Here is a 55,466-nt window from a genome sequence, read left to right on the forward strand (position 1 = left end):
CTCCAATTTAATTTGGAAGTATATTTTTTATCCTAGAATTAATGTGCACATATAATAATTTCAGGATGAAACGTGTTTAGTCAGATTTGGAATAGGTTGCTTATAAAGCATAAGTTGTTTCTGTTGATCGCGATGCCACTGTGCTTGTCGCTTTTCTTAGTTAACCGGCAACTTTCACACATTAACCTGCAAGTCTCCTCGCTCGAAAGAGCCCAATATGCTGTTCAGTTTCTAGAGAATTTATCCCAGTACCATTTCTCAAATCGACTCGTTATTGTTGAGAATGAAGCTGTGGCTGATAGCTCTTTGGCAAGCGATATACGCAATGATGTAGTGCGCTTATTTGGCACAGGCGAAGACGCAAAAGCCGTTAATCTATTACTTGATAGTTATATCGCCAACCTTACTGAAATTAAAAGCGTTCAAGATGGTGATGAGCTGATTGACCTTATTGAGTGGCAAGTTGATATTTATCGCCAGCTTATCCTTGAAGTCGAAAAGATACATTACGCCGAATTGCTAGAATCGGTCGATAATCATTTACGCGCTCTCTACCAGCTAGAGTGGTTGATGTTCTGGTCGCAGGAAGAAGGTTGGTTCAGCCAATGGCTGCTTTCTGCAGACAGCCAAGATAGTGCTAGAAGTACCGAAGATATTCTAAACGAGATACGTTTGCTGGCCCAGAACCAGCAGTTGTTCCTCAACCGTTTTCTGGCAATTAATGCCGACCAAAACCAGGTGAAGCTGTTGCTGGATACTTTTTCTGATCCAGTGTTCCAGCAAAGCAATACCTTCCGAGGCCAGCTGTTGGCAAGTGCAAATCTAGCCGACTTTTCGCCTGATGAAATGGTTGCCGGTACAGAGGCCCTAAATTCACGCCTTGCTAGGCTCCAGACAGCGGGAAGGCAAATCGAAGACCAAGTTCGTCTAGAGATTGAACAGTCTATAGCAGCATTTAACAAGCAAAAGAACGTGTTCATTGCTGTTAGCTTGACCTTGTTTGTTGTTGTACTTCTTATCGGTATCAGCCTGACCATGCGGTTAACAGGCAATCTCAAATTGGTTTTGAAAATACTCAATGCCAAAGACAGTGCAGATTCAGACGTGAGTGTGAATGTCAGTGGTAAAGATGAGCTAAGCATTTTCGCCAAGGAAGTAAAACGCCTGACGGTAGAAAGGCTAGAGCAGCGCGAGAAGCTCATCGTCGCCAAAGAAGAGGCAGATGCTGCAAGGAATACTGCCGTTCAGGCCAGCAAGGCAAAAAGTAGCTTTCTTGCCAATATGTCCCATGAAATACGAACGCCGCTCAACGGCGTTATCGGTATTTCCGAGGTTCTGGCTGATACCAATCTGACCGCCACTCAAAAAGATTATGTCAATACGATTGAAACCTCATCCCACCTATTATTGAGTTTGATAAATGACATCCTCGACTTTTCGAAGATTGAATCGGGCATGCTACATATCAGTGCGCACTCTACGGCAATTCGTGAAACCATCTACGATATTGCCTCTATTGTGGCACCTAAGGTCAAAGAGAAGGGGATCAACCTCGATGTCAATATCGATCAGTATGTTCCGAACCGGGTAGTAATCGATGATCACCGCATACGCCAGGTGTTGATGAACTTTATGTCCAATGCTGTGAAGTTTACCGACAAAGGGACTGTCTCAATTGGTATTAAATGCTTGGAAGAGAAAGACAATGTTGCCCAGCTGTTGTTTGAAGTCTCTGATTCGGGCATCGGGATCGACGAGGAGCGCCAAGGGAGCATTTTTGAACCTTTTACCCAAGAAGATGAGTCGACAACCCGACAGTTCGGAGGTACCGGCCTCGGCCTTGCAATCAGTGTCCAGCTGATTGAAATGATGGGCGGAAAGATTAGCCTTGATTCGACCAAAGGGGTGGGAAGCCGGTTTTACTTTACCTTGTCCCTGCCGGTTGATGAAAAGCAGATGGAACACCCGTCGTCCTATCAGGATGCTGAAGTTATCTTGATAGGCGAAGATGCCTTGAAGTTATCGCGTATTACTAGAGAGTTAGCCTTCCTCGGGGTAAATGTCGATACTCGAGTGGCAGAACCCTCAGCAGTACCTGTTGCTGAGGTTGGGCATAAGCAAGTTGTTATTATCAGCGAAAATACCCAGTCGACGCTGGCTGAGTTGAATGAAATGATCGAACAGTTGAATAACGAGCACCGGGCATTGTGCCTTATCCGCAATATGAACAGTGAAGCGACTGACTTCGGCAACAAAATAGAGGCATTGTTGACTCACCCATTGCTGGGTAACCGGCTTCTGAAGGCGTTCCAGCATTGCTACCAAAAAGTAGCGGGAGAGCAGTCGCAAGCCGAACTCTCTGACCATGAGGTCCAGGCACCGCACGTCTTGTTGGTGGAAGATAACTTGGTCAACCAGAAGGTGGCCTCTCTCCATCTGCAAAAAGCAGGGTGTACATTTGATATAGCGAACAATGGCCAAGAAGCCGTTGACCTGTTCACCTGCGGCAACCATTACACCTTCGTGCTGATGGATTGTATGATGCCTGTTATGGATGGCATGCAGGCCACAGAAGAGATCCGAAGCTACGAGAAAGCCCAGCAGTTAAGACGAACGCCGATTATCGCGCTAACGGCAAGTGTGGTGGATGATGATATCCAGCAGTGCTTTGACGTAGGGATGGACGATTATGTCCCCAAACCATTCAAAGCAAAGATTTTGCAAGAAAAAATAGCTGATATCGCTGCGCTACAGCAGCAAGCAAGTACAGGCACCAATAGCGGTGAAAAGCGCAGCGAGCCAGAGAAACCAAAGCGCATTTTGCTGGTGGAAGATAATCTGGTTAACCAGAAGGTCGCCTCGCTTCATTTGAAAAAAGCCGGATTTGAGTATGATATTGCTAATAACGGGCAGGAAGCGGTTGATATCTATTCATCCAACCAAGGATTCTCGCTTATCCTGATGGATTGCATGATGCCGGTAAAAGACGGTTTTGAAGCCACCAAGGAGATCCGGGAATTTGAGCAGCAGCAACAGCTAGCAAAAACCCCCATTATTGCCCTGACGGCAAGCGTGGTCGATGACGATATCCAAGCTTGTTTCGATGCCGGAATGGACGCCTATGTGCCCAAGCCGGTTCGAAGAGAAAAACTACTCCATGAAATGGAGAATCTCATTTAGCAAGGCTGAATCTGCTAAATCTACTTGTTAAACCGACAATTGCCTGTGCCATTGTCGGTTTTTCATTACTGCCACATAACCAAGATGGCAGCTAAGGAGAGCAGTAACAGGGCGGTGATTTCCTTGGTGCTGATACGTTGGCCCAGCCAGAAATACGAAATAAAAATCATAAACACGATTTCAATCTGGCCGAGGGTTTTAACATAAGGAACGGCTTGTAGCGACATAGCGCTAAACCAGCCGAGGGAGCCGAGAACACTGGTTAAACTGGTCATAATCACCAGTTTTGGACGTGCAAACATAGCAGCCAAGGTGTGGCGCTCTTTGACTAACAGGTATGCGGTGATCAGTAGGGTTTGTAGCAGTATGACCAAAAACAGCACCCAGGCAGCACTGAAAGGAAAGGGTAGGCCCAAACTTAAACTGGCTTCGCGTATCCACAGTGAGGTCAGGGCGAAGGCGGAACTACAACTGAGACCCAGTAGGAAGGTCCTCATCGACAACTTGCGCCAACCCGATGGGCTGCTGAGCAACAGTACGCCAAGTGTCCCCAGTATGACACCAACCCAACCTGCAAAAGATAGGACGGTACCAAAAAAGAGCACGCCAAGAACGGCTGACACAGGGGCCTCGCACTTTGCCAGGCCAGCTCCTATTGCATAGTTCTCCAGCTTAAATAACACCACCATTAGCCCTGTGGCAACAATCTGCATGACGGCAGCGCCGACGACATAAAAGATGAACTCGCCACTGAACTGCGGCAAAGGGGCACTCTGCCATTGGTAGAGCATAATCAAATACATTAATGCAAGCGGACTGGCGAAAATAAAGCGGGCGAGGGTGGTGCCCGCCACGCTTAAATGGCTGCTTAATTTGCTTTGAAAGGCATTGCGCCATGACTGGCTCAAGGCTGCTAATAGGGTAAAAGCTATCCAGCTAATTGACATTACGGTTCCATCGTATTGAAGGGCGGCCGCCTAGTGTATAGGACAACTTTTTAAGATGGAAAACAGATTGCCCTTGATTGGTGTTTATTTATAAAAAAGTCCCGGCTAAACCGGGACTTGGATAGGGGCATTAAGGCCTGGCTAAGTGTAATGAATTACACGTCTGAGCCATTAAAGCTAATATCTTCAATATCATTATCACTCCAAATATTGACCTCTTGTTTGTCAACATTCGAGAATGAGTAGCCATTTAGGGCAGTCGTGTCGATATTGCTCGCCTCATAAGCATCGCGTAACTCAGTTGACATTTCTGGTGCTTCGTCTGCCATTTCCCAGCCGTAGCCTTCTAATGTCAGTTTTCCTGCACCCGTCACGACAAAGTTACCTTCACTGGCGTTATCAGCAGGGCTGTTGTTGAGGACCTTATCGAGTCCGACTTTTAGCTCTGCGTCGGTAGCGTCGATGACGACAGCCTCCAACTCTTGGAAAGCCGTGTTGGTCATATCAATGATCTGTCCGTCAGCATCATTACCAACTTGGAGCAGGTCAAAACCCTCCCCGCCACTGAAGTGGGTCGTATACCCATCGGTGTTGTCTATGTCCTCTTTGTCGAAAACGAGGATATCGTTACCAGCACCAGCATAGATTTGGTCTACACCTTCACCGCCATCTAAAATATCGTCACCCTCTTGCCCAAATAGGATATCGTCACCCGCACCGCCATCGAGGTTGTCGTCACCAATACCACCATCAAGGTTGTCGTTGTTGCTTCCACCTTGTAAGGTATCGTTGCCTTCTCCACCGGATAGGGTATCGTTACCGCCGTCACCGATCAGTTTGTCGTCACCCCCAGCACCGTACAGGGTATCGTTACCACCATCACCGTCTAGGGTATCGTTACCTGATTCACCGAACAGGGTATCGTTGTTGCCGCCACCCCTTAAGGTATCGTTGCCCTCGCCACCGTAAAGTGTGTCGTCACCGCCGTCGCCCTTCATGAAATCATTACCGGCTTCGCCGCGCAGCAGGTCATTACCTGAACCGCCGTACATCGAGTCGTTGCCGTCACTCCCTTCAAGGGTGTCGTTGCCAGACTCGCCGTAAAGCTTATCATCGCCGAGGCCACCTTTGAGGACGTCATCACCACTACCGGCCTTGAGGGTGTCGTTGCCTTCGCCACCGACAAGGTTATCAACACCACCTCCAGTGGTAATTCTATCGTTGCCAAGGCCGCCCATGACCGTATTATCACCATCACCGGCGTTAATGGTGTCGTTACCTTCACCACCATCGATGTTGTCATTACCTGCTCCGGCGGTGACGCTATCGTTTCCAGCACCAGATTGGACAGTGTTGATACCGTCACCAGCGTTAATGGTGTCGTTACCTTCACCGGCATCAATCTGGTCATTGCCGCTGCCGGTGGTGATTTTGTCGCTACCAAGGTTAGTTGTAACGGTATTGTCGCCATCACCTGCATTGATGGTGTTATCGCCCTGGCCTGTGGTAATTTGGTCATTGCCACTACCTGCGGTGACAGTATTATTGCCTTCGCCGGTAGTGATTTGATTGTGGCCATCACCGGCATCAATCACATCGTTGCCGGCTCCAGCGTTGATCACATCGTGCCCCGAACCTGTAGAGATACTGTCATTGCCTTCACCTGCAGACACCGTGTTATTTCCGTTGCCCAAAGTGATAGTGTCATCGCCGCCGGATAGTTCATTGACTGTGTTATTGCCATCACCTGCGGTAATAATGTCATCACCTTCGCCGCCATCGATTATGTTGTTGCCCTCACCAGCGTCAATGCTATCGTTACCGGTACCGCCCTGGATATTGTCATCACCGGCAAAGGTCTCAATTTTATCGTCGCCTTCACCGCCATCTACGGTGTCATTACCGATACCGCCGTAAATAGTATCCTGGCCAGCATCACCGGACAGGGTATTGGTTCCGGCTGTGCCATGGAGTTCATCATCACCTTCGCCGCCAGACAAGGTATCGTTACCCTCACCGGCAAAGAGTTTGTCATTGCCAAGGCCGCCACTTAACTGGTCATTACCAACGCCACCAACTAGGGTATCAACGCCTTCGCCACCTGATAAGGTGTCTTTGCCTTCACCACCCTCGATAAGGTCATCGCCAGCGCCGCCATCAAGGTTGTCATTGCCTCCGGCACCGTACAGGGTATCGTTTCCGGTACCGGCAGTTGCCGTGTCGTTGCCGGCACCGCCGTACAGGGTATTGGTGCCTTCACCAAGTGAAATGGTGTTGTTGCCATCTTCACCGTAGACAACATCATCGCCTTCACCGGCATCAACCTTGTCATTACCTTCCCCTGCATATAGGGTATCAGCGCCGCCGCCACCCGTGATGGTGTCATCGTCAGCACCACCGTAAAGGGTATCGCTAGCTTCGCTACCAATCAGGGTATCGTCACCCTCACCACCATAAATCTGATGGCTACCCCCTTCGGCCGCAGTAAGCGTGTCGTTGCCGCCTTCGCCCAGTACAGTATCGGTTCCGTCATCGGTGATAGTATCATCACCCTCACCACCAGCCAGATAATCAGCTCCAGCACCACCAATTAGGGTGTCGTTACCCGCTCCGCCGAAGACCGTATCATCACCTTCGCCGGCATCAATGATGTCATTTCCTGCACCTGCATCGATATGGTCGGTGCCGGTTCCGGTGTTGATGGTGTCGGCTCCAGCTCCTGAGAATACCTGGTCATCGCCTGTGCCCGTTGTGATATTGTCGGCATCGGTACCACCGTAGACAGTATCGTTACCTTCGCCAGTGCTGATAGTGTTGTTGCCGGACTCGCCATAGACGGTGTCATTACCCGCCCCTGCATCAATTGTATCGCTACCGGCGCCTGCGAAAATCGTGTCATCACCGGCGTTGGCCGTAATGGTATCGTTACCCGCCCCGCCTCCAAGGATGTCGTTATCATCGCCACTGATTAGGGTGTCGTTGCCATCTTCCCCATACAATTCAGAGATACCGGTTCCACCGTCAAGGGTATCGTTACCGATACCACCAATCAGTACATCTTTACCAGCACCGCCGGAAATTAAATCGTCACCAGCATCACCCAGGACCACATCATCGCCTTCACCGGCCTTAATGGTATCTGAGCCGCCGCCAGCCTCGACATAGTCATTCCCTATACCGGTATCCACTTGGTCAGCACCGTCTCCTGCGAGAACGGTATCGTTACCTTCACCAGTTGAGATATTGTCTTCGTTGATACCGCCGTAGACGATGTCGTTACCTTCTCCGGTAGTGATGGTATTTTTGCCTGCATCACCAAATACGGTGTCATCTCCGGTACCCGTGTCGATGACATCATCCCCCAGGCCAGCGAAGACTGTGTCGTTACCAGCATTGGAGGTAATAGTGTCGTTGCCTTCGCCACCGCTGAGCAAGTCGTTTTCGTCGGCACTGATTAGGGTATCGTCGCCGTCGTCACCGTAAAGCTCAGAGACACCGGTCCCCCCGTCAAGCACATCGTTGCCTGCTCCACCTGCCAAAATGTCCTTGCCTTCGCCACCCGAGAGGGTGTCATTACCGGTTCCGCCGACCAGGGTATCATCGCCTAGTCCACCAGAAAGTTGGTCGTCACCGGTACCGGCTAGTATCAGGTCATTACCTTCACCACCGGAAAGTTTATCGTCACCTGCCGCGCCTTCTAGGGTATCGTTACCCTTGTTGCCGACAAGCACGTCGTTGTCTTCACCGCCGTGGAGGTAGTCGTTTTCGTCAGAGCCGGTTAGGGTATCTTCACCTTGACCGCCATAAAGGGTAGAGGCATTCAGACCTGCATTGATGGTGTCGTTACCCGCCTCGCCGAAAAGCTCATTATTGCCGCTAATTCCTTCGATAACATCGTCACCCTCACCGGCATAAACTTTGTCGCTTCCGGTACCGGCATCAATGCTATCGTTGCCAGCGCCGGTAAAAACTTCATCATCACCTGCACCGGCGGTGATGGTATCGGCCCCTGAACCTGCGAAAATATCGTCATCACCGCTGCCTGCTGTGATTGTATTGTCGCCGTCCCCTGCGTAAACGATGTTGTGACCTTCGCCGGCATCAATTTTGTCACTACCTGATTCGGCATAAACGGTATCGTTATCGGCACCTGTACTGATGACATTGTCGCCAGCTCCAGCAAATACGGTGTCGTGGCCGTCGCCGGTATCGATAGTATCGTTGCCTGCATCGGTATAAACTGTGTCGTCACCAAGACCTGCGGTAATTTGGTTATTACCGGTTTCACCAAAGATGGTGTCATTACCTTCACCACCGTCGATTATATCGTTGCCATCACCGGCATAGACGAAGTCATCGCCAGCCCCTGCCTTGATAATATCGTCGCCTTCGTTGGCGTGGAGGTTATCGCTGCCTGCACCACCATCAAGTACATCATTGCCTTCGCCGCCAAATAGGCTGTCATGGCCTTCGCCTCCGGTAAGCACGTCATTGCCCAAGCCACCATAGACTTCATCATCACCTAGACCGCCATCGACGTTGTCATCACCGACTTCACCAAACAACATGTCGTTGCCTTCACCACCGGTAATAGTGTCGTTGCCATCACCACCAAGGAGCAGGTCGTTATCGGCACCACCGTCAATGATATCGTCACCGTCTCCACCCATAATGAAGTCATCACCGGCACCACCGGAAATATTGTCTACGCCTGCATCACCGTGAATTTCATCTTTGCCTTCACCACCGACAAGAACATCATTACCTAAACCACCAAATAGCTTGTCGTCACCTGTCCCCCCCGAGAGGGTATCGTTGCCGTCATCACCCACAAGAATATCGGCACCAGCACCACCTTCGATGGTGTCATCGCCCAGTTCACCGAGAAGGGTGTCATCGCCATCGCCGCCGTATAGAGTGTCGTCGCCGTCACTGCCGAGCAAGGTATCGTTGCCTTCGTCACCATATAAGATATCTTCCCCACTACCGCCAATTAGAACATCGTCTTCCGAACCGCCGTGAAGCGTATCATCGTTGATGTCCCCATCGAGGAAGTCACTGCCTTCGCCACCATATATGGTGTCCGAGCCCTGCTGGCCAAAAATAGTGTCATCGCCGCTTCCGCCAGAAATGGTGTCGTCATAAATATTATTCGCAACGATCTCAACGGTTTCGACATCAGAAATCTTGTTACCGTCATTGTCGAGCAGCTCGAAAGAAACCATGCTGTCGTTGCTGAACTTGTCACTGCCGTATGAGTAATCGAGTTCGATTTCCCCATTTTCATTTATTGTTGTGGCGGCCTTGTCGACGACATTACCGTTTTCATCAACAAGCTGGACGTAGACAACATCGTAAGCTTGGGTTGTTGTGAATTTGGCGTTGATTGAGCCATTGCCATCAACCAAATAGTTACCGAGGCGGGCTGTATGGGTGACTGACTCTTCCGGCTCTTCAGGGGCATCATAGCTGTAAACGGTTTGGGCGTTACCCCAGCTATCGTCTGGTGCTGGTTCTGCCGGAGGCTCGTCACCGTATTCTAGGTCACCGAAAATGGTGTCAGAACCTTCGTTACCGGCGAGTTTGTCACTACCTTCACCGCCAACAACAAAGTCGTTCCCTTCTTTTGCTTCTACTTCATCGCTACCAGAACGTACGTTGATATTATCATCACTGTCTGTGCCGGTTACTTTGTCGTTGTATTTAGTCCCTTCCATATTGACCTCGCTGTGAAATTGGTAACTCGATGATTGATATTGGATATACAGCACGATGCATGCCAACTTGTTTGCTATAACTGTCCTGGTGATGCCTTTGAATCTAAAGTGTTGTTTTTATTTAGCTATTTTGGCGAGCAAAAAAACATACCTATGCATTGGTGTTTATATGGTGTTGTAAAATCAAGAATAGACGGATTTATAGGCATTGCTATATGGATTTTTGCAAATTGCAGACGCAAATTGCGAAATGTGAGTTAGAAGGAAAAAGAGTAGGCGATAGTGATAGACCCATCTTTAAAACGCCCGGTCCCGTCTGCACGGTCGGAAGAATTCCAGCGGTTTCCTGAGTAGTTATTGTACTGGATGGTAATAGTGCCGGGGCGCCAGTCAAAGTAACCGAAACCGTAGGTGTAGTCAGGGTTCCACGGCTGTTTCTGGGCGCTGTCGAAGTAGTAGAAAGCAGTGCCATTAACATACCAGTTTCCAAAAATAGAGTACTTACAACCTAGACTTAGGGTCTTGTGGCCTGTCATATATGAGGTGGTGGCAAGATCGAAATATTCCGGGGTGTAGTTGAAATCAATTTGACAGCCAATAGCTCCCTCATCGGTGAAGGTCAGCCAACTTTTCACTGGATCGACAACCGGAAACTTCCAGCCTAGCGACCAAGTACCTTGGTTGAAATTAGTGACAGGCTGCTCATCGGTGGCTTTGAACCGGTTACCGCCATAGTTGGCGTACATTAGGCTAAAGGTGTAGGGCCGCCAGTCGCTGTAGCCAAAAACATAGGTAAAGTCGGGATTCCAAGGTTGCTGTTGGTCTGCATCCCAATAGTAATAAAGTGTGCCGGACACAAACCAGTTGCCCAAAATGGTGTACTTGAGCGAAAGGGTGGTGGTCATATTGGTGTTGGACGGGCCGTTAGTGGCATTGGCCGGGATATTGGCTGCTGGGGTTTCCAGTAGTGGGTAACCAAAACCAAGGTTGCCGCTCAACCCGTGTAGGAAGGATTTGTCTTTGTTCTCTTCCCACTCCTCGAAAGGCAGGTGAAAGGAGCTGGAGACCCCTTTCCAAATCAGATCAGCTTCACTGGGCTCTTCATCAGTTTCCACACTCGATATCTTACTGGCTGGTGTCAGCGAGGGCGAGATAGGGGCTGGTGCATGTTTGCGTGTTTCACTCATATACTCATCGGCCATGCAGGGCATAGCGATCAATAGAGGAAATATCACAAAACAGAAGCAACGCAAGCCCATCATCCTTATGTGCCAGAGGGTAAACAGTCACTAGTAGAGGCTGTTTTCGTATACAAAGTAAATCAACTACAAGTAATTTTTTGAGGTAACAAACAGAAAAAGAACAATTTTTTGTTGTGTTTAATAAACCTTACTAGAATGTAGATGTACATAAAAGCGATTGCATATTGGTTGACGTAAAAAAAAATCTTGTGCAACAATGTGTTTATGCTTGGATCGCATGGTTTACAGGTGATTGGATGAAGAAAATCTTACTGGTTGACGATAACAGAACCATGCTTATTTTTATGGAGAAAGTCCTGTCTAAGCGTGGTTTTGACGTTATCACTGCTAGCGATGGTATGCATGCCTTGCAGGTCCTTGAGGAACGCCCGGACATCCAGTTCGTGCTTAGCGATTGGATGATGCCAGAGATGGATGGCATTGAATTGTGTTCCCGAGTGAAGTCGGCAGATTACGGTCGTTACCTGTTTTTCATGTTGTTATCTGGCAAGGATGATAAAGAATCTATTGTTAGCGGCATCAATGCAGGAGCCGATGACTTTGTTGTCAAAGATACCCATGTTGATGAATTGGTGGCCCGAATTCAGGCCGGCTTCCGCACACTGGCACTTCACAATGAAATTACAACTAAAAATGAAGCGCTTGATAGTGCCTATGCCACCATGAAAAAAGATTTGGAGTCGGCTGGGGAGTTGCTCAAACGTCTTCTTCCGACAGAAAGAAAGATGTCTGGGGTGGAGTTGAGCTATGTATCAATTCCCAGTGCCCAAATAGGTGGCGATATGCTGGGTTACATGAACCTCGATGAGGAGCATGTGGCCATCTATTTGTTGGATGTCGCCGGACATGGGGTGTCTTCGGCATTGCTGTCATTTTCGGTGCAGCAAAGTATTGCCGTGAGCTCAGGGCACAGCTCAATAGTGAAAACCGCTCTTGATGAGCCGCCGTATTATCGCATCACACCTCCTCATGAGGTCTTAAAGCGGCTTAACGAGCAATACCTTAGTGATGATCATAACTTGCTGTATTTCACTATGGTGTATGCCGTATTGAACATTAAAACAGGGAAAATGGCTTTCTCTATCGCGGGTCATCCACCACTGGTATGGCTGCACTCGAAGTTGGGGGACGCAGAGTTTATTGGCCAAGAAAGCTTTGTCGTTGGGGCCTTTGATTTCGTTGAATACGACACATCATATATCCAACTAGAGCCTGGCGATAAAGTGTGGATGTATTCCGACGGGATCACTGAAGCGGAAAAAGGCAATGAAATGTTTTCGGAAGAGGGTTTCCGGAAAACGGTTGTTGAGTTGAAAGATCAGCCAACCACGTTACAAACAGAGTTGTTAGTCAACAATGTAAGAGATTGGCAGCAGGCTGAGCAGTTTGATGATGACGTCAGCGTGCTTGTTGTTGAATGGAAAGGCAATCCAGAAAGGGAGCAGCTATGCAATATGAAACTATCAACCAAGGTCAATGCACAATTCTTCAAATAAAAGAAGAACGCTTTGACGCGAAGTTAGCACCTAGTTTCCGCGAAGAAGTTGAGAAATTGTCTGCAGGTATTGGCAGTCATCTTGTGCTTGATCTATCCGAAGTCCGTTTTATGGATAGCAGCGGCCTAGGAGCTGTAATGGCTGTTTATAAAATGCTTCGCGGTAAGAAAATCAGTGTCGTGAATCCGCAGCGTGCGGTTAAAGAGTTACTTAAATTAACCCGTATGGACAAGCTGATCACCAGCTTCGACACTATTGAAGATGCTGTCGCAACCATGGCATAAAGGAGTATGGCATGAAAGGAATGATCCTCGCCGCAGGGAAAGGAACACGCGTTAGGCCGATTACCCAAATAATACCTAAGCCGATGATTCCTATTTTGGGTAAGCCCGTGATGGAATCAATGATTCAGCTGTTTGCATCACATGGTATTGATAAAATTGTGGTCAATACCAGCCACTTGGCTGAAGTTATCGAAAATTATTTTGGCGATGGCCATCATTTCAATGTCCAACTGTCATTCTCCTACGAGGGTGAGATTGTTGATGGCAATTTTGTCAGCAAAGCATTAGGATCTGCCGGAGGGATGAGAAAAATCCAAGACTTCTCAGGCTTTTTTGATGAGACTTTTGTTGTGGTATGCGGCGATGCTTGGATTGATTTGGACTTAACTGAAGCTGTGCGCCGTCACAAAAAAAATGGTGGTATAGCGACTATTGTTACCCGTGATGTCGCACTGGAAGAAGTGTCAAAATACGGTGTCGTTGTCACTGACAGTTATGGAAAAGTCACTAGTTTCCAAGAGAAACCAGCAATGGAAGAGGCTCTTTCAACCCAAATCAATACTGGTATATATATTTTTGAGCCAGCTATTTTTGATTATATTCCTGCGGAACAGGAATATGACATTGGTAGTGAACTGTTCCCTAAGTTAGTTGAAAATAAAGTTGATTTCTATGCGACGAGTATGGATTTCCAATGGCTTGATGTCGGTAATATCAGCGACATCTGGACGGTGACCAGCGACATCATGAAAGGAAAAGTGCCAGGCTATCCAATTCCAGGCACTCAAGTGAAACCTGGTATTTGGGTGGGCATTAATACGGTTTTTGATATTGATAGTTGTGATATTACCCCCCCTGTTATCGTAAGTAGTGGTTGTGAAATTCAACCCGGTGCGACTATAGAAGGCCCTGTAGTGATTGGTGCCAACAGTAAAGTGGAGTCCGGAGCAGTCATTAAGCAAAGCTTAGTTAGTGAATATATCCATGTTGCTTCTGCTGCCTATGTAGAAGAAAAAACTGTGTTTGGAGATTACTTCATTAGCCATGATGGCTATACCCAGTCTCTAAGTGAACTCAAAGCGGTAAATATTCTTAATGACCGGCGTCAAGTGCAACCTATGATGGGTTCCATGGGCAGTATTTCTACTTATATTCCCTCTACAACGGGTAAAGAGGAAGACATTCTTAACTAAATAGGTAAGGGCTTACCAATGGATATAGTCACTGAGAGGTTTAGTAAGCAGTACAGTAGTTCTCCAGATGTATCGCGTGATATTGCTGAAGATATGCAGGAATATTTGCGAAACAACCAAGTTACACAAGAGATCATTGATCAAATAGAACTTTGCCTTGTGGAAGTGGTGAATAATGCGTATGAACACGCCTATCAATATTCAAATGAATTACCAATAGAATGTTCATGCTTTTTTAACTCTGATAATGAGTTGGTCTTTGAGGTGTCAGACTACGGCAACTCAATGAGCAAGGAGGAGTTTAACCGAGCGGTTAGTGGTGAGTTTATTGAGCCTGATCCTGAAGATCCTGAAACATGGACCACATCAGGACGGGGGTTCATTATTGTCGTCCAGCTTACTGACAATCTTGAATATATTCAAAATGGCAATAAGAACACCTTTAAGATTTTAAAACGCGCAAAGTAACCATTTATAATAGGGAAAAGATGAGAATAATATTATTGATGACGTTATTCTCATTATCTTCTTGTGCTTCTTTTTCGGAAAATAGTGATTGGCTTGTTAATAAGCAATCGTTAAATGGAAACTGGCGCCTAGAGATAATTGATGAAAACGACATATGGGCAGGGCAGTACAATGTGACTGTACCAGGTCATTGGAAATCGTCTGGCATCAATTATGCTGGTGCCGCTTATTATGACCGAAGTTTCATCGTCGACCAGTTTTCAGATTATGGCCGCTACTGGCTTGAGTTTGATGGCGTTGATTATGAATCGGCGGTAACCGTTAATGGCAAATACATTTCCCGCCAAATTGGCTACTTCATACCGCACAATATGGAAGTCACTGGTTTGATTCAGGCCGGTGACAATACCCTCAATGTTTGGGTTAACAGCCCGAACGAGAAGCAAACCGCAGACTGGTCATTACACAAAACCTTGATTAAAGGCGTTCTCAATCACCATGATACCCGTCCTGGTGGTGCTTGGTCAGACAAAGGCCAAGATTGGAACTCGGGGGGGATATGGGGAGAGGTCACTTTAAGGCAAACTGGCCCTGTCGCAGTGGACTCGCTAAAAGTTCGTCCTCGTGTTCACCATACCGACAAGCAAATTACTTCTGCGCAGATAGAGTTGTCCGTAGATTCCAACCGTGATGAAGTTGTAGCAATAGAGCTGGTGCTGACATCGCCTGATACCAGTAAGGCAGAAACTTATACCTTTGAAGAAAAAATTCAAAAAGGGAAAACCAAGCTTGAGCTTTCAATTCCCCAGTCTATCCGCCAATTATGGTGGCCTTGGGATTGGGGGGAGCCATCACTCTATGATCTTACGGTTTCCCTGTCAGTCGGTGACCAACTGACGGATAAGAGAACAGTGGCTGTTGGTTTTCGCGAAGTGGCTTTAGATGCAGAAAAAGAACAGTTTCTGGTAAACGGCAAACCTTATTTTATCCGAGGGACCAATTATATCGCCAGCCAATGGCTGGGTGAGGTGTCTGATGCTCAGTATCTACAAGATCTTGAGTTGATGAAGCAAGCCAACGTTAATAGCGTTCGTGTCCATGCCCATGTGGCCGGTAAAGCTTTCTATGAACTGGCTGATAAAGCCGGTATGGTCGTCTGGCAAGATTTCCCTTTGCAGTGGGGCTATAGTGACTCTCAGAGCTTCGCACTAGAAGCCGCCCGCCAAGCTGAAGCCATGACAGATTTACTTTACAACCACCCTTCTATCGCATTCTGGTCCGGCCATAATGAGCCGCCGTGGGATGCTACCTGGATGAAGTATAAGTATCCATCATATCAGCCGAGCCAGAATCAGCTTCTTACTGAGAGTGTCTATCAAGCCTTGAATAGAGCAGGCGACAAAAGGGTAGTGCGCAAGGCTTCATATACCCATGAGCACCCTTGGCTAGGCTGGTACTCGGGCTCCTACAAGGACTACCGGACTTACCAACCATCAATGATTGTGAGCGAGTTTGGTGCCCAGTCCATGCCTAGTTGGTCTTTGTTGCAGGATATCCTCGATGGGGAAGACGGCTGGCCATTAAGTGAGCAAGTTTTAAACACTCTCAACTACCACAATTATCAGCATCATGAAACAATGAATATTGCTGCTGTGCAACAAGGTGAATCTCTATCACACTTTTGGAATAATTCTCAAGAATATCAAAGGCTAGTGACCAAATACGCCGCTGAGCATCTAAGGTTGAATAAGGGCAAAGGGGTTGCCGCAATTTACCAGTTTATGCTGGTGGATAGCTGGCCGTCGGTCACTTGGTCTGTATTGGATGTCGAACGAGCTGCTAAGCCGGGTTATTACGCACTGAAACAGTCATACCAGCCAGTTTTGGCTGTTGCACAAGCTGACTTGACCGCCATACAGCCCACGTTGACGTTGAGCGTGGTTAACGATTCCCTTAATAGCTTTCAAGATGCCTCTTTGGTTGTGACCAATAGCTATAACGGCAAAAGTTGGACATACGAGGGGCTCAACATTGCGGCCAATTCATTGCTTGAGGTTGCAACCCGGCAGCCAGTAGAGGGGTTGGCCTCGTATTTGACACTAGAGATTAGGGATAGCAAGGGCGAAACAGTGAGTACAAACCGCTACCTTGCACAGGACTTGGAAGGCTAGAAAATGACAAAGGTACTTAGCTATATCATCGGCGCAACCGTAGCCTTCTCGGCCCAAAGCGCAGATATCATGGTAAACCAGTCGGGCTACCTCCCCGCAGGGGATAAATTTGCCTATGTATTGGCAGACCAAGCCCATGAGGTGCAATTAGTCTCGGTCGCCGATGGTCGTGTTGTTGTCGGAGAATTGGAGCGCTCAGGTGAAATTTCTCTTCCTGACGAGCGCAAGGTGACAGCGGTTGATTTTTCCAAGGTAAATCATGCAGGCTGGTATCAGTTGGTTACCGACAACGGTCAATCCGTGCCTTTTCAGATCGGTGATGATGCCTACTTACCACTTAATGATCGCCTAGTCCACGCGCTTTATCTACAACGCTCGGGGATGCCTATCCAAGATATTTCAACGGGAATGAATCGCCCTGAGAGCCATATGCAGGATGGCTTGATATTTCGGGACGACGCTTTTCACAAGGCCGGCACCAAGCTAGATGTTGTCGGTGGGTGGTATGACGCCGGTGATTTCGGCAAATATGTCGCAACCACGACAATTACTGTTTCGAGGCTGCTTGAGGCCTATCGGCAAACCCCTCAGTTGTATGCTCAGTCAAAACTACCCGGCAGTGATAAACCCGCCATTATAGATGAATCGATCTATGCATTAGACTGGCTGTTGAAGATGCAACGTGAAGACGGGGCTGTTTACCGCAAGGTATCGGGTGCGAGCTGGCCTGCGAAAATAGGTCCTTGGCAAGATACCCAGCCACGCTACATCTATGGTATCAGCACGCCTGAAACGGCCAAATTTGCCGCCACAATGGCCTTTGCGGCAAGGATCATCAAACCTTACGATGCTGACCTTTCACGTCAATACCTCAGCGCTGCCATACATGCCTCCAACTACCTTTCAGGACATAAAGAGCAATTTTTCGACTGGCAAGAGGGAGATGATAGCGGTTCTGGTCCATACATGTTCAATAAGTTTGATACAGAAGTGTCTTTGGATACCGATGTGGACGAAAGGCTCTGGGCTTATGCAGAGCTCTATATCACCACTGGTCAGGAGAAGTTCAAACAAGCTTTCCAGGACAGTTATGACCCGCAATGGATTGATATTTTCGAATGGAAGAACCCTGCAGCGATGGGGGTTTGGCACCTGATTCTCTCTGAGGAAAAAGGGGAGTTCAGGGACCAACTGATCAACGACCTCGACAAGGTTGCTGCCCGTTATATCCAGCAAGCGCAAGAATCACCATTTAGGGTGGCAAACCAGCGTTTTATCTGGGGCTCGAACAAAATGACTGCAGAGGCAGGGATCTTAATTGCCTGGGCAGACTTTGCCAAAGGTCGCTTGGATAACCGGGCCTCAGTTCAGTCGCAAATTGATTATTTGTTGGGGGCCAATGCCTTCGATATGAGTTTTGTCACTCACAGTGGCACCTATTCGGTACGTAACCTTCATCATCTGTACCGAATTGCGACAGGCGTTAGCTTACCCGGCTACTTGGTCGGTGGGCCGAATGAAATGGCGCAAGCTGGAGTCGCACCGAAAAATATGGGGATGCTGAGTTATGTCGATAGCGAGAAGTCTTATGCCGTCAATGAGTTCGCGATTGATTACAACGCCAGTCTGATTGGTTTGATTGCCGTGCATCACGCTTACTTTAATCATTATTAACCGGAGTGAGAGCTCATGGATTTTTATTTCAAGGAATTCGAACATCGTAAGCCGCCGGAGCCGGTGCCTTACAGTATGTCGAGAGAATTACTCTATCAGTACCTTGCCACCTGTAATCTCACTTTGGGTATTTGGTATTTATGGTGGCGTTGGACCTATGCGCTGAACTACGACGCCATGTGGTTTTCCTTCCCACTTGTTTTTGCTGAGTCTTGCGCCTTCATTGGTTCGGTGCTGTTTACATTTAATTTATGGAAGACCAAAGATGAGCCCAAGAAGGCGCCGCCGCATACTATCAATGAGTGTGTTGGAAAAGATAGTCCTGAGGCCGGTGAAACACGGCCAATCAGTATTGATGTGTTCTTCCCTAGCTATGATGAAGAGCCGGAGTTGGTTCGCCTGAGTATCGAAGATGCGCAGAAGATCCGTTATCCGTACGATATTGATATTAAAATTTTTATCCTTGATGACGGCAAGCGGCCTGAAATGAAGGCTCTGGCTGACGAAATGGGCGTGGAGTACATCACTAGGGAAAGCAATATCGGTTTCAAAGCTGGTAACCTGCGAAATGCCCTTGAGCAAACTTACGGCGACTTCATTGTCATCTGTGATGCTGATACCCGTCCATTCCCAACCATTCTCGAGCACACCATGGGCTACTTCCGAGACCCTGATGTGGCTTGGGTTCAGACACCGCAATGGTTCTTTGACTTGCCGGAAGGGGAGCGGTTGCCAAACTGGCTAAACCGTAAGTTGGGTAAGTGGGCAGCACCTATTGGCCGTGGGATTGAGAGGTTCTACGGGCCGGTAAAAATTGGTGAAGATCCATATGTGAATGATCCGCAGATGTTCTATGACGTGATCCAACGTCGCCGTAATTGGGTGAATGCATCTTTCTGTTGTGGTGCTGGTTCTATCCACCGTCGTGAAGCAGTCATGGAAGCGGCGCTTCGCAGCTACAGTGAGCAGATCAGCAAAGAGCACACGGAAATAGAGAAACAAATCCGCAAGATCACTAAAGAGAAAACCGTCGATCAGGATGTGTCGGATAACCTGCGACAAGAGATCATCTTCGATACGGAATTTACCCCTTATAAATTCCACGTTTCGGAAGATATCTATACCTCGATCGTGCTCCATTCCGATACTGAGCGTAACTGGCGTTCAGTCCAGCACCCAGAAGTAGAGAGTAAGATGCTGTCACCGCAGGATCTGCAAACCTGGACGGTTCAGCGCTTTAAGTATTCGGGTGGTTCGATTGATATCTTTATGAACGATAACCCACTATTTAGAAAAGGGATGAATCTCAAGCAGAAGATGATGTACGGGGCCAGTTTCTGGTCAAACTTATCGGCAATATGGAACATTATTTTCCTTACCTGTCCGATCATCTACTTCTTGACCAGTATCGCACCAGTCAGTGCCTACGATGTGACTTTCTATCTCCACTTTATCCCGTTTGTCTTGACTGCTGAACTGGCCATGATGGTTGGTACCTGGGGGGTAGCAGGTTACAAGGGTAAGACCAACTTCCTGTCCTTCTTCCCGGTCAATATGCGGGCACTTTGGACGGTATTGCGGGGCCGGAAAATCAGTTTCCCGGCAACCCCGAAAGAACGTCAGGACGGCACTTTTGGTCATTTGGTCATACCACAGAAGCTGGTATTTGGCCTGAGCCTAATTAGCATGTGCTTCGCTTGGTTTAGCTACTTTACCGGCATGTTCGGCAGTTATTCGCTGGGCGGCCTGATATTCAATAGCTTCTGGACAATTAACAACATGATGGCGATGTGGGGAATGATTGCTGCCGCTTACTGGACGCCACCACCAGCGGATAAGACGCAGGAACAGGAATCTGAGGAATTAGAATATGGAATTTAAGCAAGCACTCGTGAATGCACGGCATCATATCGTGTTTTTAGTTGGCCTCCTTACTGCGCTGGTGATCGCCTTTAGTATCGAAACCCGTGATCAAGGCCATGTACTCGGTAATATTACTTTTGAAGCTGAAGAAGTCATCCCAGTGCGTGAAAGCAGGGTACTGACTGAAGAAGAGTATGAGTGGGCAAACACCGCGTGGGTCTACTTTGAAAATAACTATCAGGAAAATACCGGGCTGGTGAACTCGGTAGACGGTTATCCGTCGACCACCATGTGGGATACCGCCTCTTACCTGATGGGCCTGCTGGCAGCAGAAAAGCTCAATATTATCAGTAAGAATAAATTTGAGCTGCGAATGGAGAAAGCGCTAAACACGCTAGCCCGACTACCGCTGATTGATGGCAAATTGCCGAATAAGGCCTACAACACCCAAACAGTAGAAATGGTGGATTACCAAAACCGTCCGGTTGAAAACGGCATTGGTTGGTCAGCCATTGATATCGGCCGTATTTTGGTACCGCTGAATATTTTGGTGTGGCAGTACCCGCACTTTAACACCCAGGTCAATGCGGTACTCAATCACTGGGATGTCGGTGTAATGATCAAAGATGGCTACCTTTACGGTTCAAGGCCGCAGCAAGATGATGACACAGTGATGGAACTGGTTCAGGAAGGGCGTATCGGGTATGAGGAATATGCCTCTAAAGCGATGTCTCTGATGGGGCGCGACGTATTTAATGCGATGAAATATATCGACTACCTGGAACTGCGTAATATCGATGGTGTTGATATCCCAACCGATTTGCGTGATCCGGCTAGATACCATGCCCATAACTATGTGGTCAGTGAATCTTACATCCTTGATAGTTTAGAGTTCGGTGCTGACAGTGTATCTAAGATCTTCGCCCACCGTGTGTACAAAGCGCAGGAAAACCGTTTTGAGCGTACCGGCATTCTAACTGCCGTCAGTGAGGATAATGTCGATGAAGCGCCGTACTTTGTCTACAACACCGTATTCTCCGATGGCAAAGAGTGGAATGCCATCACTGACCAGGGTGAAGATGCTTCTCATCTGAAAACACTGTCAACCAAGGCGGCATTTGGCTGGTATGCACTATACGATACGCCATATACCGACCTGCTGATTGAAGATGCAAAAGATTTATTCTCGAAAGAAAAAGGGTGGTACTCAGGCCGCTATGAAATCGATGGCCGAGTCAACAAAGCGATTACCGCCAATACCAACGGGATTGTGCTGGAGTCTCTGGCTTATATCGAAAATGGTGCCTTGCTGAGCGTAGGCGTGAAGTAAACCGCAACTATGATAGGGAGTATCGAATGCGTTATATCATTGTTTGCCTTTTAGGGGTTTTGGCTACCGGTTGCGGTAACAAATACAATAGTTTTTCTGAAGATGTGGTGGAGCGGAAGAGTCACTGGAACACGCCGAAAGCCCGCCAGGGGAATCTGACGGAACAAGAAATGGATATGGCTCGTATCGCCTGGAAGTATTTTGAAAATAACTACCAGGAGTCGACGGGTTTGGTTAATGCGGTAAATAACTACCCCTCGGTAACATGGTGGGATGCGGCGTCATATATGGCGGGCATGGTAAGCGCATACGAACTAGGGATCATTGACAAAGAGGAATTCAACCGTCGTCTTGTTAGGATTTTGACAACACTCAATACGCTGGATTTGTTTCAGAATGAGCTACCGAATAAAGCGTATAACACCCAAACAGCGGCTAAAGTGGACTACGGTAACCAACCCGGTGAGATTGGCTATTCGGCGCTCGACCTTGGCCGCTTGTTGATTTGGCTACATATCATCAAACACCGCTATCCTGAATATGGCACTAGCATTGACTCGGCATTATTGCGCTGGAATTGGTGTAATGTCGTTGATGAAAACGGTACCATGTTCGGTGCCTTGCTTGAGAAAGACAAGCCAGTACAGTACCTGCAGGAAGGGCGCCTGGGCTACGAAGAGTACGCTGCAAAAGGCTTCCAGCTGTGGGGCTTTGACACCACCCAGGCTTCAATGCCTGAGCCTTATAGCACGATAAACCTATACGGTTACGATGTGCCATATGACACCCGTGACCCGCGTAAGCTCAAGGCCCACAGTTATGTGGTAACCGAGAGCTACGTCTTGGACGGTATCGAGATGGGCTGGGATTTGGTCGATGACCGTACCCCGCACGATTATAAGTTCTCCAACCAGTGGATGGCCGAGTTTGCGTTGCAGATCTACCGCGTTCAGGAAGAGCGTTACAAGCAAACAGGTATTATTACAGCCCGTACCGAGCACCAGCTAGCTGGCCCTCCATATTTCGTGTACGACACCATTTATACTGATGGATTTGCCTGGAACACTATTTCAGAAGTCGGTGAGTACTTGCCGCAATTCTCGGCTGTTGCGATAAAAGGGGCAATGGGGATGTGGGTGTTGTGGGATACACCTTACACCGATCTGTTGTTTGACCATATTTCACATTTGTATGACAGGGAGAAAGGCTTCTACGAAGGGATTTTTGAGAACGGTACCGGTTTGATCAATACCTTTACTTCGAACAATAACGGCATCACATTGGAGATTTTGCTCTATAAGCAACAAGGTAAACTACTGACTTATAAGGATGATGTAGCCCCAAGTCTGTGGGAGAAGGCACTGGAATCACCTTTCGGCTATGAAGGACAATGCCTGCCTCGCAAAGGGGCGTTCAACAGCAGGCTGTAATAGCTGTAGTAAGGGATTAGATGTTGAAAAAAGCGGTAATTGCTACCACCTTGCTCTGCCTGACGTCTTGTGGGGTGGTATATCAAGGCGTCCAAAGTGGAATGACCTCAGTCAATGAGTCGCAGATGTTGCGGCAGGGACGCTATGGCTCACTTACCGAGCAGGAGCTTGAGTGGGCGCAAATTGCCTGGACATATGTAGAGAACAACACCAACCTCACTACGGGGTTGGTGAATGCCATTGATAACTATCCAACGACGAACCTTTCTAACTTGGCAGATTACCTCATTGCGCTTATTGCTGCCCGTGAATTTGAGTTCATCACCAGCAAAGAGCACGATGAACGACTGACCATGGTGCTGACCTTCCTTAACGAAATGCCACTGGGCTTAACGGGTGTCCCCAACAAGGTTTACAGTACCGTTCATGGCCAGATGGTTGATTATGGCGGCCAACCGGGTGAGCTTGGTTGGTCTTCTATCGATATTGGCCGGCTGCTAATAGCACTGGCTATGGTCAAACAACGTAACCCTGAATTTTCAGAGTATGTCGATAAAGCGGTACTACGTTGGAATTTCTGTGAACTGGTCACGGAGGAAGGAGAGTTATACGGAGGAGCGATAAACAATGGCAATGTCTTTCGGTATAAAGAAGGCAGGTTGGGTATCGAAGAATACACGGCATACGGATATTTGGACTGGCAGATAGTGCCTGAAAAAGCCATGCTGTTGGACCCCTATGAGGTTGTCACAATTAATGGTATCGACCTGTTGTTCGACGGCCGTGACCCCCGAGATTACGATGTGCTTCGCCCGGTCTATAGCACGCCGTACTTACTGCTTGGGTTGGAGTTTAACTGGGACAAGATTGACGACAGGCAGTCGTCGGATGCCAAGCATAGCAACCAAGTCCTCTCTGCGATGGCCGATTCCGTCTACCGTATTCAGGAATCCCGCTGGGATATTGACCGTATCTATACTGCCCGTGGCGAGCACGTGGTAACAGGTGAACCGTATTTTGTCTACGACAGTATCTATGCGCTAGGCACGCCATGGATAACCGTAGCAGAGGATGGCAGTGATCATGACGAAAAAGCACTTGTTTCAACCCGTGTTGCATTCCAGATGTGGGTACTGTGGAAAACGGACTATACCAACCGTCTAATGACGTTGGTTAGGGAACTTTATGATCCCGACCGAGGCTGGTATGAAGGTCGTTACGAGCTCACCAGCAGTTACGAAAAAAGCATTTCCCTTCAAACCAATGCCGGGGTTTTGGAAGCATTGCTCTACAAAGCAAACGGTAAGTTGTACCAGCCGACCAAAGAGCGTGAGTACCGAGACGTGCAGTTTGACTCCCGCTTTTATCATCCTCAAAAGTGCATGGTGGAGACATTCCGATGAATAGTGTTTACCGGTTGGTTATTGTTTTTTGCACTCTTGTCTTAATGCCTCTGCAGGCAAGCGCATCTGCCGTGGATGTGGAACTCAACTACTACACCAAGGCAAACCACTTGGTGAATGCGGGGCGATATAAACAAGCATCTGAGCAATGGCACCGGCTAACCATTTTATTTTTGAGCTCGGAAGCCAAGTTAGGTCGTAAGCGGATGTGGCAATTTGCCGGTTTATCCGAAGCGTTGGCTGCGATTTCTGCGGATAAAGCCAATGACGCTATGGCGTATCAATATTGGGCAGACAGTACCCGTTACCTTATGACTGGCGGGACCAATTGGAAGCAAATGAGGAAGAAGCTTCACCGTCGTTATGAGCATGCAAACACTTTGCTTTCAACGCAATTGCAGGTCGCCGATTTAGCCTCGAGTATTGATAGTGAATGGGAAAATGAATTGGCAGTGCTACAGAGCTGGGATGAAAAGCTCTCGATATTTAGCTTTGAAAGCCCCAAGCTGGGTTTGGCCGACCGACAAGTGCAGGCTACAGGTGTTCAGCCAGTGGCGGCCATACCTGCTGTAAATCCGGTATATCAACCACCGCAGGGAGGGAAGAAACTCAGCGGCTTAAATACCTCTTACAGCAAAGAGCAGCATGTCATTCCAACCGGCGTCAAGATTGAACCTTCACAAGCAGAAGATACAACCAAAAGCCATCAGGAAGCCGCATTCGAAAGTGTTGACCAAGAGCCTCAACAGGACGGGGTAATAGAGCTTGAAGATGAAAAGCCGATCCCGATCCCCACTGAATCATCTGTAAGCCGTCGCTTTATCGTCTCGGATGCCGAAGTAAAACTGCAAACGGCGCCTGTCATGAGCAAAGGGATTGTTATTTCCGGACCCGCTTCAGCAAAAGTCACGCAAACCGCGAATCCAGATTCGATAGAGACGGTGACAGAAACTTCGCAAGCCACTGAGCCTGTGATAGACCTTGATTCAGGAAAAGAGGTCAACAAACAAAGCTTATCGGAAGATGTTTCTGAAACTAGGGAAAAAGTGCTGGTTACTCCGCTTGAAGAAATTGAATATCAAGAGCAGGACTTAAAGCAACTTGTTACTCCCAATAAGCAAGGCCAGAACCAACAGCCGGATAATGAAGCCGAACTCTCTGTTATCCCATCTGGGCATTTTGAACCGGCTGAAAATCAGGCTGTAGCCCCTTTGCAGCGTCGAAGTTTTGCGCCAGTTACACAGTAGGGCATAAATTATCTAGCTCTGCTGCCCGTCTAGACATACCTATTCAAAATAGCATTAAAAGCAAATGGTGACTTTGTGACATAAAGCACATCGAAATCATGCTTTTAATGCAATTGATTGCGTAAAAAATTTGTCATTCTTATCGCCATTACTAAGCTTAATTTAAGCCCTGTTGTCGTTGTGGGTGAGTACTTTAGGGAGTAAATAAGAGGGATAAGCAATGACAGCATCAGAAAAAATTGTTCAACAAGCTTTTGATAATGCCAGTGACAGTTTTGACTTGACGGAGGCGCAACATCAGAAGCGACTATTGCAACTTGCCAATACGTTATATTGCCTGACTGATATCAACACCAAGTACTACCAGCTGCTCGCTTCTTCTGATAATTGTCCCCTTGAGTTTCGCTTAGCAGTTAAATTAGTTGAATCCAAACGTTATGTGCTCAAATTGAAGCGGCCGCTGCTTGTCGGTGTCGTTTTCGCGATGTGGGGCGAGAATAACCGGTTAAATGAGAAAACTTCGTTGAATCCAAATGGCGAAGACTCGCTGCGGGTTAAGATTGACCAACTCAACTGGATCACCCAGGGATCGGTCGTAGACTGGCATTTATATCCAGTCGATGACGGCTGTCCCCATAATAGTGCCGGTATAGCCGAACAAATTCTCGCTGAGCATCCAGACAAAGATAAAGTGTCTGTATTGAGGCTTGCTGATGAGCTTCCCGTTTCTGAAGGTCCGCTGCAGAATCTTGCCTCAGCAGATGATTCCCGAAAAGGTGGGGCTATTATTCTAGGCTGCCAGCAAGCAATGGCCGATAGAGTTGATTGTGTGATGTACACAGATGCAGATAATTCCGTACATCTCGGTCAGTTGGGGTTATTGCTAAAACCTTATGTGTCTGAAGATGCCAAAGTGGTGTTGGGTAATCGCAAGCACCCTGATTCGATTTTGGTTAAGCAGGAAGAGCGTTGGGGGATAGGTATTAAAACATTGCGCCATATGCAACGTATGATTGGGCGCGCCATTTTCAGTAATAACATCAAAGATACGCAAGCGGCGTTTAAGTTATATGATCGCGAGGTCATCCAATATATTCTGGCCAAGCCTTCTGTTTATGATTTTTCTTTTGATACCGACTGGATATTCGCGGCAATGAAAGGGGAGTTCCCCATGTTGACAGTTCCGTTTGCCTTTATTGACTCTGATGCGGAGTCAGCATCAATCATACAGGGGCCAATGACGACTTGGTATACTCTATTAAGTGGCTTGGCGACGGCAGCAAAAGCAAGGGACATCGATCATAACCATGAGATGGTTAGGATCTTCGAAGAACATATCCATAGCCACAAAGATCTCGAGTTGATCATCGATACATTACCTGAACAACTTCAAGATATTAAAGATTCAGATATTGGCGATCCATTGATCTTCGCACCCCGGGAAATTGAACTTTGGCTGATGGAGCAAAAACAAGCTGAAGTGGAAAGTATTTCTTAAATTACCGTGTCCATCGAATGAAAAAGCCCAAACTGGATTGCCTAGTTTGGGCTTTGCTTTATTGGGTGGACAATCTGCGTTACACCGCGGCTTCATCCACTAGGTAAAGAATAGACTGGTACGGGATCCCACTGTGGTGGGACAAACCGATCTCACAGGTCCGGCTATTACTAAAACCTCGGGTGCAGTCTGCCGGGACTTGCTCTTTTAGTGGCGCGACAGCGGCTTCGTTCAACTCCGGTGTGGTAAAGCCTTTGTCACCCGCCCAGCCACAGCATTGGATATGTTCTGGCAATACCACCTTCTCTGCGCAAGCGTTGGCCAGAGAAACCATGTCAGCTTCCAAACCCATACGGCGTGAACTGCAAGTCACGTGTAGCATCACTGTCTCCTGGATTGGAGAAAGAGAGAGGTGTGGCAGCAAATAGCGCGACACAAAGCCAACAGGTTCAAGGATTTCCAAAGGCTGGGTAAAGTTTTCGAGACTGCGTTTGGCACACGGGCTGGTGTCCATTAACACTGGGTATGTGCCTTCCTTACTGGCCTCCCAAAGCAATGACTCCAATTCTTTGGCCTTCTGCAAAGCAATATCCTTCATCCCCTTGCTATCGTAAGGCATACCGCAGCATTGGCTGCTGAGCTTTTCTGGGGTGATCACTTCAAAGCCCGCTTTTTCCAGTAGTGAAAGCGTAACTTCTGTCAGTGGACGGTTGTCTTGGGCTGAATCCTGCTGGCCCATTGTCCTGCTAGCACAGGAAGGCATGTATACCACTTTCTTGTCTGGGCTTTCGGCTTGTGCAGAAGTGGTATGTAACTGATTAATCTTGTGTGGGTTAGATTGTGGGTATTCCGGCATCCAAACTGGAGTTGCACCTCCTGTCATTTTGCGCAGCCCGTTAGTGAGTGCCCCCACAGTTTTGTCTCCAACTAATTTACGCGCAACCTGATTGCTCTTGAGGCCAACCTTGACCATGGTAGTAGTAGCAGCGAAATGATCCGCAGTCCAGCGTGCGATAGGGGTAAATCGTTGGTACTTCTCGACCCGGAGCTTCTTAACTAGATCGCCGGTATTAATGCCGACCGGGCAACGATCAGCACACAGGCCGGTTGCCGCACAAGTATCGACACCTTGATATTCGAACACTTCTTTGAGTTCATCTACCGGTGGACGCCGGCTATTGCCTGCAAGGTATTCTCGCTCACGGTGCTGTAATTCACGGTAAAGAACAATGCGCTGTCGAGGGGAGAGTGTGAGCGTTCTTGACGGGCAAACCGGCTCACAAAAGCCGCATTCAATACAGCGGTCAACGATTTCATCCGCTGCAGGCATCGGTTTGAGGTTGGAAATATGTGCTTTCTCATCATCATTGATGATCACCCCTGGGTTTAGCAAACCGTCAGGATCAAACAGAGCTTTGATTTGTTTCATCAGGCGATAGCCATCCTTGCCCCATTCAAGCTCGACATAAGGGGCCATATTACGTCCGGTACCGTGTTCGGCCTTTAACGAACCTTGATACTTGACGGCCACCAGTTCGGCAACATCATCCATAAAGCTACCGTAGCGGTTCACTTCTGACTCTGCTTCAAAACCTTGGGTAAAGACGAAGTGTAAGTTACCTTCGAGGGCGTGGCCGAAGATGATCGCCTCGCTATAATCATATTTGTCAAATAATTGCTGAAGTTCACGTACACCCATTGCAAGATGTTCGACAGGGAATGCCACATCTTCAATGATCACTGTTGTCCCTGTTTCGCGCACTGCGCCGACGGCCGGGAACATGCCTTTTCGAATAGCCCAAAGGCTGGCGATGGTATTGGCATCGGTAGTAAATGGCGTCGAGTGGGTGATGGTAAAGTCTGTTAAAGCCGCCATAACGTCTAGACATTGCTGCTCAAGCTGGTGGCTGCAACTGGCGCGGGTCTCAACCAGTAGAGCGGCTGATTCAAGATCCAGCGCTTGGATATACTCGGGCATACCCGGCTTATCCGCCACAGATCGCAATGCGCGGCCATCCATCATCTCGACGGCGGAGACGTTGGTTTTGGCTAGCACCGATACGGCTTGGCTGGCGGCTTCGATATCGTTGAAAATCAATAGGGCAGAGGCTTTGTGTGGATGCTCGATCACTGTGTTGTAGGTGATGTCGGCGATAAAGCCCAAGGTGCCCTCTGAGCCTATCATCAAGTGTTCAATCACCTCGATGGGGTCTTGGTAGTCAACCAAGGCATTTAGGGCATACCCGGTAGTATTTTTCAGCCGGTATTTGTGGCGAATTTTATCTGCCAGTTCAGTATTTTGCTGGGTTTCCCCAACTAAACGCGTGAGACCTTCCATCAAATCAGGGCGCTTGTCTTTAAAAGCCTCAACGCTCGCTTCATTGGCGGTATCAAGCACGGTACCGTCGGTGAAGACAATAGTCATACTATCAACAGTTTTGTAGGAGTTTTGGGCTGTACCACAGCACATGCCGCTGGCGTTGTTAGCAGCTATACCTCCTATTTTACAGGTGTTGATAGAAGCGGGATCTGGTCCGATTTTACGCTGGAAAGGCGCGAGGTAGCGGTTAGCATCGGCCCCGATAACACCGGGCTGGAGGCGAATTTTTTCACCTTTTTCAAGAATGCTATGGCCGCGCCATTGGTCGGTTAGGGTAATAAGAACAGAATCTGAAACGGCCTGCCCAGACAAACTTGTGCCTGCAGCACGGAAAGTGAAAGGGATGTCCAGCTGGTGGCAGGATTGAATGGTAAAAATGACCTCATCTAGGTTATTAAGACGTAAAACTATCTGAGGGATAAGACGGTAGAAACTGGCATCAGTACCATAGGCAAGCCGCTTGGCTTCTTCGGTGATGATCCGTGCTTTATCAATCTGGGTAGCGAGTAGGGCTTCTAGCTGTTGGTATTTATTTTCCATTGCTCATCCTGCATCAGTCGATATTACTGAACTGTTGAATGCTATTTCCATCTTACTGATCTCAATCATTATTGTTGGAATGTTTGGCTGGTATTGAGAATCAGGACTACAAAATATTTATTTGCCTATATTGGCTTGGTTCTTGGTTCTTGGTTCTGTCAGATAAGGCCAGCTAAATTGCTGGCCTGTAGTTCTGCTTTGAGTGTTATTAACCCATCAGTACATCCGTGGTGTGTAGGCCATAGATGATAAAGAGGCCGATGATGCCGCTCATCACCAAGTAGTAGAACGTAGGGATAACCGTTTTACGCAAAGTCGCACCTTCACGGCCAAGTAATCCGACTGTAGCAGAGGCAGCAACAACGTTGTGGATAGCAATCATGTTACCCGCTGCTGCACCAACCGCTTGCAGGGCAACAATAGCGGCACTCGATACTGTCAATGTCTGGGCGACTTCAAACTGGAACTGGCTGAACATCATGTTGGACACCGTATTCGATCCTGCAATGAAAGCGCCTAGTGCACCGATGGTTGCGCTCAATGCCGGGAAGAAGTCACCGACGAGTTCAGAAGCAAAGTTAGCGGTGGTTACTGGCATACTGGCCAAGTCAGCGGCATTGACACCTGAGTTAATGAAAATACGCACCATAGGGATGGTGAACACCAAAACGAAGCCTGCACCAATCAGGGTTTTGCTAGATTCCTTGAAGGCTTCACCAAGTGGGCTGAGTTTGCGTGCCTGCATCAGTACAGCAACAATCGCCACGAAGACTAAGATACCGCCCGGCAGGTATAGAGGCTGGATAGAAGCACTGATACCCGTTTCACCGAGGATATTCGAGAACGAAAGGCTGACACTGACTAGAAGGGCTTTAAAGTCGGCGCTGACACGGCTTGCAACCAGTACCACAGCCAGTAGGACATAAGGTGCCCAGGCCAGTGCAAGGTTCATTGGCTTGTCAGTGGCTTTCAGGTCGATTTTCAGTGAGCCCAACCATTCTGCCGGCCATTTGTCCTCACTTTCAAAATCCCATTGCTTTTTCGGTACAAGGAAACCTTTCTTGGCTGCAGAGACCACAATAGCTAGACCCAGCAAACCACCAATTAGAGATGGGAACTCAGGACCAAGCAACATGCCAGTCAGGGCGTAAGGTACCGTGAAGGCAACACCAGCAAATAGGGCGAATGGCAAGATATCCAAGCCTTCAGTCCAACTTTTGTTTTTGCCGAAGAAGCGGGTCAGCATCATTGCCATCAGTACCGGCATCAAGGTGCCGATAGTGGCGTGGATCAATGCTACGTTGGTGGTGATTTGCTGTAGGTAGATGTCCCAGTTCGCCCCTTGGCTGATCAGCGTTTCACCAATGTTGTGGGTATCCAGGCCTTTGTTAACACCGACAATAATCGGCGTGCCGACCGCACCAAATGAGACCGGTGTAGACTGGATCATCATGCCCATCAATACAGCGGCAAGTGCAGGGAAACCGATAGCAACCAAAAGAGGGGCTGCAATTGCTGCTGGGGTACCGAAACCAGAGGCACCTTCGATAAAGGAGCCAAAGCACCATGCAATGATGATAGCTTGTATTCGGCGGTCACTGGATATGTCAGTAAACCCATTACGAATGGTGGTAATAGCGCCAGTATGTTTCAGCGTATTGAGCAGGAATATCGCTCCAAATACGATCCACAATACCGAAACGGTGATGGTCAGCCCCTGTAGCGATGAGGCCAAGACGCGAGTTACCGACATATCCCAACAGAACAGGGCAATAGCCACTGTCAGTAAGAATGCCACAGGCATCGCTCTTTTGGCTGGCCAGTTCAGCCCGACCAGCAGAATAGCGGCAACCACTATTGGTGAAAATGCAACGAGTGCAAGTAGGGTGTCGTTCATGATTATCAGTCCTTCGGATTGCTGTTTTGTAATGCATAACCTATGCATCAATGAACATATTTTGTTGTTTTTGTAGTTGGTTTTGTTAATCGAGTGTGACGATATCGCTTTATTTTTATTTGGTATAGGGAAATAATGAAAAATATTTCTTCCAAAAATGGACTAATAATGGCGAAGGCTGATGACTTGATCTTGTTTGCCCAGGTAGTGGAACATGGCTCTTTCAGTAAGGTAGCGGAGCTGAATTCCCTTACAAACTCAGTGGTTAGTAAAAGAATAGCCCGTCTGGAAGATGATCTGGGGGTACAACTGCTGTATCGAACCACCCGTAAACTCACGGTTAGTGAAGCCGGCAAAGTGTTATATTTGGGTTCCAAAAATGTGAAGCAGGCCGCGATGGAGGCGGTTGATGCCGTGAGTGGTTTTGGCGAAAAAGTCAGCGGTCATGTCAAAATGTCTGTACCTACCATATCAGGTGACCTGTTATTGGCCGATGCGGTGGCTGAATTTTGTACCGAGCATCCCGGTTTTACGGTCGATATGTCACTGGATAACCGCTTCGTGGACTTGGTTGAAGATGGCTATGACTTGGTGATCCGGACCGGATATCTGGAAGACTCGAGCTTGATAGCACGGCATATCCTTGATTCGCAGTGGGTGATTTGTGCGGCACCAAACTACGTTAGCCGAAACGGTCGGCCTGAAAGGCCACAAGATTTGGTCGATCATAACTGTCTTCAATATGCCTACCAAACTACAGGCGCCTCAGAGTGGCAGTTCATTGGGGAGCAGGGCAATTACATTCTCAGGGTTAGCGGTAATTTTTCTACCGATAATGCCGCCGCATTGAGAAAAGCGGCACTGGGCGGTTACGGTATCGCCTATGTACCTCGCTGCTTGGTATACCACGATATCATGGAAGGGAAGTTGGTTGATTTATTTCCTGACCAAGTTGGTAAGCGACTGGGGATTTACGCGGTGTATCCTTACACCCGGCAACCATCTCAAAAGATAAAGTTACTCATAGAGCACATTCGTGCCCGATATCTGGCGATTCAGCATTTCTTTTAAGAGAATCAGTTAAACAAGATGTTGGTATAGTCTTCCAACTGTTCGTCGGAAAAACGGTCAACGAAACATGCACGTTGCTCAGAATCGCAATAAACCTTGTTGCTGAATGAGTAACGTGTAGTGTCGAAGTTCTTGCTACCCACCTTGTTGATTAATTCCATCATTTTGTCTTGGGCTTCTTGGCCTAGGAACTCTTTTGTGAATCCCATAGAAATGCCATAACTGTCGACACAAAAACCTGCTTGCCTATCACATATCACCCCTTTGTCAGGTGAAAAGAGGGGTTCATGTATTGTGTGGTTTTCACTCAGTGCTGAATGGCTAGCGATTAAAATGCTTAGCGGAATTAATAGCGATTTCATAACGGAAACCTGACTTGGTGGGTTTCAACTAGTATTGATCAGAAGCGGATCTTTCCCAAGTCAGATGGGTTATTTCGCACTAACCAATACAAAGTCATACAAGCAGTCACAATAAATTTGCGTAGGTTGGCAGAATGAAGGTATTGAACACAATACTATACTGTCATCAGTTGTAACTATATGAACTAGGGGCTTTTATGAACTGGTATATCCATGTTTTGAAAAATTACGCTGTCTTTAAGGGTAGGGCGCGAAGACAAGAGTACTGGTACTTCATGTTAGTTAACCTCGTTATCAGTTTTGCACTGTCGATGTTGGACAAGGCCTTGGGCAACCCAGGGGCAGGTGAAGGGGGCGGCGTTATAGGTATGGTCTATTCGCTGGCGATCCTCATCCCGAGTATTGCTGTTGGTGTTCGCCGGTTACATGACATTGGTCGCACCGGCTGGTGGATGCTAATTAGTTTGATACCTCTGATTGGTGTCATCGTTTTAATCTATTTCTTTGTCCAAGATAGCCAATCTGCTGCCAATGAGTACGGTCCGAACCCCAAGGATCCTTCTTCAATTCACCTTACAATGTAATTGTGCATGGTGGCCTCAACGTATGTGAGGCTGCCTCTGACTTAGTGTCTGTATTATTTTTGAGAATTGATAAAGATTTCTCACTGCTAAAACACATCTTATTTCCGGCTAATTCTCTTATTTTTAAGGGATAAGCGCTTATCTGGTCATAATGCCACCCTCCGAGATAATCTTCTGCCTCATCTACACTAAAAGCCAGTGTCTAGTGATTTGGTCTAAATGTCGCCTGTTATCTAGACGTAATCATATAGATTGTTCAGATGGCTAATTAATCAAGAAGTACCACAGAATTACGTGGAGTTGCATGATGAAAATGAACAAAATCGCGCTCTCAATTTTGGCGGTTTGTGTTGGGTTCTCTGCGGGGAGCCTGGCTTCAGGAAAATATGACGACGATTATGATGATGACGATGATAAATATTATTCGTCATATTCAGATTCTAAGTACGATGACAGTGATGACTCTTCGTCATATTCGGATTCGAAGTATGATGATAGCGATGACTCTTCATCATACTCAAATAAAGAGGATGATGGCTCATATTCAGGCAGTTATAGCCACTCTTATTCTTCTACTTATCAGTCCAGCGGCGGCAAAGATTACTCTGGTGATGGTCACTCAGGAGGGGATGGTTATTCAAGCGGAGATGACTCCGATGGCTACAAAGACGATGATGATGGCGATAAGAAACGCTTAGCGCTGAATCTTGTCGGTACCGGTAAAATGTATCCAGATACTGTTCCACCATTGGAGAAATATGGGCCGCCTCTGGATGCACAGTGCTTCGATGTTGAGTTGAAGAATATCCATGATGGTGAGCAAATAGGTTGGGCAACGGATTGTTTGTCTGAGGTTGAAGGGACACCAGAAACAGGGCTTCAATTAATAGGTACAACATTCTTTTATCTACCAGATGGGCTACTAATCACCCGAGGTCACACCACGGTACAGCCTGTTCTCAAACCGACTGTTACAGTTGATGGTCAGTATATTTCTCATATTACCGGAGCCTCAAGTGACGAAAATGCGGTTGTTAAAGGCTATGGTGAATACCAATGGCATAGAGGGACGGTCCGCCTTTCAGGTATGGTTGACGTAACTGAGTTCGCAGGAAATGAAGGCGATCCGATGTTCTTTGATTGTTTGTTTGTGATTGACCTTCACGAGTACAAGCCAGAGTTTAAGACTTGGTATGACTGGTACCGTTACCGCTATTACCGTGATAGCTACTACGAGGAATACCATAGCGACAGCTACTACGGAAAGTATGATGACAGCAATGACAGTAGCTACGATGACAGTGGCTACGATGATAGTGGCTATGATTCAGATGATCGAAATGGCTCACGAGATGGTTCTGGTAGCGGTTATAAAAATAGTAATAAAGGTAAGGATAAATACGACAAGGATGATAACGATGATAGGGATGATGATAAATATGACTGGGACGACGATGACGATGATGACAAGGACAATAGCGGCAAGGGTAATCGTGGAAAAGGAAGCAGAGATTATTAACGCTGTAATGTAACCGTGATCATGCGAGCAAATGTTCAAAAGCCTGAGGCTCTCCTCAGGCTTTGTTATTAAGCACTTACTTCAAATTTACCACTCTATTTTTGAGCAAATGAATAAGTACGGTAACCCCCAATCAGGTTACGGGCCCTGAAGCCATTATTCACCAGTTGGCGGTAAGCGACATTGCCACGTAGGCCGACGGCACAGTAGATAACGATTTCTTTGTCTTTTGGTAGTTCATCTAGACGTTGCCGCAGCTGATCCACAGGAATATTGACAGCCCCTTCTAGGTAACCGCTACTCTTTAGCTCGCCTGGGTTGCGGACATCGAGAAGTAGTTGGTCATCACTCAGGTTATCAATTTCATCATAATGGATAGGTGTCGCATCACCCTTGATGATGTTGTTTGCGACGAAGGCTGCTTGGTTGATAACATCTTTGGCACTGCCGTAAGGTGGCGCATAGGTCAACTCAAGGTGTTGTAGTTGTTCGACGGTCATACCTGCTCGCTGGGCAACAGCTAGTACATCAATACGTTTATCGACGCCATCTTTACCTACAGCTTGTGCGCCCAAAATTTTGCCCGATTTTGGTTCAAACAACAGCTTCAAAGAAACCGTTTCAGCCCCTGGGTAGTAGCTAGCATGGCTTGCAGTGTGAACATAGACTTTCTCGTAGATAGCACCGTCAGCCTGAAGCTGTTTTTCATTTTTACCGGTAGAAGCAACGGCAAGGTCAAACACCTTACAAATCGCCGTTCCTTGCGTGCCTTGGTAGCTTTCGTTGCGGCCCAACATATTGTCAGCAGCCATGCGACCCTGGCGGTTGGCAGGCCCTGCTAACGGTACCAGAGTTTGCTTACCGGTAACAAAGTCCTGATCTTCAATGGCATCACCAACGGCAAAGATGCTTGGATCGCTGGTTTGCATTTGTGGCGTTACCCAAATGCCACCTAGCTCACCGATTTTTAGCCCTGCATCTTTGGCTAACTGGGTTTCAGGACGGACACCGATCGCCATAATCAAAATGCCTGTTTCGATGGTGTCGCCATTGTTGAGAGTCAACGTTAGACTGCTCTGCTCTTCACTGTAGTTAACAGACTCCAGTGCAACACCCAAGCGCAGATCAATGCCTTTATCTCGGATCTCTTGGTGAACAAAGCCAGCCATTTCGCGATCCACAGGCGTCATCACTTGATCGGCCATCTCAACTAAGGTCGTTTCGATACCCAGTTGATGGAAAGCTTCCATCATTTCAAGGCCGATAAAGCCGCCGCCAACGACAGTTGCATGGCTTGGCTTATTGCCATTAAGTGTGGCTAAGATCTTATCCATATCAGGAATATTGCGGAGCGAATGGGTCAGCGGGTTATTGATACCAGAAATCGGTGGTATGACAGGCGCAGCGCCAGGGCTGAGCAGCAAGAAGTCGTAGCTCTCGATATATTCAGTGCCATCGAGGACATTCCTCACTGTTACGGTTTTGGCTTCACGGTCAATGGCGATGACTTCATTCATGATCCTGACATCGACATTGAAGCGGGCAAGGAAGCTCTCCGGTGTCTGAAGCAGCAGTTTGCTGCGGTCTGTTATATCGCCCCCGATATGGTATGGCAGACCACAGTTGGCGAAAGAAACGAACTCCCCGCGTTCAAACATGATGATCTCAGCATCTTCACTTAACCGGCGTGCCCGCGCAGCAGCTGATGCACCACCGGCAACACCACCCACAATCAAAATCTTGGTCATTGCATTCTCCGTCTGCCCTAAAAATAGGGAACTACAGTATCTCGATTCATGATGGTAGCCAATATAAAACATTAAATTAGAAATTACTAATTTATTTAATTCTAATTTAGTGTTGACTGAATTCTATACTTTAGTATTCTCTAATTAAGAAAGTTACTGAGTGAATTTGGAGAAAATGATGGCATTTGAGATCCCATGGGATGCATTGGTTGGTGGGATACTGCTGGGCATATCTGCATCAGGCTTGTTATTGCTAAATGGCCGTATCGCCGGTATCAGCGGGATTGTGTCTGGCTTGCTGACACCCAAGCAAGGTGAAGTTTCATGGCGACTGCTGTTTGTCATTGGCATGTTGGCAAGTGGCCTGCTAGCCCCTGCTGTTGGGTTTACGTTACCAGAAACGTTACCTGTTTCTTCTTTCTTTTGGGTAGGGTTGGCTGGCTTGCTGGTTGGGATAGGTACCAAGGTAGGTAACGGATGTACTAGCGGCCATGGTATTTGCGGTATGGGTCGGTTATCCAAACGATCGATTGTCGCAACATGTATTTTCATGGCTGTTGCCATTGCGACTGTCTTTGTACGATTGCATGTACTTTAATCGGAGGTCACAAATGAAAGCAATGACTCAATGGGTGGCTCTGATAGCGGGCCTGCTTTTTGGCTTGGGGATGATGGTATCAGGTATGGTCGACCCTCATCGTGTTATTGGATTTTTAGACATAGCCGGTGCTTGGGACCCGAGCCTGATGTTTGTGATGGGCGGTGCGCTGGCGGTATTTTTGCCGGTTTATATAATGGTGATTAAGAAACGTCCTGCCCCGGTCTGTGCCGAAAAGTTCGAAGTTTCCAATAACAAACGGATAGATAAACGATTGGTCACTGGTGCAGTGTTGTTTGGCTTAGGGTGGGGGATTGCTGGTATTTGTCCTGGACCTGCGGTTACATCAACCTTGGGACTGAACCCTTCAATGTTGGTTTTTATTGTGACAATGCTGGTGGGGATGAGTATTGGTACAGCACTAGTCAGACGCTGGTAACCAAACGTTGTAAAGAAAAGGGCACTTCGAGTGCCCTTTGTCTTTCTTGAGTCACCGTCATACTAATGAAACGAGATGACTTCGGATTGGGCTTTACTGATTGAACCACTGTAAATGCTCACTCAGTGAGGCAACACTACCAACCACGATGAGTGCAGGGCTGACCGCTCCTTTTGCTAACTCTGGTAGCGTTGCCAGAGAGCCATTCAATACACGTTGCTCTGGGCGAGTGCCGTTTTCGATGATGGCACAAGGGGTATCTGCAGCAAGACCGTGGGTGATCAGCTTATCGCAGATATGGCCGCTTTGTTTCAGGCCCATATAGAACACCAGCGTGTTGTTGGATTGCGCCAATGATCCCCACTCAATTTCTCTACCATCCTTTTGTACGTGGCCAGTGATGAACTGGACACTCTGGGCATGGTCACGATGGGTGAGTGGAATACCGGCATAAGCAGTTGCACCGGCTGCGGCAGTAATGCCCGGTACCACTTCGTATTTGATACCGAACTTTGCCAGTTCTTCAAGTTCTTCACCGCCACGACCAAAGATAAAAGAGTCTCCACCTTTTAGACGCACCACACGCTTACCTTGCTGTGCTTTTTGCACCAAAATCTGGTTGATTTGATCTTGCGGGACACAATGAAAGTCGAGCTTTTTGCCGACATAGATCATTTCGGCGGCGGGATCTGCCATCGCCAAGATATCTTTTGATACCAGCCGGTCATAGACGACAACATCTGCTGCTCGAATGACGCGTAACCCCTTTACGGTCAGCAAATCTGGGTCGCCCGGTCCTGCGCCGACCAGTGAAACAAAGCCGCTGTTTGATGATGTGATGTTGGTGCTCATAGCAACGCCTTTCTAGAAATTTGGATATAAAAAGTAATACTCAATGCCTGAACTTAAGGTATAGATTTAAGACCGAGATTTTTATCCTAAGGAGTTATTACTTTTTATAGCCAAAACAATACAATAGGCTTCTAATTTGGTATTGGCCCCGAGCATTTGCCCAGGACCAAAATATCATGATTACTTAGTGCCAAATGCAGGTGCTGCATTTACCGTTGAATCACTTTCCACATCGATAGCAGGTGCTGTTTTCGCGTGGGTCAGGTATAGAGGAACACACGTAAATAGCAGGCCACCGACTAGGTTACCAAGAATTGTTGGTACCAGGTTGAAGCTCAGCCAGGTTGAAATAGTGATATCAGCACCCAGCATCATACCTAGCGGGAATAGGAACATGTTCACAACAGCGTGTTCAAACACTAGCGCGAAGAAGATAAAGATTGGCAGCCACATTGCCGCAATTTTGCCTGCTACGCTTCGTGCCGTCATGTTGCCGATAACACCTAGGCAAACCATCAGGTTACACAGGATACCGCGGACAAAACAGGTGATCCAACCATTGGCGCCTAGCTCTTCAAAGCCGACGGTACGTGCTGTTGCTGCCTTAATGAAAGTTTGACCGACAGCGCCAGGTTCAACGCTGAAGTTCATCGTAAAAGAAAGGGCGATAAGGAAAGCAACAAGCAGTGAACCAATCAGGTTGCCTAGGCCGACAAAGCCCCAGCAGCGCAGTACTCGACCCCAGGTAATGCCCGGACGGTTTTCGAATTTGGCCAGTGGTGCAAGACCAAATACGCCGGTTACCAAGTCATATCCCATTAGGCTCAAGATACAGAAACCAACAGGGAAGACTAGGGCACCCACAATACCAATGCCTGTCTGGGTGATGGTGGTGATCGCCACAACAACCGCCAACGAGAGGATAATCCCCGCCATCGTACCACGCAAAATCAGATCACGTGTTGATGTGCGGATTTTAGCTTCACCCGTATCAATCATTGTTTGAACGAATTCCATCGGTTTTGAATAGGACATCATGTCACTCCAAAAAGTTAAATTAAAATTGAATAGTCAAAGGCTCTCTTCACGAGGTGCTCAGGGAGCCTTTTTGCTATTAAATCTTGCTCTTTAACCGGCTGATTGATTACGCCGCGATTTCGACTTTGCCGTTAGTCACACGGGCATTGAAGGCTTTAATGTTAAAGCGCTCATCTTCCATGCAAGCACCGGTCGACAAGTTGAAGCGTTGCTTCTTCAGTGGGCTAGCAACCCAAAGCTCGTCTTGGTGTTGGCAAATCAGGCCGCGTGACAGCACATTCGAGCGGGCAAACGGGTCCATGTTGCTGATGGCGAACACTTCTTCAGCTTCACTTGGGCGGAAGATAGCAACTTGCTGACCGTTGAACAGTGCACAGACACCAGTACCCGGAGTGATATCTTGGATATCGCAAATTAGTTCAAAAGCCATTATTCGTTCTCCAATTCAACGTGCAGGATATCGCCAACCGCACCTGGGTGTTTTTCAGTAAATGTGGCCGGACGGTGCTGGTCACGCTCGGTGACGAAAACCACGTTGTCATCACGCAAGTCAGAGTTGATAAAGTGGGCGAAGCGGGTCAGTTGCGACTCGTCGTTGATTGTCGCCGTCCACTCACACTCGTACTCATCGACCAACTTGGCAACGTCAGCTTCAAGTTGGGCGTTGATACCCAGTTTGTCTTCAACAATTACTTCGCGTAGGTAGTCGACGCCACCTTCCATGTTTTCCATCCATACCGAGGTACGCTGAAGTGGCGCAGCAGTGCGGATGTAGAACATCATGAAGCGGTCGATGTACTTAATAAGGGTTTCTTGGTCTAGGTCGCTGGCAAGTAGGTCGGCATGGCGAGGCTTCATACCACCGTTACCACACACATACATGTTCCAGCCGGCATCTGTTGCGATGATGCCAAGGTCTTTGCCCTGTGCTTCGGCACATTCACGGGTACAGCCAGAAACACCGAACTTCATCTTGTGCGGGGTACGGATACCCTTGTAGCGGTTTTCGATAAATGAGCCTAGGCCAACAGAATCCTGAACGCCGTAGCGACACCAAGTCGAGCCCACACAGGTCTTCGCCATACGCAGTGCTTTGGCATACGCTTGACCTGTTTCGAATCCTGCATCAATTAGCTTGCGCCAGATTTCAGGAAGATCATCTTTTTGTGCACCGAACAGGCCGATACGCTGTGCACCGGTTACTTTAGTGTACAGGCTGTACTCTTCAGCCACGGCAGCAAGGGCAGCAAGTGCTTGTGGTGTAACTTCGCCGCCAGCCATACGCGGAATCACGGAGTAGGTACCGTCTTTCTGGATATTGCCCAGGAAGTTGTCGTTGGTGTCGTGCAGTTTAACCAGTTGAGGCTTGAGGATGTGCTCGCCCCAGCATGAAGCGAGGATAGAACCAGCCAGCGGCTTACACACTTCACAGCCGTAGCCTTTACCGTACTTCTCTAGAAGTTCATCGAAGGTTTTGATTTCTTCGATACGGATCAGGTGGAATAGCTCCTGGCGTGAATAGGCAAAGTGCTCACATACATCGTTCTTCACTTCGATACCGGACTTGGCCAGCTCGGCATTTAGAACAGACGTCACAAGCGGAATACAACCGCCACAGCCAGTACCCGCACCTGTTACTGCTTTAACATCTGCCAGAGTGTGGTTGCCATCAGTTACGGCTTGGGCGATTTTTGCCTTGGTAACATCGAAACAAGAACAGATCACAGCGCTATCAGGCAGGGCATCTGCGCCAAGCGATGGCTTTTCGGCACCCGCGTGGGCCGGGAGGATCAATGCATCAGGGTGCTCAGGCAGCTCCATTTCATTGAGCATTAGCTGCAGCAGGTCACCGTAGTCAGACGTATCGCCAACCAGTACAGCACCCAAAAGCTTCTTGTTATCTTCAGAAACGATCAGGCGCTTGTAAACCTCTTGCTCTTCGTTCTGGTAGACAAAGCTCTTGCAGCCAGGTGTACGACCATTGGCGTCACCGATAGAGCCAACTTTTACGCCAAGCAGTTTCAGCTTGGCACTCATGTCAGCGCCTTCAAATCGGTTGTCTTCACCAATCAGGTGGCTCACTGCAACCTGCGCCATCTTGTAACCCGGGGCCACCAAACCATAGAACATTTCGTTCCAAGAGGCACATTCACCGATGGCGTAGATGTTTTCGTCTGACGTCTGGCAGAAATCATTGATAGCCACACCACCGCGAGGGGCAACATCCAGCTCCATTTGACGGGCCAGTTTGTCCTGTGGGCGGATACCTGCAGAGAACACAATGAAGTCTGTTTCAAGCTCACTGCCATCTGCAAAGCGCATGACGTTACGAGCATTAGTGCCTTCTGGCGCAATCTCCAACGTGTTTTTGCTGGTATGGACGTTCACACCCATGCGTTCGATTTTCTGGCGCAGTTGGTTACCGCCAGCCAGATCTAACTGTTCTGCCATCAGTTTTGGTGCGAACTCAACAACGTGGGTTTCTACCCCGAGTGCTTTAAGTGCACCGGCAGCTTCGAGGCCAAGCAGGCCGCCACCGATAACAACACCGACTTTGCTTTTCTTGGCGTTGGCTTCGATAGCTTTGAGATCTTCGATTGTGCGGTAAACAAAGCAGTCTTTGCTTTCGTGGCCTTTAATAGGTGGAACAAACGGGAATGAGCCAGTAGCGAGGATCAGCTTGTCGTATTGAACTTCACGACCCGTGCTGGAGTAGATGACGCGGTTTTCGCGATTGATGTTAATCGCACGTTCGCCAAGCAGGATGTTGATTGAGTGTTTCTGGTAGAAGCCTTCTTTAACGAGCGAAAGTTCTTCGGCGGTGTGGTGGGAGAAATACGATGACAGATGAACCCTGTCATAGGCGACACGAGGCTCTTCACAGAAGACGGTTACCTCGTAATTGTCCATATTGGCTTTATCGACCAACTCCTCGATAAAGCGATGGCCCACCATTCCGTTGCCGATGATGGCCAGTCTCACTCTGCTCATAAGATCCTCTACTACAAAGTCATAAATTCTGAATGGGATCTTAATGAGACAATGTGTGAATAAATATGACGTAAATCAATTACAGTTTTGAATAGCCCTAAAGGGGTAGTCCTTTAAAAATCAACAGCTTAAAATACATAATATTGTATTACAAGAATAAATATGGAGAATTAATACAATAATTATGAAAGAGATAGCCTTTAAGATGTGTTCTTTTCTTACATATTATGAAGTTTATGTGACAGTCATGTTTTTTGCTTCTGATGCCAGAAGATTGGGAGGATGTCACTTGGGGGTGAAAGAATAAAAACATATAAAAAACATAAATAATATATTAAATCAATTATTTAAGAGAGTGTGGTCGTCGGGGTTTTGCTGCTTTTCATTTAGGATAGCCGAGCGTCTGAAAGCAGTTTAATAAACCGATGGAAATGACAATGATAAAAAATACACAACCTCTATGTCTGGCACTTGTCATTGCGGCTACGCTCACGGCCTGTAATGAGATAGATACTTCAGAAGATCCACGGCAGTATGTTCCATTCAATCTGGATCAGGTGATCTATCCCAACGATATTCTACTTACCGACAGTGATGGTACCCTGGAGCTTGAACAAGAAGCGAATGGCGATGAAGTGGATTACCGAAACTACGAGAACGTCTATGGTGCGCTAGATGGATGGTCAACAGGCTACCCGATAGTATTGCCAATTTCAGGTCCAGAAGATGCACTTGATACGACAACACTGACTGAGAAAACGTATATCTTGAATGTTGAAACCGGTCAGTTGCTCAAACCAAACGAAGACTATGTGGTTGAAGTCACCGAGTCGGGTGATATTCGGGTGCTGCCGAAAGTCGTGCTACCTGAATCGACAACCTTTGTCCTTGCGCTTTCAGATGGTATTACCGATATCGCGGGCAATACGCTACGACGCTCCAATTATTACCAAAGCCTGACTGAGGGCGATAATTTAGGCCACGCAAAAGGTGATGCATTCGTCAGCCAGATCCAAAGTAACCATAATGATTTAGCCGCAGCAGGAGTACAAGAGAGCATCGTTTACAGTGCGCGCTTTACCACGCAGAGTATTTATCCTGTCATGGAAGCGGCTAAAGCAAATATACCTGAGCAGGGCCTTAAAAATATTAAAGTGCTCAATGACGGTAAGTTCGCCAAGGTGTGGACGTATGAAGCGACGATTGAAGTCCCGTATTACCTAGAGATGCCTAATGCGTCTAACTGTGAAGTTGCTGCCTTGTACCCTGAAGGTAGCGAACAGGCAAGGACGATCAATATTGATCCTGTGAGCTATTGTGAACCGCTCTACAGCTGGTGGAAAGATGGTAGTAGCAATTTTGTCCACGGGGGAAACCCTGAACCGGTTGCGCAGAGTGTTGAAGAAATTCCCGTCTTGATATATGCCCCTAAAGGCTGGACCCCAGATATTCCAGCGACAAGCGGTGTTGCTTTACCTGCATCGATATTTGTTCATGGTATTACCGGTTGGAAAGAATCTGCGCAAACAATGGCCGAAAGCGTCGTAGGTGAAGACCGTTTGGTGGTAGCTATCGACCAGCCTTTGCACGGTGCCCGAGGTGTAGATTTGAACGGTGATGGGGTGATGGATATTACTACTACCAGCACCGAGGAGAACGAAGATAAGTCGGTATACCTCAACTTACTAAGCCCACTGACTTTGCGTGATAACCAACGCCAGGCAGTGATTGATCAGCTTGCGTTGCGAAAAGCCCTTAACTCTACGCCTTATGTTGATACTAGCGACGTTAGCCTAATTGGACACTCACTTGGTGGCATTGTTTCTACTATGGTCAGTGAACTATCCCAAACTGAGGAAGCACTAAAATTCTCAACGGTTACTCTGGTGGTACCTGGTATGCATTTGACTGACCTCGTAATGAACTCAGACCTGCTCGGCGATGAAGTGGCAAACGAGATAAAGGAATCGAGCGATATTCAGTTAATGGTTGCCCAAATGCTAGGCGTCTATGACTCAAGCGAGCAGACTAAACTTGAGGGCCTGAACGCACTTGAGAAGTTTAAATTTGAAAGTGATGAAAATGAGGCACAAGCGGAGGAACTAGAGCAGACGTTTTACGATATGGCTGTGGCTGATATGTTCCCTGCGGTACAGGCAGCCGTGGATTCAGGCGACCCAGCAAACTTTACAACCCAGCAGGCGAATAACCCTGACCAGCCAATCTTGCTTATTGAAGCGGCAGGCACTTGCGATCCTGAGTTGGGCGATTGCCAGTTGGGCGAAGATTACCTTCCTGATACCGTTGTGCCAAATAAAGCGACAGGTTTGCCGCTTGTTGGTACTGAGCCTTTAATTGACCATCTGTCACTGATTAATATTACTGACAAAATTGCTGATCAGGGTGTTGTAAAAGGTGCTATCAGGGTCATGCACGGTGGGCATGGTTCCTACTTATTCCCTTATGAAGGCCCTGCGATTGAAGTTGAAGGAGAGGATGGGGAAGTTGACCTCGTTCCGGCCCCAATCGGCCATGAGGAGTTTAACCAGGATAAGGATCTGCTTATTGAGTCAATGAAAGCTCAGCAGGTAACGATTGCAGAGTTTATCCGCAGTAAAGGTACCGTAATTGAGTTTGACTCAAGGTACTTCCATACCGAGGTTAAATAACACTGAACTGCTTAATTTCTCGGCGTACACCGACGTGTTGTGATATTGGTACTTGAATCTCATTTTGTATTTGGTACAAACATAGGATGAAGAGGTTCCGGAGACAGGGATGACAACAGATAAATCGGTGGCCGAGAAATTACTGAGCCAGGAAATTATGGATCAGGTACGTAAGCAAGGCGCCATCAACGCCCTCGAAGAGGTCTATAGTAAAGCGCGCTATGCGCGTTTCACCCGTGTGAAGTGGAGTGGTAACTTCTACGACGGCCTACTTTTTGACGATGGCAGCACCATCAGTGTTTACCCAGCCTCGTTTAACAAGCTGACGCTCATCGCGGCAAAATCCGGCGAGGTAATATCAGCTTAAGCCCTATTTCTAAGTGACAACTAACCCTTTGAGCCAATGGCCAAAGGGTTTTTATTTGCCTAAAATCTTAATTTTCATTTTTGAAATATAAGATTTCATGTGCAAGTATTGAAGTGCTTCTAATGACCATATAAGTTGCTAACTGACCAAACAAAACAAGGGTAATCAGTGGAAGGTTACCTTACTTATAGGGATTTATCGTTGTTGGAGTACGATTAATGAACAATAAAACTACGGGGAAGATCCATCTATCCTCGGCCTCTTCTTTAGCGAACGCTTGCGCTTGCCTCTCTCAACCTGCCAAACCTTCCGCAAACTTCCAGTTTTACGGCTATTTTGCCGCATTCCGATTTAGTCACTAATTCTCTATTGCTGCTTTTTCATCTGCAGCACATTGATAAATAGATTATTTCCCCATTTTTGTTTTCTGCCCTTTAGGTGGCGGAGACACATTATTACGAGACAAAATTGTGAATCTAAAACTGCTTGGTAGTTCTCTTATTATTGCGGGTACGGCACTGGGTGCCGGTATGTTGGCTATCCCTATGGTGTTGGCTCAGTTCGGGCTGGTATGGGGCACGTTGCTTATGCTGGTGATCTGGCTTGGTACAACATACGCTGCCCTTCTCTTGCTTGAAGCCAGTATTAAGGCGGGTGGCGGCCTTGGCATGAATACCATTGCCCGCAAAACGCTAGGTAAAGGTGGCCAGCTGGTGACCAATGGCCTGTTGTATGCGTTGCTTGTTTGCCTGTTGATGGCTTACATCATTGGGGCAGGGGATCTGGTACAGAAGCTGCTATCGAGCATCGGCCTTGATCTCAGCCTGATGCAGAGCCAGATTGTCTTTACCTTGGTTGCTGGTGTGGTCGTCGCTGCAGGTACTGCTGTGATTGATAAGCTTAACCGTGCCCTGTTTGCTGTGATGGTCATTATGTTGGTGCTAACGCTACTTTCATTGGTACCGACTATTTCAATTGAAAACCTGATGGTAGCAACCAGCGACAATAAGATTGACCTGATCAAAACCAGTTCGGTATTGTTCACCAGCTTCGGCTTTATGGTGGTTATACCATCGCTGGTAACTTACAACAAAGAAGCGACCCATAAGCAGCTACGCAACATGGTTGTGATCGGCTCGCTTGTCCCGTTGTTCAGCTACCTGCTATGGCTATATGCGGCGATGGGTAACCTAAGTGCAGAGCAGATGGTTGATTTCAATAACGTTTCTGAACTGATTGCGGCACTGGGCTCAAGCCACACCATGATTAACCTGATTCTGTCAGTGTTCACAGGCCTTGCCCTGCTCACTTCTTTCCTTGGCGTGGCAATGGCCCTGTTTGACCAAAACGTGGATACGTTCCGCCAGAACCGAGCAGTGACTTACGTACTGACATTCATCCTACCGTTAGCGGGTGCATTGTTTGCTGCTGATCAGTTCCTTTCTGTACTAGGTTACGCCGGTATTATCTTGGTATTCCTGGCAGTATTTATCCCAATGGCGATGACGATGAAGTTGCGCAAAGAAGATGACAGTACATTTGAGGTCGATGCGTCAGGTGTGCTGTACCAAGCATCAGGTGGCCAGTTGGCAATGGGCTTGAGCTTCCTATTCGGTTGCTTCCTGCTGGCGGCAGAGTTGATTTAATATCGACGAAGTTTTGAAAATCAAATAGGGATAAGGGCGTTTACTGGGTAAACGCCCTTTTTGTTTCTACCTGAATGATGCAAAAGGCAAACAGGCTGGATAGGTAGGATGCGACCAAACAAAACTACCTGTTGAAGTTTTAGCGACCAAACAAAAACTTCTAACTGCTCTATGGAGTACTATTGGGAATAGGATAAAGCAGTGTTTTCCAATGGCATTGATAATACAAACTTTCGTGGTTTGCAGCTATATCTAGCCTTCATCCTGTATATGGCGAAAAAGGCTATCGTTGTAAACTAATGTGTACACCGCGTTAGGTAACTTCAAGGGTTGTCTATATGGTTGAATAAAGCGTTTTGAAACAAACACCTTGGGCGCACTTGGGTATACAATGGTGAAAGAAGGATAGAGAGGAGGGACTTATGTCCGGTCATACTGAAACGCTGTGGGAAAAAGCAACCCAAGTTTCTGAGCATGCGTTGGCAGACGGTAGCCTGATGCCGATAGTTACCGATGCCCAAGTGATAGAAGAGCAGGGTATCGCATTTTTAGGCCATGTCGTTACGCCCAATGCAACCAAGAAGTTCCGAGCGACCTCGACCCAAGGCAACCCCTTCCTTCCCTATGAAGAATCACTTTATGTTGCTGATGTCGGGCGAGAGCATGTTTGTTTGTTGAATAAGTTTCCGGTTCTGTCTCCACATCTGCTTATTTGCTCGAAAGCTTTTGTCCCGCAGCAGTCATGCTTAAGCCTTTGTGACTTTGAGGGCTGGTTAAAAGGATTTGATCACCCCGATGTGTTTGGCTTTTACAATAATGGCCCTATTGCTGGAGCAAGCCAAACACACCGCCATATGCAGTTAGTTCGCTCACCCATCCCACTTGAGCAGGTCATTGCTTCTGGTCAATTGCCTTTTGAGCACCGGCTGTTGTCACTGCAAGCGCTGGATGCCAAAGAGCTGTATGTAAACTACCTTTCGATGATGGCCAGTTTGGCATTGTTGCCAGCAGCTGAAGGCGAGAATTGCTCTCCTTACAACCTTCTTTTGACGCAGCGTTGGATGTTATTGTTTCCTAGAAGCGCAAATAACATCGATGGTGTCTATGCCAACGGGATCAATTACTCAGGACGTTTTCTGGTCAAGCATGAAGAACAGTTGGCGTGGCTAAAGCAGTACGGGGTGATGAAATACCTTGCCGATTGTAGTCGGCAGGCTTGAGCCGAGACATTCAGTCAGTCCATTTGTCGTAATGGATGGCTTGCTCTAACGGGCGGCGAGACTGCCAACCTCGCTTTTCAAGTTCAGGCTCGTCATGAAAGAAACGGGTATAGCCGAGACAAAGATAGCCAATGATTTCGATATCTTCAGGGATATTGAGCGTGTCTCTAAGTACATTATCATGGAGGATACTGACCCAACCGAGTCCGAGGTTTTCTGCTCTTGCTGCCAACCACAGGTTTTGGATAGCACATACCGCGCTATATAAATCCATTTCTGGCTTGATTGTTCTACCAAGCACCACTGGGCCAACTCGGTTTCTGTCACAGGTTACGCAAATACCTATCGGTGCTTCTTCTATCCCTTCTAATTTCAGGGCTTGGTATTTGCCCCGTTTTTCTTGATCAAACATTTGTGCAGATTGTTGATGAGCTGCGATAAATCCCTGTTTGATTTTGGTTTTTGTCTCAGGCTTGGTCACAACAATAAAGTCCCAAGGCTGCATGAAACCAACACTTGGCGCATGGTGGGCTGCTCTGAGCACTCGCTCGAGCACTTTCACGGGGATAGGGTTAGGCAAGAATTCACCACGGACATCGCGCCTTGAGAAAATCGTCTTGTATACCGCTTCGCGTTCTTGTGGTGTTATTTCCATATGTCGTTGCTCAATCAAGTTAGTACTTTATCAATAGTCATAGCATGATAAGTGGTGCGAGCAAGAGGGGGAAGGGGTTAATGCTACTTGGTTGAAATGATTTCAAAAAGGCAAAAAAACCCGATAGCCAGGCTACCGGGTTTTATCAGCAATTAAAGCTTACTTTGATAAGAATTACTTCTTAGCTTCGCGCTCTTTAACTTCTGCGATTACCTGCTCAGCAACGTTTGCTGGACATGGTGCGTAGTGTGCGAACTCCATAGAGAACTGACCACGGCCAGAAGTCATAGTACGTAGGTGACCGATGTAGCCGAACATTTCTGATAGAGGAACGTCTGCTTTAATACGAACACCAGTAGTACCAGCTTGCTGGTCTTTGATCATGCCGCGACGACGGTTAAGGTCACCGATTACGTCACCAACGTGGTCTTCTGGAGTGAACACGTCAACGTGCATGATTGGCTCAAGAAGCTGAGCACCAGCTTTAGGCATAGACTGACGGAATGCACCTTTCGCTGCGATTTCGAATGCTACTGCTGATGAGTCAACTGCGTGGAAACCACCGTCGAATAGCTCAACTTCAACGTCAAGAACTGGGAAGCCAGCTAGGACACCGTTGTCCATCATGCCTTCGAAGCCTTTCTCAACTGCAGGCCAGAATTCCTTAGGAACGTTACCGCCAACAACAGTTGAAGAGAACTTGAAGCCAGAACCAACTTCACCTGGCTTGATGCGGTAGTCGATCTTACCGAACTGACCAGAACCACCAGACTGCTTCTTGTGCGTGTAGCTATCTTCAATTGCTTGAGTGATAGTTTCACGGTAAGCAACCTGTGGCTGACCAACGATTAGGTCTACGCCGTAAGTACGCTTAAGGATATCAACCTTGATGTCTAGGTGAAGTTCACCCATACCTTTAAGGATGGTTTCGCCAGTTTCTTCGTCAGTTTCAACCTGGAATGATGGATCTTCTGCAACCATCTTACCGATAGCGATACCCATCTTCTCAGAACCGCCTTTGTCTTTAGGCGTTACTGCGATAGAGATTACTGGAGTTGGGAAGATCATTGGCTCAAGAGTACACTCGTGCTTAACATCACATAGAGTGTGACCAGTTTGAACGTTCTTCATACCAACAACAGCGATGATGTCACCAGCTTGTGCTTCAGTAAGCTCGTTACGGTCATCTGCCTGCATCTCAACCATACGGCCGATACGCTCAGTTTTACCAGTCGCAGAGTTAAGGATAGTGTCACCCTTCTTCATGCGGCCAGAGTAGATACGGATGAACGTAAGTGCACCGAAACGGTCGTCCATGATTTTGAACGCAAGCGCTTTTAGTGGCTCATCAGCAGAAACAGTTGCAACTTCACCAGTTGGCTCACCAGTTTCTTTGTCTGTTAGCGGCTGAGGATCAACTTCTGTTGGAGATGGTAGGTAATCTACAACAGCGTCAAGGATAAGCTGCATACCCTTGTTCTTGAACGCAGAACCACAGAAAGTTGGGAAGAACGCGATGTCACGAGTACCCTTACGGATACAACGCTTGATGTCTTCGATAGAAGGCTCTTCACCTTCCATGTAAGCTTCCATTAGGTCATCGTCCTGCTCAACAGCAGTTTCGATTAGCTCTTCACGGTAAGCTTCAACGTCGTCTACCATGTCAGCAGGAACGTCTTTGATTTCGTAGTTTTCTGGAAGACCAGTTTCGTCCCAAACGTACGCTTTGCGGCTTAGTAGGTCAACAACACCAACGAAGTCGTCTTCACGACCGATTGGAAGAACCATAACTAGCGGAGTAGCACCAAGAACGTTCTTAACCTGATCAACAACGTTGAAGAAGTCAGCGCCCATACGGTCTAGTTTGTTAACGAAGATCAGACGAGATACTTCTGATTCGTTCGCGTAACGCCAGTTAGTTTCTGACTGAGGCTCAACACCACCAGAACCACAGAATACACCGATACCACCGTCAAGAACTTTAAGAGAACGGTATACTTCAACTGTGAAGTCAACGTGTCCAGGAGTATCGATAACGTTTAGGCGGTGGCCGTTCCAGAAACAGCTAACTGCTGCAGACTGGATTGTAATACCACGCTCAGCTTCCTGCTCCATGAAGTCAGTAGTTGATTCGCCGTCGTGTACTTCACCAGTCTTGTGGATCTGACCAGTAAGCTTAAGGATACGCTCAGTAGTAGTGGTTTTACCCGCATCAACGTGCGCGAAAATACCAATGTTTCTGTATTTAGATAAATCTGCCATTGTTTTTCTCTATAAACAATTAGTGTCACTATTCGGTGGGGGAGTATATCACTGATTCCAACAAACATTACATAGCTCATTTAAGATAAAATGAACATTTGCTTGTTTTTGCTCCGTCTTTTCAGGTTTTCTGGCGTAAACGCTCAATAAACCCACAGGAGCTGCATGTAATAACACATTATGTTTCATCAATCACTGTCAAATTACGCTTTGACAACGGGCTTTTGAGACACACATTGTGATCATTTACCTGCTCATTGTTCACTGAATGTGAACGATGCTAATGTAAAAATGGCAGCCGACATGCCACCAAATCCGCTTAATTCTAGTAGTAAACGCTAAAAGCTACCAGTGGCTTAGGGTAAATTCCCTGACAGTGGAGCATAGGTTGTAACATTATGGTTGCTCGGAAAAATAGATAGCAATGTCTGCCAAATCTTGGTCAGTGAGAACGGAAAGTTGTTGCTTCATCATGTTGCCATATACGCCGGTACGCTCACCTTTTTGATACGCTTTCATGGAGTTATAAAGGTATAGGGCGTTTTGGTTGTTGATATGTGGGTAACCATTCTTTTTGGCCACACCCGTTTGGCCATGACAGAACTGACAGGAAAAAGACTTCATTTTACCGTCCTCATAGTTACCGGAAGGCATCGAGCCTGCAAAGGCGGCTGAACCGGAAAATGTACTTGCTATATAAAGGAAGGAAAAAAGGATGTTACGTTTCATGGGGTGCTTAGACTTATGATAATTGACCACAAAATAATGCTACTTCTATCCTTTCGCAATAGCGTGGTTACAACCTTTTACTGAAAAAGACTGAGGTAAAGGGCTTGGGGTTATATCTAATGAAATTAGTTGCAATAATTTTGACCACAAGCCATTCGTTTCCCATACTCAAATCATGGGCAAAGGGAGATTAAGTCTATGAAAGGAATTATTTTTACCGAGTTTCTCGATATCGTTGAAAATCGCTTTGGTTTAGAGGTATGCCAGCAGATGCTTGATGATGCCGGGGTTGATGGGATCTACACGGCAGTGGGAAGTTATGATCACCGGGTTTTGGTGAAGATGATTGTCTGTTTGAGTAAAATTACGGGTGTGTCTCCTGAGGCGCTACAAGAAGTCTATGGCGAGGCATTATTTACACGTTTGTTAACGACCATGCCACTCGGTAACGGTGATAAGCCAACAGGTACTTTCAGCTTCATTGAAAGGGTAGAGCGACACATTCATATTGAAGTGAAAAAGCTTTACCCCAATGCCAATCCACCGCAGTTTGATTTCATATCACAAACCTCAGCCAAGATGGTGCTCGACTATATATCCGCACGTTGTTTTTCCCATGTATGCCTAGGCTTGATCCGTGGTTGTGTCCAGCACTTCAACGAAGAGATGGATATTGAGATGGAGCCTGTCAACCAAGACCAGAGCCATGTCCGGTTTACGCTGACCCTTAACGCGGGGTAATTATGGGCCTTGAACGCATGGATCTGGAACGCCAAGTTGCTTTGATGCAAAAGAAAATTGACCGGGAACGTGAAGCCAGGAAAATGGCTGAAACGTTACTGGAGTCAAAAAGTTTAGAGCTCTATCAGACCAAACAGTTGGTAGAACAGAACCTCGAACAGATGCGAGATCAAGTCGCCAGTGGGTCGGATTTTCTTTCTTATCAGCAAAAGATGGATAACTTGCTGCTTCGCTTCGGGCATACGTTCCTTAAATACCAACCTTCTTTTGGCATTATCAAAGAATTGCTTGATGCTTTGATCTCCAGCCATGCGGTGAGTGGCTGCGCGGTTAAGATAAGCTGTCAATCAACACCTGCTCTTAATATTACGTATTGCTCTGAAATCGATGAGAAATGCACGCCTCCCGCCAAGTTGGATACGATTGGTGAGCATTGGGACGAAGGCCATCAGCTACATTGGTTTTCTCTGAGCAATTCAGCGGTGACAGGGTATTTCGTTACCCGTATCGATGAGAGAAGGGAGTGGCATACCACTATCCGTAAGCATATGAACCTTATCGGTGAAATGCTGCGTACGTCGATTGACCGCCAGTTAAAGCTTGAAGATGCTATCCGTGCCAGAATGTCTGCTGAGGAGTCGGAGAAATCAACCCGTGACTTTTTGGCAATGATAAACCATGAACTGCGAACGCCATTGAATGGCTTGCTGGGTACTGCAGAGCTGTTATCCGATACCCAATTAGATAACCACCAGAGCGGTCTGTTGTCGACGCTTCATCACTCAGGAGAGTTGCTGCGGGCGATCATTAACGACTTGCTTGATTACAGCAAGATCAATGCAGGGATGATGGAACTAGCCATTAAGCCTTTCGATAGCCGCTTGATGACCAATATGCTCAAAGATATTTTCCAGCATCCCGCCAATGAAAAGCAGTTAGATTTTTCGATTCATTTCATGCCGGATACGCCACAGTGGTTGCTGGGAGATGAAGACCGTATCAAGCAAATCTTCGTAAACTTAATTGGTAACGCCATAAAGTTCACCCAGCAGGGATACGTGTCGGTCACTATTGGGTGGCAAGATGAGGCGCTGAGGTTTATGGTGCGAGATTCAGGTTGTGGGATCCCCAAAGATAAAATCGCTACCTTATTCCAGCCGTTTACCCAAGTGGATAACTCCAGTAACCGCCAACACGAGGGAACGGGGTTGGGCTTGGCTATTTGTAAAAAGCTGGCTGAGCAAATGAAAGGTTGGATCGACGTTGATAGCGAAGATGGCCGGGGCACAACCTTTACGGTGACTTTGCCGCTGGAGATCAATCAGGTCACGGTTGATGAAAGTAAAGGCCAATTGGGCGGTGCAGCATCTATTGACGATCTGTCTATCTTGGTTGTAGAAGATTTGAAAACCAACCAGATGATCATCAAGTTGATGCTGGGTAAGTTCGGCATTACGCCGGCGATTGCCGATAACGGCCAGAAAGCACTAGAAATACTTGAGCAGCAGGATTTTGATATTGTCCTGATGGATTGCCGAATGCCGGTGCTTGATGGTTATGCAACAACTGAGCGTTTGCGCAGCACAGGATATAACAAGCCCATCATCGCTTTAACTGCGGGGACCACTAAAGCAGAGCGGGAAGAGTGCTTTACGGCGGGTATGGACGATATTCTCTGCAAGCCTTACCAAAGCGCTGAGCTTAGGGAGATGATAGAAAAATGGGGCACAGAAACTGTCCCCCATTAATGCTCTAGCGTATTTAGGTCTCTGGCCTTAGTGGTTTGAGAACCCTTCACCTTTGGCCATACGGTCGTAAAGGATGACATTGACCGCTGCGGCAAGGTTCATGCAACCATTCGTTGGGACATAAATGGTCTCACGGCAAAAGTTGGTAATTTCTTTCTTCAACGTACCGTCTTCAGGGCCAAAGATATAAAACGCGCGCTGAGGGTGCCTATACTCCGGAAGGGGCTTTGCGCCTTCAATCAAATCA

The 55,466-nt window shown here is 47.4% G+C and carries 39 protein-coding genes; 24 read left to right on the forward strand and 15 right to left on the reverse strand.

Annotated features, from left to right (window positions below; translation table 11 throughout):
- Positions 1-132 precede the first annotated feature (132 nt).
- Positions 133-3,180: a response regulator gene (locus BIZ37_RS06555; protein WP_222939609.1), complete on the forward strand. Its 3,048-nt coding sequence runs from the start codon at positions 133-135 to the stop codon at positions 3,178-3,180.
- Positions 3,181-3,245: 65 nt separating this feature from the next.
- On the opposite strand, the gene BIZ37_RS06560 is transcribed toward BIZ37_RS06555, so the two are convergent.
- The 3 genes from BIZ37_RS06560 to BIZ37_RS06570 all read right to left on the reverse strand — a co-directional run bounded on the left by BIZ37_RS06560 (position 3,246) and on the right by BIZ37_RS06570 (position 11,031).
- Positions 3,246-4,127, reverse strand: coding sequence for a DMT family transporter (locus BIZ37_RS06560; RefSeq protein ID WP_187460814.1), 882 nt, complete (start codon positions 4,125-4,127; stop codon positions 3,246-3,248).
- Positions 4,128-4,282: 155 nt separating this feature from the next.
- The gene (locus BIZ37_RS06565) at positions 4,283-9,844 is read right to left on the reverse strand and encodes a calcium-binding protein (protein WP_187460815.1); all 5,562 of its coding nucleotides are present in this window, start codon (positions 9,842-9,844) and stop codon (positions 4,283-4,285) included.
- A gap of 257 nt (positions 9,845-10,101) precedes the next feature.
- Positions 10,102-11,031: a hypothetical protein gene (locus BIZ37_RS06570; RefSeq protein ID WP_255526689.1), complete on the reverse strand. Its 930-nt coding sequence runs from the start codon at positions 11,029-11,031 to the stop codon at positions 10,102-10,104.
- A gap of 311 nt (positions 11,032-11,342) precedes the next feature.
- On the opposite strand from BIZ37_RS06570, the gene BIZ37_RS06575 reads away from it, so the two are divergent.
- From BIZ37_RS06575 to BIZ37_RS06630, 12 genes are all read left to right on the forward strand, one after another.
- A complete protein-coding gene (locus BIZ37_RS06575; protein WP_187460817.1) occupies positions 11,343-12,602 on the forward strand; it encodes a PP2C family protein-serine/threonine phosphatase in 1,260 nt (419 codons plus the stop codon).
- Positions 12,554-12,886: an STAS domain-containing protein gene (locus BIZ37_RS06580; protein ID WP_187460818.1), complete on the forward strand. Its 333-nt coding sequence runs from the start codon at positions 12,554-12,556 to the stop codon at positions 12,884-12,886. Before BIZ37_RS06575 ends, BIZ37_RS06580 begins: the two co-directional genes overlap by 49 nt.
- Before the next feature lie 11 nt (positions 12,887-12,897).
- The gene (locus tag BIZ37_RS06585; protein ID WP_187460819.1) at positions 12,898-14,079 is read left to right on the forward strand and encodes a sugar phosphate nucleotidyltransferase; all 1,182 of its coding nucleotides are present in this window, start codon (positions 12,898-12,900) and stop codon (positions 14,077-14,079) included.
- 18 nt (positions 14,080-14,097) lie between these two features.
- A complete protein-coding gene (locus BIZ37_RS06590; protein ID WP_187460820.1) occupies positions 14,098-14,547 on the forward strand; it encodes an ATP-binding protein in 450 nt (149 codons plus the stop codon).
- Positions 14,548-14,720: 173 nt separating this feature from the next.
- Positions 14,721-16,718: a glycoside hydrolase family 2 protein gene (locus BIZ37_RS06595; RefSeq protein WP_370577315.1), complete on the forward strand. Its 1,998-nt coding sequence runs from the start codon at positions 14,721-14,723 to the stop codon at positions 16,716-16,718.
- A gap of 3 nt (positions 16,719-16,721) precedes the next feature.
- Positions 16,722-18,392, forward strand: coding sequence for a glycoside hydrolase family 9 protein (locus BIZ37_RS06600; RefSeq protein WP_187460822.1), 1,671 nt, complete (start codon positions 16,722-16,724; stop codon positions 18,390-18,392).
- A 15-nt stretch (positions 18,393-18,407) separates the two neighbouring features.
- A complete protein-coding gene (locus BIZ37_RS06605; RefSeq protein ID WP_187460823.1) occupies positions 18,408-20,273 on the forward strand; it encodes a glycosyltransferase in 1,866 nt (621 codons plus the stop codon).
- Entirely contained in the window at positions 20,263-21,585 is a 1,323-nt protein-coding gene (locus BIZ37_RS06610; protein ID WP_187460824.1) for a DUF3131 domain-containing protein, read from the forward strand. The genes BIZ37_RS06605 and BIZ37_RS06610 overlap by 11 nt, the downstream gene beginning before the upstream one ends.
- 26 nt (positions 21,586-21,611) lie before the next feature.
- Complete coding sequence (locus BIZ37_RS06615; protein ID WP_187460825.1) at positions 21,612-23,015, forward strand: DUF3131 domain-containing protein; 1,404 nt, start codon at positions 21,612-21,614, stop codon at positions 23,013-23,015.
- A 20-nt stretch (positions 23,016-23,035) separates the two neighbouring features.
- Positions 23,036-24,418 (forward strand): DUF3131 domain-containing protein, encoded by a 1,383-nt coding sequence (locus tag BIZ37_RS06620; RefSeq protein ID WP_187460826.1) that lies wholly within the window; start codon positions 23,036-23,038, stop codon positions 24,416-24,418.
- Positions 24,415-25,665: a hypothetical protein gene (locus tag BIZ37_RS06625; protein ID WP_187460827.1), complete on the forward strand. Its 1,251-nt coding sequence runs from the start codon at positions 24,415-24,417 to the stop codon at positions 25,663-25,665. The genes BIZ37_RS06620 and BIZ37_RS06625 overlap by 4 nt, the downstream gene beginning before the upstream one ends.
- 220 nt (positions 25,666-25,885) lie before the next feature.
- Positions 25,886-27,163: a glycosyltransferase gene (locus BIZ37_RS06630; RefSeq protein ID WP_187460828.1), complete on the forward strand. Its 1,278-nt coding sequence runs from the start codon at positions 25,886-25,888 to the stop codon at positions 27,161-27,163.
- 79 nt (positions 27,164-27,242) lie between these two features.
- Here BIZ37_RS06630 and BIZ37_RS06635 read toward each other — a convergent pair whose 3' ends face one another.
- Complete coding sequence (locus BIZ37_RS06635; protein WP_187460829.1) at positions 27,243-30,083, reverse strand: FAD-binding and (Fe-S)-binding domain-containing protein; 2,841 nt, start codon at positions 30,081-30,083, stop codon at positions 27,243-27,245.
- Between the two features lie 208 nt (positions 30,084-30,291).
- Positions 30,292-31,980 carry an L-lactate permease gene (locus BIZ37_RS06640; protein WP_187460830.1) on the reverse strand — a complete coding sequence of 563 codons (1,689 nt, stop codon included), beginning with the start codon at positions 31,978-31,980 and terminating at the stop codon, positions 30,292-30,294.
- A gap of 168 nt (positions 31,981-32,148) precedes the next feature.
- Between BIZ37_RS06640 and BIZ37_RS06645 the strand changes: the two genes are divergently transcribed.
- Positions 32,149-33,051 (forward strand): LysR family transcriptional regulator, encoded by a 903-nt coding sequence (locus tag BIZ37_RS06645; protein WP_187460831.1) that lies wholly within the window; start codon positions 32,149-32,151, stop codon positions 33,049-33,051.
- Between the two features lie 5 nt (positions 33,052-33,056).
- Here the strand turns inward: BIZ37_RS06645 and BIZ37_RS06650 are convergent, their stop codons facing one another.
- Positions 33,057-33,413 (reverse strand): YcgJ family protein, encoded by a 357-nt coding sequence (locus tag BIZ37_RS06650; RefSeq protein ID WP_187460832.1) that lies wholly within the window; start codon positions 33,411-33,413, stop codon positions 33,057-33,059.
- A gap of 197 nt (positions 33,414-33,610) precedes the next feature.
- Between BIZ37_RS06650 and BIZ37_RS06655 the strand changes: the two genes are divergently transcribed.
- Complete coding sequence (locus BIZ37_RS06655) at positions 33,611-33,997, forward strand: DUF805 domain-containing protein (RefSeq protein ID WP_187460833.1); 387 nt, start codon at positions 33,611-33,613, stop codon at positions 33,995-33,997.
- Between the two features lie 304 nt (positions 33,998-34,301).
- The gene (locus tag BIZ37_RS06660) at positions 34,302-35,516 is read left to right on the forward strand and encodes a hypothetical protein (RefSeq protein WP_222939608.1); all 1,215 of its coding nucleotides are present in this window, start codon (positions 34,302-34,304) and stop codon (positions 35,514-35,516) included.
- Positions 35,517-35,611: 95 nt separating this feature from the next.
- Here the strand turns inward: BIZ37_RS06660 and BIZ37_RS06665 are convergent, their stop codons facing one another.
- Positions 35,612-37,264: an FAD-dependent oxidoreductase gene (locus BIZ37_RS06665; protein WP_187460835.1), complete on the reverse strand. Its 1,653-nt coding sequence runs from the start codon at positions 37,262-37,264 to the stop codon at positions 35,612-35,614.
- Positions 37,265-37,442: 178 nt separating this feature from the next.
- Here BIZ37_RS06665 and BIZ37_RS06670 point away from each other — a divergent pair, with 178 nt between their 5' ends.
- The gene (locus BIZ37_RS06670) at positions 37,443-37,862 is read left to right on the forward strand and encodes a YeeE/YedE family protein (RefSeq protein ID WP_187460847.1); all 420 of its coding nucleotides are present in this window, start codon (positions 37,443-37,445) and stop codon (positions 37,860-37,862) included.
- A gap of 22 nt (positions 37,863-37,884) precedes the next feature.
- On the forward strand, positions 37,885-38,301 hold the full coding sequence (locus tag BIZ37_RS06675; RefSeq protein WP_255526692.1) for a YeeE/YedE family protein: 417 nt from the start codon (positions 37,885-37,887) through the stop codon (positions 38,299-38,301).
- A 93-nt stretch (positions 38,302-38,394) separates the two neighbouring features.
- Here BIZ37_RS06675 and cobA read toward each other — a convergent pair whose 3' ends face one another.
- From cobA to nirB, 4 genes are all read right to left on the reverse strand, one after another.
- Positions 38,395-39,153 (reverse strand): uroporphyrinogen-III C-methyltransferase, encoded by a 759-nt coding sequence (gene cobA, locus BIZ37_RS06680; RefSeq protein ID WP_187460837.1) that lies wholly within the window; start codon positions 39,151-39,153, stop codon positions 38,395-38,397.
- A 180-nt stretch (positions 39,154-39,333) separates the two neighbouring features.
- The gene (locus tag BIZ37_RS06685) at positions 39,334-40,188 is read right to left on the reverse strand and encodes a formate/nitrite transporter family protein (RefSeq protein WP_187460848.1); all 855 of its coding nucleotides are present in this window, start codon (positions 40,186-40,188) and stop codon (positions 39,334-39,336) included.
- A gap of 109 nt (positions 40,189-40,297) precedes the next feature.
- The gene (gene nirD, locus BIZ37_RS06690) at positions 40,298-40,621 is read right to left on the reverse strand and encodes a nitrite reductase small subunit NirD (protein WP_187460838.1); all 324 of its coding nucleotides are present in this window, start codon (positions 40,619-40,621) and stop codon (positions 40,298-40,300) included.
- Positions 40,621-43,182 carry a nitrite reductase large subunit NirB gene (gene nirB / locus BIZ37_RS06695; RefSeq protein ID WP_187460839.1) on the reverse strand — a complete coding sequence of 854 codons (2,562 nt, stop codon included), beginning with the start codon at positions 43,180-43,182 and terminating at the stop codon, positions 40,621-40,623. Before nirB ends, nirD begins: the two co-directional genes overlap by 1 nt.
- Positions 43,183-43,619: 437 nt before the next feature.
- Here nirB and BIZ37_RS06700 point away from each other — a divergent pair, with 437 nt between their 5' ends.
- The 4 genes from BIZ37_RS06700 to BIZ37_RS06715 all read left to right on the forward strand — a co-directional run bounded on the left by BIZ37_RS06700 (position 43,620) and on the right by BIZ37_RS06715 (position 49,084).
- Positions 43,620-45,851: an alpha/beta fold hydrolase gene (locus tag BIZ37_RS06700; RefSeq protein WP_187460840.1), complete on the forward strand. Its 2,232-nt coding sequence runs from the start codon at positions 43,620-43,622 to the stop codon at positions 45,849-45,851.
- A gap of 109 nt (positions 45,852-45,960) precedes the next feature.
- Entirely contained in the window at positions 45,961-46,218 is a 258-nt protein-coding gene (locus BIZ37_RS06705; RefSeq protein ID WP_187460841.1) for a hypothetical protein, read from the forward strand.
- Positions 46,219-46,688: 470 nt separating this feature from the next.
- Entirely contained in the window at positions 46,689-47,864 is a 1,176-nt protein-coding gene (locus tag BIZ37_RS06710) for an aromatic amino acid transport family protein (RefSeq protein WP_187460842.1), read from the forward strand.
- 422 nt (positions 47,865-48,286) lie between these two features.
- A complete protein-coding gene (locus tag BIZ37_RS06715; protein WP_187460843.1) occupies positions 48,287-49,084 on the forward strand; it encodes a DUF4922 domain-containing protein in 798 nt (265 codons plus the stop codon).
- Between the two features lie 10 nt (positions 49,085-49,094).
- Here the strand turns inward: BIZ37_RS06715 and bluB are convergent, their stop codons facing one another.
- The 3 genes from bluB to BIZ37_RS06730 form a co-directional block, all read right to left on the reverse strand.
- Complete coding sequence (bluB, locus tag BIZ37_RS06720) at positions 49,095-49,739, reverse strand: 5,6-dimethylbenzimidazole synthase (protein WP_187460844.1); 645 nt, start codon at positions 49,737-49,739, stop codon at positions 49,095-49,097.
- A 174-nt stretch (positions 49,740-49,913) separates the two neighbouring features.
- Entirely contained in the window at positions 49,914-52,001 is a 2,088-nt protein-coding gene (gene fusA, locus BIZ37_RS06725; RefSeq protein ID WP_187460845.1) for an elongation factor G, read from the reverse strand.
- A 396-nt stretch (positions 52,002-52,397) separates the two neighbouring features.
- Complete coding sequence (locus BIZ37_RS06730; RefSeq protein ID WP_336596067.1) at positions 52,398-52,625, reverse strand: c-type cytochrome; 228 nt, start codon at positions 52,623-52,625, stop codon at positions 52,398-52,400.
- A 303-nt stretch (positions 52,626-52,928) separates the two neighbouring features.
- Here BIZ37_RS06730 and BIZ37_RS06735 point away from each other — a divergent pair, with 303 nt between their 5' ends.
- Both BIZ37_RS06735 and BIZ37_RS06740 read left to right on the forward strand, forming a co-directional pair.
- Positions 52,929-53,471, forward strand: a complete 543-nt coding sequence (locus BIZ37_RS06735; RefSeq protein WP_107297719.1) for a heme NO-binding domain-containing protein — start codon at positions 52,929-52,931, stop codon at positions 53,469-53,471.
- Positions 53,472-53,473: 2 nt separating this feature from the next.
- A complete protein-coding gene (locus BIZ37_RS06740) occupies positions 53,474-55,219 on the forward strand; it encodes an ATP-binding protein (protein WP_255526690.1) in 1,746 nt (581 codons plus the stop codon).
- Positions 55,220-55,246: 27 nt separating this feature from the next.
- Here BIZ37_RS06740 and BIZ37_RS06745 read toward each other — a convergent pair.
- The coding region (locus tag BIZ37_RS06745; RefSeq protein ID WP_304622262.1) for a TrmH family RNA methyltransferase at positions 55,247-55,466 on the reverse strand (220 nt) is incomplete at its 5' end.

The organism is Photobacterium sp. BZF1, from assembly GCF_014349205.1.
Lineage (GTDB): Bacteria > Pseudomonadota > Gammaproteobacteria > Enterobacterales > Vibrionaceae > Photobacterium.

Coding starts and splice junctions, on each gene's coding strand:
- BIZ37_RS06555 (WP_222939609.1), top strand. CDS start 133: ATGCCACTGTGCTTGTCGCTTTTCTTAGTTAACCGGCAACTTTCACAC.
- BIZ37_RS06560 (WP_187460814.1), bottom strand. CDS start 4,127: ATGTCAATTAGCTGGATAGCTTTTACCCTATTAGCAGCCTTGAGCCAG.
- BIZ37_RS06565 (WP_187460815.1), bottom strand. CDS start 9,844: ATGGAAGGGACTAAATACAACGACAAAGTAACCGGCACAGACAGTGAT.
- BIZ37_RS06570 (WP_255526689.1), bottom strand. CDS start 11,031: ATGAGTGAAACACGCAAACATGCACCAGCCCCTATCTCGCCCTCGCTG.
- BIZ37_RS06575 (WP_187460817.1), top strand. CDS start 11,343: ATGAAGAAAATCTTACTGGTTGACGATAACAGAACCATGCTTATTTTT.
- BIZ37_RS06580 (WP_187460818.1), top strand. CDS start 12,554: ATGCAATATGAAACTATCAACCAAGGTCAATGCACAATTCTTCAAATA.
- BIZ37_RS06585 (WP_187460819.1), top strand. CDS start 12,898: ATGAAAGGAATGATCCTCGCCGCAGGGAAAGGAACACGCGTTAGGCCG.
- BIZ37_RS06590 (WP_187460820.1), top strand. CDS start 14,098: ATGGATATAGTCACTGAGAGGTTTAGTAAGCAGTACAGTAGTTCTCCA.
- BIZ37_RS06600 (WP_187460822.1), top strand. CDS start 16,722: ATGACAAAGGTACTTAGCTATATCATCGGCGCAACCGTAGCCTTCTCG.
- BIZ37_RS06605 (WP_187460823.1), top strand. CDS start 18,408: ATGGATTTTTATTTCAAGGAATTCGAACATCGTAAGCCGCCGGAGCCG.
- BIZ37_RS06610 (WP_187460824.1), top strand. CDS start 20,263: ATGGAATTTAAGCAAGCACTCGTGAATGCACGGCATCATATCGTGTTT.
- BIZ37_RS06615 (WP_187460825.1), top strand. CDS start 21,612: ATGCGTTATATCATTGTTTGCCTTTTAGGGGTTTTGGCTACCGGTTGC.
- BIZ37_RS06620 (WP_187460826.1), top strand. CDS start 23,036: ATGTTGAAAAAAGCGGTAATTGCTACCACCTTGCTCTGCCTGACGTCT.
- BIZ37_RS06625 (WP_187460827.1), top strand. CDS start 24,415: ATGAATAGTGTTTACCGGTTGGTTATTGTTTTTTGCACTCTTGTCTTA.
- BIZ37_RS06630 (WP_187460828.1), top strand. CDS start 25,886: ATGACAGCATCAGAAAAAATTGTTCAACAAGCTTTTGATAATGCCAGT.
- BIZ37_RS06635 (WP_187460829.1), bottom strand. CDS start 30,083: ATGGAAAATAAATACCAACAGCTAGAAGCCCTACTCGCTACCCAGATT.
- BIZ37_RS06640 (WP_187460830.1), bottom strand. CDS start 31,980: ATGAACGACACCCTACTTGCACTCGTTGCATTTTCACCAATAGTGGTT.
- BIZ37_RS06645 (WP_187460831.1), top strand. CDS start 32,149: ATGGCGAAGGCTGATGACTTGATCTTGTTTGCCCAGGTAGTGGAACAT.
- BIZ37_RS06650 (WP_187460832.1), bottom strand. CDS start 33,413: ATGAAATCGCTATTAATTCCGCTAAGCATTTTAATCGCTAGCCATTCA.
- BIZ37_RS06655 (WP_187460833.1), top strand. CDS start 33,611: ATGAACTGGTATATCCATGTTTTGAAAAATTACGCTGTCTTTAAGGGT.
- BIZ37_RS06660 (WP_222939608.1), top strand. CDS start 34,302: ATGATGAAAATGAACAAAATCGCGCTCTCAATTTTGGCGGTTTGTGTT.
- BIZ37_RS06665 (WP_187460835.1), bottom strand. CDS start 37,264: ATGACCAAGATTTTGATTGTGGGTGGTGTTGCCGGTGGTGCATCAGCT.
- BIZ37_RS06670 (WP_187460847.1), top strand. CDS start 37,443: ATGGCATTTGAGATCCCATGGGATGCATTGGTTGGTGGGATACTGCTG.
- BIZ37_RS06675 (WP_255526692.1), top strand. CDS start 37,885: ATGACTCAATGGGTGGCTCTGATAGCGGGCCTGCTTTTTGGCTTGGGG.
- cobA (WP_187460837.1), bottom strand. CDS start 39,153: ATGAGCACCAACATCACATCATCAAACAGCGGCTTTGTTTCACTGGTC.
- BIZ37_RS06685 (WP_187460848.1), bottom strand. CDS start 40,188: ATGTCCTATTCAAAACCGATGGAATTCGTTCAAACAATGATTGATACG.
- nirD (WP_187460838.1), bottom strand. CDS start 40,621: ATGGCTTTTGAACTAATTTGCGATATCCAAGATATCACTCCGGGTACT.
- nirB (WP_187460839.1), bottom strand. CDS start 43,182: ATGAGCAGAGTGAGACTGGCCATCATCGGCAACGGAATGGTGGGCCAT.
- BIZ37_RS06700 (WP_187460840.1), top strand. CDS start 43,620: ATGATAAAAAATACACAACCTCTATGTCTGGCACTTGTCATTGCGGCT.
- BIZ37_RS06705 (WP_187460841.1), top strand. CDS start 45,961: ATGACAACAGATAAATCGGTGGCCGAGAAATTACTGAGCCAGGAAATT.
- BIZ37_RS06715 (WP_187460843.1), top strand. CDS start 48,287: ATGTCCGGTCATACTGAAACGCTGTGGGAAAAAGCAACCCAAGTTTCT.
- bluB (WP_187460844.1), bottom strand. CDS start 49,739: ATGGAAATAACACCACAAGAACGCGAAGCGGTATACAAGACGATTTTC.
- fusA (WP_187460845.1), bottom strand. CDS start 52,001: ATGGCAGATTTATCTAAATACAGAAACATTGGTATTTTCGCGCACGTT.
- BIZ37_RS06730 (WP_336596067.1), bottom strand. CDS start 52,625: ATGAAGTCTTTTTCCTGTCAGTTCTGTCATGGCCAAACGGGTGTGGCC.
- BIZ37_RS06735 (WP_107297719.1), top strand. CDS start 52,929: ATGAAAGGAATTATTTTTACCGAGTTTCTCGATATCGTTGAAAATCGC.
- BIZ37_RS06740 (WP_255526690.1), top strand. CDS start 53,474: ATGGGCCTTGAACGCATGGATCTGGAACGCCAAGTTGCTTTGATGCAA.